At 71.2% G+C, this 56,261-nt stretch carries 49 protein-coding genes, 4 tRNA genes and 2 pseudogenes (1 of these 55 running past the window's edge); 27 read left to right on the forward strand and 28 right to left on the reverse strand.

The genetic code is table 11. The features are described from left to right. The first annotated feature begins 246 nt into the window (after positions 1-246). Positions 247-333: transfer RNA gene (locus ACIGQF_RS25625), tRNA-Ser, on the forward strand. Positions 334-1,226: 893 nt separating this feature from the next. Here ACIGQF_RS25625 and ACIGQF_RS25630 read toward each other — a convergent pair. The 17 genes from ACIGQF_RS25630 to ACIGQF_RS25710 form a co-directional block, all read right to left on the reverse strand. Further along, positions 1,227-2,642, reverse strand: coding sequence for a tyrosine-type recombinase/integrase (locus ACIGQF_RS25630; RefSeq protein WP_399714469.1), 1,416 nt, complete (start codon positions 2,640-2,642; stop codon positions 1,227-1,229). Positions 2,643-2,708: 66 nt separating this feature from the next. Next, positions 2,709-2,897 carry a helix-turn-helix transcriptional regulator gene (locus tag ACIGQF_RS25635; RefSeq protein WP_399714472.1) on the reverse strand — a complete coding sequence of 63 codons (189 nt, stop codon included), beginning with the start codon at positions 2,895-2,897 and terminating at the stop codon, positions 2,709-2,711. Between the two features lie 334 nt (positions 2,898-3,231). Further along, positions 3,232-4,782, reverse strand: a complete 1,551-nt coding sequence (locus ACIGQF_RS25640; protein ID WP_399714474.1) for a YfjI family protein — start codon at positions 4,780-4,782, stop codon at positions 3,232-3,234. Then, on the reverse strand, positions 4,779-5,120 hold the full coding sequence (locus tag ACIGQF_RS25645) for a hypothetical protein (protein ID WP_399714477.1): 342 nt from the start codon (positions 5,118-5,120) through the stop codon (positions 4,779-4,781). Before ACIGQF_RS25645 ends, ACIGQF_RS25640 begins: the two co-directional genes overlap by 4 nt. Then, positions 5,117-6,028, reverse strand: coding sequence for a bifunctional DNA primase/polymerase (locus ACIGQF_RS25650; RefSeq protein WP_399714479.1), 912 nt, complete (start codon positions 6,026-6,028; stop codon positions 5,117-5,119). Before ACIGQF_RS25650 ends, ACIGQF_RS25645 begins: the two co-directional genes overlap by 4 nt. A gap of 96 nt (positions 6,029-6,124) precedes the next feature. Beyond that, complete coding sequence (locus tag ACIGQF_RS25655) at positions 6,125-6,523, reverse strand: hypothetical protein (protein ID WP_399715084.1); 399 nt, start codon at positions 6,521-6,523, stop codon at positions 6,125-6,127. 107 nt (positions 6,524-6,630) lie between these two features. Then, a complete protein-coding gene (locus ACIGQF_RS25660) occupies positions 6,631-6,819 on the reverse strand; it encodes a hypothetical protein (RefSeq protein WP_399715086.1) in 189 nt (62 codons plus the stop codon). A 239-nt stretch (positions 6,820-7,058) separates the two neighbouring features. After that, positions 7,059-9,281 carry a hypothetical protein gene (locus ACIGQF_RS25665; protein ID WP_399714481.1) on the reverse strand — a complete coding sequence of 741 codons (2,223 nt, stop codon included), beginning with the start codon at positions 9,279-9,281 and terminating at the stop codon, positions 7,059-7,061. A gap of 69 nt (positions 9,282-9,350) precedes the next feature. Next, on the reverse strand, positions 9,351-11,033 hold the full coding sequence (locus ACIGQF_RS25670) for a hypothetical protein (RefSeq protein WP_399714484.1): 1,683 nt from the start codon (positions 11,031-11,033) through the stop codon (positions 9,351-9,353). 155 nt (positions 11,034-11,188) lie between these two features. Further along, complete coding sequence (locus tag ACIGQF_RS25675; RefSeq protein WP_399714487.1) at positions 11,189-11,353, reverse strand: hypothetical protein; 165 nt, start codon at positions 11,351-11,353, stop codon at positions 11,189-11,191. Next, complete coding sequence (locus ACIGQF_RS25680) at positions 11,354-11,497, reverse strand: hypothetical protein (RefSeq protein ID WP_399714489.1); 144 nt, start codon at positions 11,495-11,497, stop codon at positions 11,354-11,356. It abuts the gene before it with no gap. A gap of 19 nt (positions 11,498-11,516) precedes the next feature. Then, positions 11,517-11,894: an RRQRL motif-containing zinc-binding protein gene (locus ACIGQF_RS25685; protein WP_399714492.1), complete on the reverse strand. Its 378-nt coding sequence runs from the start codon at positions 11,892-11,894 to the stop codon at positions 11,517-11,519. Then, a complete protein-coding gene (locus ACIGQF_RS25690) occupies positions 11,894-13,642 on the reverse strand; it encodes a hypothetical protein (protein ID WP_399714493.1) in 1,749 nt (582 codons plus the stop codon). The genes ACIGQF_RS25685 and ACIGQF_RS25690 overlap by 1 nt, the downstream gene beginning before the upstream one ends. Continuing rightward, positions 13,639-14,040, reverse strand: coding sequence for a hypothetical protein (locus tag ACIGQF_RS25695; RefSeq protein WP_399714496.1), 402 nt, complete (start codon positions 14,038-14,040; stop codon positions 13,639-13,641). The genes ACIGQF_RS25690 and ACIGQF_RS25695 overlap by 4 nt, the downstream gene beginning before the upstream one ends. Beyond that, a complete protein-coding gene (locus ACIGQF_RS25700) occupies positions 14,037-14,654 on the reverse strand; it encodes a hypothetical protein (RefSeq protein WP_399714498.1) in 618 nt (205 codons plus the stop codon). Before ACIGQF_RS25700 ends, ACIGQF_RS25695 begins: the two co-directional genes overlap by 4 nt. Then, positions 14,651-14,935: a DUF6303 family protein gene (locus tag ACIGQF_RS25705; protein WP_399714500.1), complete on the reverse strand. Its 285-nt coding sequence runs from the start codon at positions 14,933-14,935 to the stop codon at positions 14,651-14,653. The genes ACIGQF_RS25700 and ACIGQF_RS25705 overlap by 4 nt, the downstream gene beginning before the upstream one ends. After that, entirely contained in the window at positions 14,932-15,198 is a 267-nt protein-coding gene (locus ACIGQF_RS25710; protein ID WP_399714503.1) for a DUF6284 family protein, read from the reverse strand. The genes ACIGQF_RS25705 and ACIGQF_RS25710 overlap by 4 nt, the downstream gene beginning before the upstream one ends. 1,204 nt (positions 15,199-16,402) lie before the next feature. On the opposite strand from ACIGQF_RS25710, the gene ACIGQF_RS25715 reads away from it, so the two are divergent. Next, a complete protein-coding gene (locus ACIGQF_RS25715) occupies positions 16,403-17,536 on the forward strand; it encodes an XRE family transcriptional regulator (RefSeq protein ID WP_399714506.1) in 1,134 nt (377 codons plus the stop codon). On the opposite strand, the gene ACIGQF_RS25720 is transcribed toward ACIGQF_RS25715, so the two are convergent. Beyond that, positions 17,520-18,296, reverse strand: a complete 777-nt coding sequence (locus ACIGQF_RS25720) for an NUDIX domain-containing protein (protein ID WP_399714508.1) — start codon at positions 18,294-18,296, stop codon at positions 17,520-17,522. The genes ACIGQF_RS25715 and ACIGQF_RS25720 overlap by 17 nt on opposite strands. A 362-nt stretch (positions 18,297-18,658) precedes the next feature. On the opposite strand from ACIGQF_RS25720, the gene ACIGQF_RS25725 reads away from it, so the two are divergent. After that, positions 18,659-18,931, forward strand: a complete 273-nt coding sequence (locus ACIGQF_RS25725) for a hypothetical protein (protein WP_399714510.1) — start codon at positions 18,659-18,661, stop codon at positions 18,929-18,931. A gap of 39 nt (positions 18,932-18,970) precedes the next feature. Here the strand turns inward: ACIGQF_RS25725 and ACIGQF_RS25730 are convergent, their stop codons facing one another. From ACIGQF_RS25730 to ACIGQF_RS25740, 3 genes are all read right to left on the reverse strand, one after another. Beyond that, entirely contained in the window at positions 18,971-19,420 is a 450-nt protein-coding gene (locus ACIGQF_RS25730) for a hypothetical protein (protein WP_399714513.1), read from the reverse strand. A 147-nt stretch (positions 19,421-19,567) separates the two neighbouring features. After that, the gene (locus tag ACIGQF_RS25735; protein WP_399714515.1) at positions 19,568-20,665 is read right to left on the reverse strand and encodes a helix-turn-helix domain-containing protein; all 1,098 of its coding nucleotides are present in this window, start codon (positions 20,663-20,665) and stop codon (positions 19,568-19,570) included. 32 nt (positions 20,666-20,697) lie between these two features. After that, complete coding sequence (locus tag ACIGQF_RS25740) at positions 20,698-21,387, reverse strand: hypothetical protein (protein ID WP_399714518.1); 690 nt, start codon at positions 21,385-21,387, stop codon at positions 20,698-20,700. Between the two features lie 468 nt (positions 21,388-21,855). Here ACIGQF_RS25740 and ACIGQF_RS25745 point away from each other — a divergent pair, with 468 nt between their 5' ends. Then, positions 21,856-22,206 (forward strand): hypothetical protein, encoded by a 351-nt coding sequence (locus ACIGQF_RS25745; RefSeq protein ID WP_399714521.1) that lies wholly within the window; start codon positions 21,856-21,858, stop codon positions 22,204-22,206. 398 nt (positions 22,207-22,604) lie between these two features. Continuing rightward, on the forward strand, positions 22,605-22,997 hold the full coding sequence (locus tag ACIGQF_RS25750) for a hypothetical protein (protein ID WP_399714524.1): 393 nt from the start codon (positions 22,605-22,607) through the stop codon (positions 22,995-22,997). A 99-nt stretch (positions 22,998-23,096) separates the two neighbouring features. Here the strand turns inward: ACIGQF_RS25750 and ACIGQF_RS25755 are convergent, their stop codons facing one another. From ACIGQF_RS25755 to ACIGQF_RS25765, 3 genes and pseudogenes are all read right to left on the reverse strand, one after another. Continuing rightward, positions 23,097-23,600 carry a hypothetical protein gene (locus ACIGQF_RS25755; RefSeq protein ID WP_399714526.1) on the reverse strand — a complete coding sequence of 168 codons (504 nt, stop codon included), beginning with the start codon at positions 23,598-23,600 and terminating at the stop codon, positions 23,097-23,099. A 1,460-nt stretch (positions 23,601-25,060) separates the two neighbouring features. Then, a pseudogene (locus tag ACIGQF_RS25760) lies at positions 25,061-25,252 on the reverse strand (IS701 family transposase); the annotation flags it as partial. Positions 25,253-25,306: 54 nt separating this feature from the next. Continuing rightward, positions 25,307-25,639: pseudogene (locus ACIGQF_RS25765) on the reverse strand (heme-binding protein); the annotation flags it as partial. A 970-nt stretch (positions 25,640-26,609) separates the two neighbouring features. Here ACIGQF_RS25765 and ACIGQF_RS25770 point away from each other — a divergent pair. The 11 genes from ACIGQF_RS25770 to ACIGQF_RS25820 all read left to right on the forward strand — a co-directional run bounded on the left by ACIGQF_RS25770 (position 26,610) and on the right by ACIGQF_RS25820 (position 38,257). Beyond that, positions 26,610-27,212, forward strand: coding sequence for a hypothetical protein (locus ACIGQF_RS25770; protein ID WP_399714528.1), 603 nt, complete (start codon positions 26,610-26,612; stop codon positions 27,210-27,212). 434 nt (positions 27,213-27,646) lie between these two features. Beyond that, positions 27,647-28,294 carry a hypothetical protein gene (locus tag ACIGQF_RS25775; protein ID WP_399714531.1) on the forward strand — a complete coding sequence of 216 codons (648 nt, stop codon included), beginning with the start codon at positions 27,647-27,649 and terminating at the stop codon, positions 28,292-28,294. A gap of 399 nt (positions 28,295-28,693) precedes the next feature. Then, complete coding sequence (locus ACIGQF_RS25780; protein ID WP_361553078.1) at positions 28,694-28,999, forward strand: hypothetical protein; 306 nt, start codon at positions 28,694-28,696, stop codon at positions 28,997-28,999. 189 nt (positions 29,000-29,188) lie between these two features. Further along, complete coding sequence (locus ACIGQF_RS25785; protein ID WP_399714534.1) at positions 29,189-30,403, forward strand: acyl-CoA dehydrogenase family protein; 1,215 nt, start codon at positions 29,189-29,191, stop codon at positions 30,401-30,403. Positions 30,404-30,468: 65 nt separating this feature from the next. Further along, a complete protein-coding gene (locus ACIGQF_RS25790; protein WP_399714536.1) occupies positions 30,469-31,386 on the forward strand; it encodes a bifunctional MaoC family dehydratase N-terminal/OB-fold nucleic acid binding domain-containing protein in 918 nt (305 codons plus the stop codon). A gap of 1 nt (position 31,387) precedes the next feature. Further along, positions 31,388-32,557 carry an acyl-CoA dehydrogenase family protein gene (locus tag ACIGQF_RS25795; RefSeq protein ID WP_399714538.1) on the forward strand — a complete coding sequence of 390 codons (1,170 nt, stop codon included), beginning with the start codon at positions 31,388-31,390 and terminating at the stop codon, positions 32,555-32,557. Positions 32,558-32,676: 119 nt separating this feature from the next. Beyond that, positions 32,677-33,156 (forward strand): MaoC family dehydratase, encoded by a 480-nt coding sequence (locus ACIGQF_RS25800; RefSeq protein ID WP_399715089.1) that lies wholly within the window; start codon positions 32,677-32,679, stop codon positions 33,154-33,156. Continuing rightward, entirely contained in the window at positions 33,153-34,322 is a 1,170-nt protein-coding gene (locus ACIGQF_RS25805) for a lipid-transfer protein (protein ID WP_399714541.1), read from the forward strand. Before ACIGQF_RS25800 ends, ACIGQF_RS25805 begins: the two co-directional genes overlap by 4 nt. Before the next feature lie 182 nt (positions 34,323-34,504). After that, a complete protein-coding gene (locus ACIGQF_RS25810; RefSeq protein ID WP_399714543.1) occupies positions 34,505-35,455 on the forward strand; it encodes a DUF1906 domain-containing protein in 951 nt (316 codons plus the stop codon). Between the two features lie 276 nt (positions 35,456-35,731). After that, positions 35,732-36,319 (forward strand): SigE family RNA polymerase sigma factor, encoded by a 588-nt coding sequence (locus ACIGQF_RS25815; RefSeq protein WP_399714545.1) that lies wholly within the window; start codon positions 35,732-35,734, stop codon positions 36,317-36,319. 270 nt (positions 36,320-36,589) lie between these two features. Then, positions 36,590-38,257, forward strand: coding sequence for a long-chain fatty acid--CoA ligase (locus tag ACIGQF_RS25820; protein WP_399714548.1), 1,668 nt, complete (start codon positions 36,590-36,592; stop codon positions 38,255-38,257). Positions 38,258-38,374: 117 nt separating this feature from the next. Here ACIGQF_RS25820 and ACIGQF_RS25825 read toward each other — a convergent pair whose 3' ends face one another. Then, positions 38,375-39,658: an MFS transporter gene (locus tag ACIGQF_RS25825; RefSeq protein ID WP_399714551.1), complete on the reverse strand. Its 1,284-nt coding sequence runs from the start codon at positions 39,656-39,658 to the stop codon at positions 38,375-38,377. Positions 39,659-39,758: 100 nt separating this feature from the next. Here ACIGQF_RS25825 and ACIGQF_RS25830 point away from each other — a divergent pair, with 100 nt between their 5' ends. Beyond that, positions 39,759-40,343, forward strand: coding sequence for a TetR family transcriptional regulator (locus tag ACIGQF_RS25830; RefSeq protein ID WP_399714554.1), 585 nt, complete (start codon positions 39,759-39,761; stop codon positions 40,341-40,343). 148 nt (positions 40,344-40,491) lie between these two features. On the opposite strand, the gene ACIGQF_RS25835 is transcribed toward ACIGQF_RS25830, so the two are convergent. Both ACIGQF_RS25835 and ACIGQF_RS25840 read right to left on the reverse strand, forming a co-directional pair. Further along, positions 40,492-44,805 (reverse strand): PAS domain-containing protein, encoded by a 4,314-nt coding sequence (locus tag ACIGQF_RS25835; protein ID WP_399714556.1) that lies wholly within the window; start codon positions 44,803-44,805, stop codon positions 40,492-40,494. A 368-nt stretch (positions 44,806-45,173) separates the two neighbouring features. Then, on the reverse strand, positions 45,174-45,641 hold the full coding sequence (locus tag ACIGQF_RS25840) for an SSI family serine proteinase inhibitor (protein WP_399714559.1): 468 nt from the start codon (positions 45,639-45,641) through the stop codon (positions 45,174-45,176). A 278-nt stretch (positions 45,642-45,919) separates the two neighbouring features. Here ACIGQF_RS25840 and ACIGQF_RS25845 point away from each other — a divergent pair. The 3 genes from ACIGQF_RS25845 to ACIGQF_RS25855 all read left to right on the forward strand — a co-directional run bounded on the left by ACIGQF_RS25845 (position 45,920) and on the right by ACIGQF_RS25855 (position 46,471). Next, a tRNA-Ser gene (locus ACIGQF_RS25845) sits at positions 45,920-46,010 on the forward strand. A 152-nt stretch (positions 46,011-46,162) separates the two neighbouring features. Then, positions 46,163-46,235 (forward strand) — tRNA-Arg (locus ACIGQF_RS25850). A 163-nt stretch (positions 46,236-46,398) separates the two neighbouring features. After that, positions 46,399-46,471, forward strand: a tRNA-Arg gene (locus ACIGQF_RS25855). 60 nt (positions 46,472-46,531) lie between these two features. Here the strand turns inward: ACIGQF_RS25855 and ACIGQF_RS25860 are convergent. Further along, a complete protein-coding gene (locus tag ACIGQF_RS25860; protein ID WP_399714562.1) occupies positions 46,532-47,299 on the reverse strand; it encodes an NAD(P)H-dependent oxidoreductase in 768 nt (255 codons plus the stop codon). Positions 47,300-47,343: 44 nt separating this feature from the next. Here ACIGQF_RS25860 and ACIGQF_RS25865 point away from each other — a divergent pair, with 44 nt between their 5' ends. The 7 genes from ACIGQF_RS25865 to ACIGQF_RS25895 form a co-directional block, all read left to right on the forward strand. After that, on the forward strand, positions 47,344-48,390 hold the full coding sequence (locus ACIGQF_RS25865; protein ID WP_399714565.1) for a GlxA family transcriptional regulator: 1,047 nt from the start codon (positions 47,344-47,346) through the stop codon (positions 48,388-48,390). 13 nt (positions 48,391-48,403) lie between these two features. Then, complete coding sequence (locus tag ACIGQF_RS25870) at positions 48,404-49,339, forward strand: DUF2797 domain-containing protein (RefSeq protein WP_399714568.1); 936 nt, start codon at positions 48,404-48,406, stop codon at positions 49,337-49,339. Next, on the forward strand, positions 49,240-50,241 hold the full coding sequence (locus tag ACIGQF_RS25875; RefSeq protein ID WP_399714570.1) for an amidohydrolase family protein: 1,002 nt from the start codon (positions 49,240-49,242) through the stop codon (positions 50,239-50,241). Before ACIGQF_RS25870 ends, ACIGQF_RS25875 begins: the two co-directional genes overlap by 100 nt. Positions 50,242-50,440: 199 nt before the next feature. Further along, entirely contained in the window at positions 50,441-51,193 is a 753-nt protein-coding gene (locus ACIGQF_RS25880) for a response regulator transcription factor (protein WP_362212302.1), read from the forward strand. A gap of 14 nt (positions 51,194-51,207) precedes the next feature. Then, positions 51,208-52,782: a sensor histidine kinase gene (locus ACIGQF_RS25885; RefSeq protein WP_399714574.1), complete on the forward strand. Its 1,575-nt coding sequence runs from the start codon at positions 51,208-51,210 to the stop codon at positions 52,780-52,782. Between the two features lie 26 nt (positions 52,783-52,808). Next, positions 52,809-54,155 carry a glycosyltransferase gene (locus ACIGQF_RS25890; protein ID WP_399714577.1) on the forward strand — a complete coding sequence of 449 codons (1,347 nt, stop codon included), beginning with the start codon at positions 52,809-52,811 and terminating at the stop codon, positions 54,153-54,155. Further along, on the forward strand, positions 54,155-56,261 hold the 5' portion of the coding sequence (locus ACIGQF_RS25895; protein ID WP_399714580.1) for an ArnT family glycosyltransferase. Its footprint extends 101 nt past the window's final position; the window shows 2,107 of its 2,208 coding nt (coding positions 1-2,107); it begins with the start codon at positions 54,155-54,157; the stop codon falls past the right edge of the window. Before ACIGQF_RS25890 ends, ACIGQF_RS25895 begins: the two co-directional genes overlap by 1 nt.

Consider the following 56,261-nt stretch of genomic DNA (forward strand, 5'->3'; position numbering starts at 1 on the left):
ACCCCAACCCCACCCCCGCGGCCCCGGCCCCCGGGGGGGCCCCCCCCACCCCCCCCCGCCCCCCCCCCCCCCCCCCGCGGCGCCCCCCCCCCCCCCCGCCCCCCCCCCCCACCGCGTTTGCAGGGCGCCCCCGTGCGACCAGCCCGCTCGGCGCACGCCTGACCCGCGCGAACAGCGCACGGAAACGGCGGACGCGCTACCCTGATCCCCGCGTCACCATCGGCCCGCCGCCGACCGGTGCCGCAGGGAGGCTTGCCCGAGCGGCCTAAGGGAACAGTCTTGAAAACTGTCGTGGCGGCAACGTCACCGTGGGTTCAAATCCCACAGCCTCCGCCCAGGTCAGCAAAGTAGCTGCTCAGAAGGGGTGCCCGGCCGATGCGGGGCACCCCTCTTGCGTTCAACGTGTCTCACCCTGAGCCGCCCGTATCCCAGCTTTGACCAGCACGTGTGGGCCAGCCGTGGGCCAGGATCGGGTAGCTAGGAACTTTCGTCTGGATCAACCTCGCGGACAACTTGAGGGCGATCGCGTCGATCACCTCTCAGCGATCGTGCCAGCGACGACCCCGCCTCGGCCAACGGCTCGATGAAAGGGAGTGCCCCGCTGCCGCGATCGGCAGCGGGGCACGCACCGGAAGCGGCGGCGCCCGAGCTAGTCGTGAGCTAGGCATCAGCGCCTCCGCTCAAACAGGCGCAGGATGCGTCCTGCTAGCAGTCGGGCGTCGCGTCGCCGGGTAGGCCTGCTGGACCAGACCGCGGGCAAGAAGATGCCCGCGACCACAACAAGCACCAGGGCCACCAGTGCAACGCTGGTCCATGGGGAGGCTCCGATCGACCACACGGAGATGGTTCCGACTCCAAGGGCGATCGGCAGCCCTCGGCTCACGGGCCAACGGTGTTCGCCATCACACGCAAACCCTTCTGTTCGAGGCCAGTGACCCGGCCTGGGCGGAGTGCACCTCCCCCGACTGATGTTGCGGTCGGGGGGTCTTGAAGTGCCCAGGTAACTTCTGGTTGCCGGCGTCGGGCTAGCAGAGATCCGACGGAGGCGTGCCGTCCTGAATCTGCATCGACGCCGGGCACTGCAAGCGGCACCTTCACTCACAATTTTTGCGCACTTCGGCGCGACTAAGAAAGCCAAGTGCCCAGCTCAGAAGCGCACTTCCAGCACATCGGCGTCAGTGCCTGACATCTTCCTTCTGGCCCCGAGGTGATCCAAAAGAATGGCCCTAGGTCGGCCCTTCGGCCGAGTCCTCGTGCCTCCCGCTCAGCTCCTCGTCGATGAGCTGGTTGGCACGGAACTGCATGCCGCGCAGCAACTTGGCATAGAAGCGATAGAGCACGGCGATGCTGTGTCCGGCACGGTGAGCGACCTCCACGGGGTCCACCCCTGCCTTGATCCACAGCGAGACCCCCGCGTGCCGGAGCGAGTAAGGCACGTCAGCCAGTGGCGTCCTCGCCTCGCTCGCGGTCAGCCCCCTCTTGCGCGCTGCGTCCCACACCTCGCAGTACTCCGTGGACCGCACCCGCCCTCCTTGGGCGGCCCGAAAGAGCCGACCGTCGGAGGCGACTCCGTAGCGCTCCGCGTGGGCCCGCAGCATCTCCACAAGCACAGGAGGTATCGGAACCGTCCTGGTGGCCCGCCGGGCTCGGCGCTTCAGTCCCCTGGACTCGTACGGTTTCCCGTCGTCGGTCCAGCCCGAGCCCACCTCCGGCCGGCTGCCCTCAAGAACCAACTCCCCCCAGCCGGCATTCGGCAGAGAGCAGTCGGACAGCTTGAGCGCGGCGATCTCCGACGGCCTCATGGCTGCGTAGTAGATGCACCCGAAGAACGCCTCAAGGTGCTCACCCCGTGGGCCTTGCTCCTTCACGGCCTGGATCAAGGCGCGTGCTTGCGCTGGCGCGGGGACGTACCGGAAATCGACTTCGTCTTCTGTCTTCGGTGCGGCCCAGTCCACGCGCGCGAGCGGGTTGGTCGGCAGAACCTCTCTTTCGACAGCGAAACGCATCGCATTGCTCAAGACCATGCGCTTCCGGTGGATCGTGGTTTCGGCTGCCGCCTCGCCGTTGAGCTTGAGCGACAGGGCATCCAGCGCCTTCCGCAAGTGATCAGGCTGCGCCGCTTCGGAAACCTTCAGTGAGTGCTTGGCGAGCCAGGTAAGAGCCGCTGTGATTTCGTTCGGAGGTGTCTCGGCAGCGGTCCTGCTGACCAGCTCCCCGTCGGGTGTACGGACAGCGCGAAATGCCCAGGCGTGCAGGGCCCGGCGCATCACCTTCGCGTCAGGAACGCCGTGTGAGGTGGAGACGAACACGGGCGTGACGACTGCGAGAGATTCCGCGATGTTGGCCCGTTGCTTCGCGGCTGCCTTTGGCCACTTCATCAGGGCGTACGCGGTTGCATGCTCGAACCAGGTAGGGCAGTTCAGGGCTGCCAGCTCATCCGCGGGCAGCCCTGTGGCCTCGTCGAATTGCTGGCGATTCCGTAGGGCCGCGAGAAGCTGGGATTGCCGGCCCTCGGCTTGAGTCTTGGTCTTGTAGCTCTTTGAGTGAGCGCGTTCGCCGACGCGCCAGCGCAGCTCGAACGGCTTCGGACGGTTCTTCCGCTTGCGGATGGTCCAAAACTCTACGTCGTAGGTCAGGGGCATGAGGCTCCGTACTGAGAGGGGCCTGCCGACGTTCGTCGGCAGGCCCCGGGTGAGACGGCGGGAGGGTCAGGCGGCGGCCTGCTCGTTCTGCTCCCACCAGGCGTCCAGGTCGCTGCGGCGGCAGCGGAGCTGGCCGTTGGGGAGCTTGTAGAGCTTCGGGGCCTTGCCTCGGGCGCGCATGCGGTAGAAGGCGGCGCGGCTCATGTTGATCTCTTCGAGGACTTCGCGGAGCTTGAGCGGCTTCGGGCGGGGCATGGCTCGTTCTCCTCCTGGAGAGGTCGTGGACGTCCTGGGGTGGTCCCGCAGAAACCGCAATATCCGCAGAAACCTGCTACGGGGCCGCTGACCTGCGGTGATGCGGTGGCCGCCCCTGCGATGAGGGGCCACCGCAGAATTCCGCGAAATTCCGCAATATTCAGCGGCCGGCCTCGGCGGGCATGGGCGCGCTGATTTTTGCGGAATTTCCGGGGTTTCTGCGGCAGCACCCTGACGCGGCGGGCGGCGGGGCGTTGCCGCAGGTCAGCGGGCGTGGCCGGGGGTTTCTGCGATTTTGCGGTTTGTGCGGGGAGCGATAGGTGTGCGGGGCCGGTCAGCGAGTGGGCTGCCGGAGGGTGGGGTGGAGGTGGAAGCGGGGTGCGGGTGGCCTGCCACGGTTGCCGGTGCGTTCGGGGGTGTACATGCGGAGGTAGCCGTGTTCCTCCAGCAGCGCGGCGGCGGGCTCCAGGTCATCGACGGTGGGGAACTCGGAGCGGGAGAGCTTGGCGAACAAGTCGCGGCGGCTGACCTCGCTCCAACCATTGGCCCGCAGGGTTTCCAGCAGGCTGCGGGCGCGGGCCAGGGTGGGGTCGGCGCCCATGGCGTCGAAGACGGCCAGGGCGTGGCCGGTGAAGTAGTCGCCCAGTTCGATGGCGGCCTGCATGGTCTCCTCGGCCACCGGGGTGGCGTGGCCGTCGGTGAGGTGCTGGGCGAGGTGGAGCAGCCCGGCCAGGCGGGCGACCGCGCCGGCCAGCTTCCCTGCCCAATCGGTGATGTGGCCCAGCGCGCCGCCGCGGGCGGCGAGCTGGGGTTCGACGCGGCGCTGGTAGGCGACCAGGGCGGCGTCGGCCTCCGGGGAGAGCTGCAGGACGGCGGGGTCGGTCCACTCCGCCAGCGCCAGCGTCAGGTCGATGACGTTGCGCCGGTAGGCGGCGGCCACCTCCTGCGGCACCGGCTCGGGCAGGACCTCCCGCTCACCCACCAGGGACGTGGGCATGGAGTACAGGAAGCGGCCCAGCAGGCCGCGGCCCTTGAAGGTGCGCTGCCGGCCGATGTCGTCCAGCACCGAGGGCTGCACCGACAGGCCCATGGTCAGCGCGGGCTTGTCGATGTACTCCTTGCGGGTCTGGCGGTTCACGCGCAGCCGGTCCCCGGCGTGGCCCTTGAGGAAGACGCCCAGGTTGGGGGCGCCGGAGTAGCGGCCGGCGATGATGTCGAAGATGTCGCCCTCGGCGCTGAGCACGGAAATCCGCCCGCCCTGCTCGTGCAGGAGGCTGGTGACCGTCTCGGCGGTGGCGTCGTCGGCGAGCAACTGCGGCTCGGCCGGCACGGTGACGGCCTCGGCGGTCTGGGCCAGTCCGATGGCGGTGCTCAGCAGTTCGTCGCGCTCCTCGGGGTCGGCGCCGGAGGCTTTGGCGGCGGCCTTGTCGGCGGCTTCCTTGGCGAGCTTGGCGGTGAGCTGGGCTTCGACGATGGCGGGCTGCATCGCGGTCTTCAGCAACTCCTCCGCCTCGAACAGCGGGTCGGTGAGCGCGGAGACCACGGCGGTCTTGCGGTTGCCCGGCGGCAGGGCGACCACGACGTAGAGGTTGGTGGGCTCGCGCCAGTTCCCACGGATATGGACGACCGCGCGGCCGCCGGCGGCGGTGGCCAGCCCCGCCAGGGCGAAGCAGCCGGGCAAGTCCACGGGGGTCTGGGTCTCCTCCGCGACCGCCTCCACGTACTGCCGCAGCCAGCCCGGCAGGGTGTGGGCGGGGAAGGCGGGCAGGTCACGGGGGCCGGAAAGCGGCAACGGCTCCTCCCACCCCGCGGCCTTGGCCGGCGGGGCGTCCAGGGCCTCCAGTCCGGCCCACAGATCGGTGCGGTCCACAGACTGTGTGGTCATGCTGCCTTCCTCCTCTCCACGGTCTGCAGCCGGCAGCGCTGGGGGTGGTCGGTCCAGTCCTCGACCAGCCGCTGGACGGCGGCGCGGCCCTTGGCCTGGCGCTCGTAGCCGCAGCGACAGGTGGCCGCCGCCCGGCACAGGCCGCTCCACTCCGGCGGGGCGACGATGTGCAGGCCGAAGAAGACCCGCTCCGGCTCGGCCGGGAGGAGATCGTCCAGGCCAGGGCGAAGAGCTGAAAGGACGCCCTGACGGGCGGCGTTCTTCGGCGCGCAACGGCCGTCTCTGGCCGGGGCCGGTGTGGCGTCCTGCGGCTTGTCGGCGGGGCCGGGGCGCGTCATGCGGCCCTCCCCAGCGCGGTGTGGAAGCCGTTGGCCACAGCGCGTGCTGCGTACGCCTCGGGCACGCCGACGGAGACGGCCGCGTCGATGATCTGCTGTCCGATGAGTTCCAGGCCGCAGGGTCCGGGGCACTGGGCGTGCCGGGAGGCGAGGAACTGGGCCACTCCGAATGCCTGCGATCCGGCGCCGGAGTCGGTGCGGGCACGCACGAGGGCCCGGCCTCGCTCCAGGCCGGTCCGTACGAACCGTTCGGTGTGGCGGCAGCCGGTGGCCACGGTGCGGTCCCACTCGGCGCGGCCGGGGACGGAAGAGACCACCCCCGGGCGGGACGGGGTGGTCTCTTCCTTCTCAACCAGCGCGAGGACGGCCGGCGGCAGGGCGGTCATGGTGCCGGTGCCGGGGCCGAGCCAGCGGGCGTAGGACATGGAGGACTTGATGTCCACGCCGGGCCGTACCGCGTTGGCCGACTGCATCGTGCCTTGGTAGATCCAGTGCTCTCCGCGGGTGGTGGGCACCGTCCTGGTGGCGGGCAGGGACTGGCGGGCCCAGGCGACAGCGGCGGCGTTGTCCAAGTCGACCACTGTCAATCCGACCCCGGCCGGGTGGTAGGCAACGGCCACGGCCTGCCGCCACGCCCAGGCCCAGGCCGGGGACGTGAGAACGGTGGTGTCGGTGGTGGCGGCGGCCCAGGCATGGCACACCGTCGGGCAGTGGCAGGGGCCGGCGGTCAGCATGTTCGGCCGACCGCCGCAGGCCAAGCGTGCGTAGGACAGGCGCACGCAGCTCGGGCAGTTCCCGAACGGGATCTTGCCCTTCCGCAGCGGCAGCACCGGCACACCGGCTTCCGCCAGCTGCAGTGCGGTCCTCAGCGGCCCGGAGGGTCGCCGAATGTCGGTGGGTTGGGTCATGCTGGAGTCCTCCATGTCTGTGGAAGGGCTGGAGACCAGGGCGACCGCGCTTCTTTGGCGAGATGGAGCGGTCGCCTTTGGTGTGCCCTGGGCTGGTCAGTGGTGGTTGATGGTTCCGCTGGCGCGGCCGAACAGGCCGGTGGCGGTGATGTTCTGCGTGATCGGGGCGGGAGCAGGAGCGGGGCGGCGGCAGCGCTTGAGCAGTGCCAGCGCCGCGGTGCCGCCGGCCGCGATGACGGTGACGGCGGCCCACAGGGCATCGGTCATGGCGATCAGTCCCGGTGCGGCGTAGGAGAGGCCGACTCCGGCGATGCCGATGCCGAAGCCGGTGGTGGGCACGAGCAGCGCGGTGGTCTTGGCCCAGGCCGGGATCGGCTGCGCGGTCGGGGCCGCGGGCATCGGCGGCGGGGCGGCCGGTTCGGTGTAGGCGAGGGTGCGGATGCCGCCGGGCAGGGTGACAACCCGGACGCCGGGCGGGATCTCGTTCAGCGGCATCGGCGTGGGCCGGTGCGGGAGGTAGGCGGGCGCCTGGTGGGCTTCGGCGGTGGTGATCGGGTGCGTGGGGCGGGGGTCCACAAGTCCTCCTCCTGGTGTGGGGCGGATCAGGCGGTGAGGTGGGTGAGGGCGTCGGCTATGGCCTGGCACAGGTCGTGGATGGGGCCGTAGGCGCCGGTGCCGGCGACGAAGAAGCCGAAGAGGAACAGCACTATCGCGCTGCCGCCGCTGACGGATCTGCCGCGGAGCAGGGCGAAGGTGAGGATGCCGAAGAGGACGGCGGCGGAGATGGTCATAGCCACGGGCGTACTCCTGTTGCAGAGGGGTTCGGGGTACGTGTCGGGCCCCCGCCGCGGGGTGGGGTGGCGGGGGCCCGGCTTGTCGTCTGGCTTGTCGCGCAGCTTGTCGCTTGTCTTGTCGCGGGCTTGTCTTGTCGCTTGTCGCCTCGCAGGTCAAAGCCGCTTTTCGGCCCTCAGGCGGCCGTATAGGCCCCTTCTCGGAGGTGTCGCGACAAGCGACAAGACAAGTGCTCAGCTCAGTTGTCGAAGTCGCCCTTGGGGGCGTGGGTGTGGTGGACGTAGCGGGCCTTGGTGGCCTCTCCGACCTTGACCACCTCGCCGCTCTCGGCCCATGCCTTGAGCCACTGGACGATGGTCTGGCGGCTGGTGCCGAACTCCGGTTTCAGCTCCCGCTCCAGCGCGGAGGCCCCGGTGCCCTCCGGCCCGGCGGCGACGAGCAACTGCAGGGCGGCGCGCTGGGCCTCGGTCGGCTCCTCGCTCTCCGCAGGTACTTCGGCCGGTTCGGCCTGGCGGTTGTAGCGGAGGTTGAGCCCGCCGGAGCGCTCCGAGCGCCGGCGGTCGGGCTCGTCCGTGGTGCCGTACGTCTCGTCGATCGCCTTCATCAGCTTCGCCGTGAGCGCGTCGGCGTCGTCCCCGCGGCGGGTGTAGCGGAGGTTCAGTCCACCCGGCCGTTCCCCGGTCCTCGTACTGGTGGCCCGCGCTTCGGGGCTCCCGGCGGCCGGAGCGGTGGGGTTGGTGTCGTTCCAGAGCCATCCGGCGCGGTCGGCGTCCCAGCGGCGGGCGTAGTCCTCTCCGGCCGCGCGGGCGGAGACCTCATCGAGGACCGGGCGGCGGGCGTTGGTGGCCAGGGTGACTTCGCGGGCCATGCTGGGGGCGGTCTTCCAGCCCTTGAACCCGGTGGGGGCGAAGCCGTTGGCGCCGGAGGCGCCGATGACGCCGGCGCCCTTGGCGTTGAGCTGGGAGGCGTCGATCTTCACGCGGCCGAACAGCTTGCCCGCGTTGTTGCCCGCTCCCTCCCCGGAGGTCAGCGCGACGCCGACGGGGGAGAACTTGCGGACCTCGGTGTCGCCGATGGCGGAGACGTTGCCGTCCACGGCGGTGAGGACCAGGCGGAGGGCCATGGCGCGGGTGGTGCGCATGAGCTTCTTCACCGCCTGCTGGACCTGCTTCATGGTGGGGTCGCGGAAGTTGGCGGCGGAGAGGAGTTCGGCGCCCTCGTCCACCACGATCTCGATCTGCGGCAGCCCAGGTGAGACCGGCAGCAGCGTGGTGTCCCGCTCGTCCAGCAGGTCCTGGTACTCGGCCTGCCGGGCGGCGTTGACGGCGAGTGCTGCCTGCAGCATCCGCAGCGCTTCCTTCGGGGTGGAGGCCAGCCAGTCCACGCCGGGCCGGGTGTCCTCCGGCGGCCGGACCGCCCCGGCCTTCGGCGCCTTGTAGCCCTGGGCTTCCAGCCAGGGCCGGACCCAGGGGCGGCCGCAGGCGCCGGCCTTGAGGTCGATGACCCAGGTGACCACGTCGGTGCAGCGGGCGAACCCGGCCAGCACCACGTCCAGGAACGTGGACTTGCCCGACCCGGGCGGGCCCAGGACCAGCGCGCAGGCTTCGCGGAGGAAGACCTGTACGTTCTCGCCGTGGGCGAGGAGGCCCCAGGGGATGCCGGTGAGGATGGACAGGGCGGTGTAGTCGGTGGGGTAGCTGTAGTCGCGGTCGATGACATTCTCGGTGGGGATGTCCAGGACCACGCGGCCCTGGACGTCGCCCTCCTCCACGTTGATCGCGCAGCCCAGCGGCAGGCGGGCGTCGGTGGCAAGTCCCCGGGCGCCGGCGGCGACCTTGTCCCAGGTGGCGCCGCCGGAGGCCAGTTCGGCGGCCAGGCTGAAGCCGGTGCCGGTCTTCCAGAACTCCACCGCGAAGATGGCCACCTCCACCCCGCACACCCGCTTGATCCGCTCGTTCCACTCCGCAGCGATCTCGCGGCGCCTGTTGTCCATCTCCGCGGTGGCGGCCTTGGCCGCGGCCGACAGCCGCTCTTCCTCGGCGGCCTCTTCGTGGATGGCGGCGTTGGAGGCCATGGCGCCGATGCCGACGCCCAGGGCGGCCAGGGTGCCGCCCGCGGCCCAGGAGAGGGGGCCGGTGGTCATGGCCCAGGTGGTCCAGCCCCCCGCCAGCAGCCAGGACGCGGCGCGGGTGACGATGCTCCGGCCCGTCAGGCGACGGTAGATGCTGTGCCCGATGCCGTGCCCGATCGCCCCGGCGGCGCCGATGGCCAGCGGCCAGCCGGGCGGCATGTGGGAGGCCGCACCCAGCAGGGCGACCGCGCCCGCGCCGGTGGTCGCCGACAGGGCCCCGGTGATCGGACCATGGGTGGCGGCCCAGTCCAGCGGCACCCCGGACGGCTCCTTGGCCTTCTTGCCGGTCTTCTTGGAGGTGTTGGTGAGGTTCAGGGTGTGCTCTGCCATGCGGTGTCCGCTCCTCAAAGCGCCGGGGCCGCGCACCAGCTGGTGTGCGGCCCCGGTCCACTGGGGTGGTCAGTCGTCGTTGTTGGTGGTGTCCCACATCGCTTCGCCGTGGCGCGGGTCGTTGTGCCGCTTGATGTCCTGCTCGTGGACGACGTGGAAGACCTTGCCGACGTCCTCGGCGGCGTCCATGGCGTGCCGGAGGTGCTTGTAGACCTCCTCCAGCGCCTCCCCGACCTCCTTCTCCACCGGGAACTCCGCGTCGGACTTCTCGGCGAGGATGGCGAAGGTGTTGGCGATCGACTCCAGCGCGTCCGGCATGCCCTCGATCGTGGCCAGGACGTGCATCATCCCGTCCGGGTCGTACTTCTTGGCGGCGTCCTCCATCTCCGAGGCGGCCTCGTCGAAGAGGAAGCCCGGACCCCTGCGGCTGCGTGCCATGTCATCTCCCGTGTTCGATGCGGTGGTGTGGTTGCGCGGGGCGCGCGGCACCTTCGCCAGCAGCGCCTCGTCCTCGTCGGTCTCGGTTGCGCTGTGCTCGTAGATGGCGGCGTCGCGGTCCAGCCGGTCCGCCAGGGCCTTGTCCGCGAGCAGGCGGTACAGGCGGCGGCCGGGGTGGATCAGCCAGGACCAGCCGAGCTTCCGGCCGATGGGGCTGGTGAGCAGGCCCAGTACGCCGACCGGGGCGGCCACGATGGCGGCCAGGGCGCAGCGGCCCCAGTAGCGCAGCCGGGAGGTGAACAGGGCCCGGTGCAGCCGCATCCGCGCCGCCGCCCGTTGCCTCGCGTAGGCGATCCGGCCGCGTCGCTCCTCCGCACGCCGCTCCCATCCGGCCCGGGCCTTCTCCCGGGCGTTCGTGCGGGCCTGGCGCATCCGCTCCGAGGCCGTGCTCAGCGCCCGGCCGGCCCGGCCCTGTCCGCGGTTTTCGGTGCGGGCCTGGCGGCGCGCGGCGCGGTCCGCCCGGCGGGCATCGGCGGCCTGCCGGCGGTCGGCCCGGTCCTGGCGCCGCCGCTCCGAGCGGGAGGGGGCGCTGTCCTGGCGGGCCTTGCGCAGGGCCTTGACCTCATTGGCCCGCGCTCCGGCCCCGGCCAGCGCCTGCCGTGGCGAGAGGCCACCGGAACGGCGCCCGCCTGCACCGGCGGAGGGGGACGTACGGTGCGAGCGGGAACCTGCCGACGAGCCGCCCGCGGACGGCTTGGTGAGGCTCGGCCCCGAACGCGCCCCCGCGGCCGGGCCCGTGCGGGGCTGCCGGGGGATGCCGCCGGCAGCCGAGGAGGACTTGTGCAGCAGGCCGGAGCGCCCGCCGCCTGAGCGGGCGCCGCCTCCGCCGGAGCCGCGGCGGGTGAGGGAGGAAGATCCCACCCCCGCGCCTCCGCCCCGGCGGGAACCTGCCCCGCCGCGCTGCATCGAGCCCGTTCCGGCCGAGCCGGTACCGGACCGGCCGCCGGAGCCGGGCGTCTTCCTGTCGTTCTTGCGGTGCGCGGCGCCGACGGCCAGGGCGCCGACGACGGCGGCCGTCCCGGCGACCGCGGCCGCGGTGAGCGGACCGCCGGCAAGGGCCGCGGCGGACAGGGCGCCGATGGTGGTGTTGCCGGCGGTGACCGCCAGCGGCAGCACCGGCAGCCCGCCGGGCGTGTGCGCCACCGCAGCCTGCGAGGCCGGGGTGGTCTCTTTCCCCGCCGACGTGGTGGTCGACGAGGCATCGACGGTGGGGGTTTCGGTGGTCGGTGTGGTCTGAGTGGCGGTGTCAGCCATCGCTCAGCCCTCCCATCCGGTGCGGTGAGATGGCCCGGTAGGCCGCCGCGAAGATCTCGGGCATGCTGAAGGGACCTCCTTTGAGGGGGAAAGCGCCCCCGGCCGGGCCCTAGGAAGCGAGGCCGGGGGCGCGCTGCGTCCGGAGTCGGCGCAGGTCAGATGTGGTGGGGGTGGGCGGCGGCGATCTCCTGCCACCGGCGGTTGTCCGCGGCGTCGACGCGAGAGATCTGGACGGTGAAGTCGCAGCTGGCGGCCTTGCAACGGTGGGTGGTGGTGGTCCAGGCGTCCGCGAGGCGCTGGCAACAGGCGGTGCCCGCCACTCAGATGCTCGCGGTGCAGGCCACCAGGAGCGTCGTCGGCACGTCGTAGGACGCCAGCTCCGCCCCGTTGCCGACGGCCACGGCCCCGCCGAGAAAGACCGAAACGGGGAAGGAGAAGCGGCGGATGCGTTCGGTGCTGTTCACGTACGAACTCCCTTACGGATCAAGCGGCCAGCACGGGAGCGTCCGCGCAGGCCAGGCAGGTGCCGAGTGAGGTGGGGAGGGTGTAGCCCGCGTCCCGCCCGCATGCGGGGCAGGTGCGGCGGGCGGCGTTCGCTTTGGCCAGCGCCGTCCATCTCGCGGGCGTCATCGGCCGGACCGGCAGCGCCAGATCGAGGCGGTAGAGGTAGGCGACGCGGACGCCGGCGCGGTAGCGGCGCGAGCGCCACAGGATCTGCGCGGCCACCTCCTGGCCACCCGGCCGCAGCCCTTTCGCACGGAGCTGGCGGCGGGTGGCCAGCCCGTCCGGGGCGAGCCGGAAGGGGTAGGTGGGGAGGCCGTACCGCGCGCCTTCGGGGTCGAAGAAGCGCCCCCCGGGCATCAGGAGACGCCGGCCGGGTGGTGGCCGTTAACGGCCGTGAGGGTGGGGTGCGCGGCAGCGCGCGGTTGGTGCGCGGCGAGCTGCGCGGCGCGCGCGGCACGGAAGTCCCGCAGCCAGTTCCGCGCGTTTCCCCCGTCCACGCCGAACCGGTCCGCCAGTTCGGCCGCGGTCGGCTCTTCCTTGCCCTGGGAGGTGGTGAGGGTGTGCAGGTAGTGCTCCCAGCCCTCTTGCTTGGCCGCCGACTTCCACACCTGCCCCTCACCGCTCGTCGCGGCGTCGGGGGCCTGCGGGTCGAGGGCGGCCAGGTCGCCACGGAGCCGGTCCCGCAGCAGCGAGGCTTCCTCAATTTCCTGCCTGACCTGCTGCAACTCCGACTGACCACTGAGCAGACGGCTCTCCGCACGCTCAGCGTGCTCGGTGAGGTCCGTGAGCCGGTTCCGCTCCTCAGCAGTAGCCCCACGAACCTCGGTCAGGGCCTGCTCAGCGTCCCGCCGCAATCGGCCGGCCTCCTCGCGCGCGGCGGCCACGATCTCTTCCGCGCGCTGCCGCGCGGTCTCTTCTTCCTGCCGCGCGGCTGCCGCGCGCTGCCGCGCAGCCTCGATCTCAGCCGCCGCCCCGTCCTGGTTCTCCCGGGCCGCGTCGGTGGCCTCCTGCACGCGCTGCAGCTCTTCCTGCGCGGCGGTCAGTTCCTCTTCCGCGCGCTGCCGCGCGGCCTCGGCCTCCTGCCGCGCGCGCTCGGCTTCTTGCCGCGCGCCTTCCGCGCGCTCCCGATCTTCTTCCGCGCGCTGGGCGAGCTGTGAGGCTTCGAGACGTTGGACGCCGGGGGTGACGGCCAGGTCCTCGATGAGGGTGAGGACGGCGGTGGTGTCGGAGTAGTCCAGCCGCGCCACCTCCTCCGCCCGCGTCAGCGCCGCCAGGCGGCGGACCAGGGCGAGGGACTGCTCGCGGTCGGTGGCCACGTCCGCCCGGTCCAGCGCCTTCTGCGCCTTGCCGCGCAGCCGCACGATCCGTCGCTGTCCGCGCCGGGCGGCGCGGGGCCGGTCGGGGGCAGGTGCGGGGGCGGCGAGGGCGAGGCGGAGGCGGTAGACGCGCAGTGCGGCTCGCTGGGCCAGGGCGGCGCGGGCGATGGTGGAGGAGGAGGTGCGGGCGTCCAGCCCGAGCAGGGCGAACAGGCCGGACCAGGCGTGCTGCCACAGCAGCGCCACCAACCTGGCCGGGCCCGGCCGGACGTCCTCCTCCTCATCCCTGCTTGGGGTGTGGAGCTTGCTGCGCAGCTGCAGCTCGATCAGCCACGCCGCCAGCGCCGGCACCGCGGCGAGGACCGGGCGGGCCCACCAGTTGGGGGCGTGCACGGCGTTCATCGCACCGGAGAACCCCACCAGGGTCCAAGCGGTGCGGTGCATCAGCCGCAGCTCCCGCGTCCACCCCACCTCCGGGTCGGCGGTGCGGTAGAGCATCACCAGCAGCGTCATCTCCGCCGCGTCAAAGACGCTGATGAACGCGACGGCCAGCGGGGTGGGCAGGTGCACGGTCTCGGTGGCGAAGCCCCACAGGCCATAGACGCTGACGGCCACGCCGCCCAGCGCCACGATCGCCTGCGGGCCGATGCCCGAGAGCCATGCCGACTTCCGCAACCGCCCCACCGCCAGCAGGGCCACGGCCACCGCGGTCAGCGCCAGCAGCACCGGTGCGGCCCAGGACAGCCAGCCGGGACCGGTGGGGAGGAGGGTGTGCAGGTCGGGGATCATCCGGCGTCACCGTCCTCCGGCTGCACGGGCATGCCGATGATCCGCCACAGCGTCTCGGGGCTGCCACCCTTCGGTGCGTCGGCGGGGGTGTCCACCCAGCCGCTGGGGGCGGCGCCCTGCTGCTCAGCTGCGGCCTCGGCGGCCTCCAGCGTGGTGTAGATGCCGTGGATCTGAGTGCGATGGAACAGGACGTACGCCCAGCGCTCCCGCAGGGCGGCCACGGACAGCGTCGCGACCTCCTTCATCAGATCATCGGCGACCTTGCGGACCCGCTCCAAGTCCTCCTGGGCCTCCTGCTGCTCGGCCTGGGCGATGTCGGCGGCGTCGAGGGCCTGGGCCAGCTTGGCCCGGTCGGCTTCGAGCGCCTGCAGCCGCCCGGTGGTGATGACGCGGATCATGACGCCTCCTTGGGCGAGTCAGTGGGCAGGCGGGGCGGGTTGGGCATGCCGGCCAAGGCGGCGGCCTCGTCCCCGGTGAGGGAGTTGCGGGCGTGGATGCCGTCGGCGACGGCCTCGATCGGGTCCCACAGGCCGGTGACCGCGAAGTCAGCGGCGTACTGGACGCTCTTCCAGGACATGCCGCCGGGCGGGGTGTGGTCCCGCCCCAGCAGGAAGCCGCGGGCGGTGAGGAAGGCGATGGCGTCTTCCCGGTCGTGCTCGGAGAGCGCCAGCTCCACCGTCTCGGAGGTCACTGGGCCGGTGCGGCTGCGGTGGTGCAGGTCCGCTCGTTCGCCGGCCGCCATGTGGATGGCGAAGTGCTGGGCGGAGACGGCGTTGGTGACCACGCGGGTGCGGCCGGTCGTGGCCCAGTCACCGTCCTGCGTGGTCACGGTGATCAGGCCGGTGGACACCAGGTGCATGCCGTAGGCCAAGGCGGTGACCGCGTGCCCGGCCTCATGGAAGGCCAGGGCCCAGCGGGCCTCCTCCGGCGTCGACCGGTCCCGCAGCCACGGGCGGGGCTTGCCCTCGTGGTCCACGAACCAGTCCCGGTACTCGGGCGGAACGCCGTTCACGCGGCATCCCCCGTCCCAGCGGGCCGGACGTCGAGCGCGGCCAGCAGCTCCACGTAGTCCATGACGCCGTTGGCCAGCTCCTGCCACTCCCACTCGGCACCCGGGACGGGCTCGTAACCGAGAGCCGCCAGCGTCTTGATCCGCTCGGACAGCGTCGGAATCGCAGCAGAGTCCTTGAACTCGTGGGCCGGCCAGTCCGCGACGTCGGGGCTGTCAGTGACGACGTACAGCTCCCACTCGCCGCGGGGCGTCGTGTTGGCCAGGCGCGCGCTGTGCGTCATGCCGCACCGCCCGCCTGCGCCACGGCGGCGCGGTTGGTCAGGTCGCGGCGGGCGGTCAGCACCTTGCGGCGGGCCCGGCGCAGACGCTGCACGCCCAGCTCGGACGGCGTCTGGTCCAGCAGGCTGATCTGCACGTCCAGCAGCTCGACCTCCGCCTGAATGACGGGCATCTCGCGCTCGATCGCGTCCAGTTCCGCGGCCGACGGCTCACCGTCGAGCGCCGGGGCGGTAACAACCGCCTGAACAGCACCGATGTACTTCATGGGTCGTGGTCCTCTCACAGATGGAACGGCCCGAAAGCGCCCTCGGAGTAGCCGCTCCGAGGGCGCGCGCCGTTGAGAGAAGAGCCGCCCGCAGAAAGCAGGCGGCTCGGCTGCCGGCATGTGGCAGCGGTGCCCCGGCCGGGAGTCGAACCCGGCCTGCGACCATCGGGGCGGTAGATCGATCAGGCGTTGCCGTTGTGGCCGCACGTGGAGCAGGCGTAGTGGCCGTTGATGACCACCACGGCCTGCTGGCAGTTGCCGCAGATGCCGGTGCTCATCACCGACCACCCCCGGCGCGGACGCGACGCAGGGCCTCGTCCATGTCCGGGTCGCTGTCAGCCGGGTACGCCGCTAAGGCGCGGCATGCCATGCTGGTGATCACAGGTGCCTCCCATACAGGTGCCTGCACGCGGCCTCCGGTGTTCCCGCACCGGGGGTCGCACTGGTTTGTGGAGCTGTCCGGCTCCCCTCAGCCCCGCCCGTACGGAGACGCACGAATGCGGGCCGGACGGGCGGAGGAGGCAACCGGCCGCAGCGCTAGCCGCTGCGATGCCAGGCGGAGGCGGACCGGAAGTCCTACAGGCGCCGCCAGCCGGTCCATCGCGGCGGCGCCCAGGTATGTCGTCGGTTCACACCGACCTCCCAAAGCGAGAGTGGACACGGCTTCACCGGCGCGCCGTTGCCACGGAGCACCGGTCCCGAGCCGGGTAAATCGGGTGCGTCATCGTCACTGCTCTGACGCCAGCAGGGCGGCGCGTATCAGGTGGCAACCAAGGGGCTGACCTCCAGTGATGGAGGGATGATCCCGCTGGCTGTTCTCCAGAGCTGACACGCGGTAAGTGGCCGCCGGCGGCCATCACCCGGGCCGTTGCGGGGACGGGGAATCGAACCCCGTTCAGTTCTCACGCTGTTGAGTTTTCAAGGCACTGCCGCTTCCTTTGGGCGCGTTTCACGGCACCCTCCGGGCGTTCCTTGCGCCCCATCTGGTGCGCACCAGTAGATTGCATCTGGTGCGCACCAGTCGTCAAGCGCCTACGGAAGATTTGCCTTTGAAGCGCGTCTCCCTGCGCAACCAAGGTGCGGCGAAGAGGAGAGGCGTCGGTAGCCAACAGCCCTTAACTCAGTTGGTGTTAACCCCTGCCGACCTGCGGCGATGTGCGGCATGCTGAGACGGGACGTCTGACCGACCCAGTGGAGGAGGCGCATGAGTGACGGGCTGAAAAAAGCGCGGGCGGCGCGCGGTTGGTCGCAGGAGCGACTGATCCGTGAGGTCGAGCGGTACGCGCGTCAGCACCTGATCGACGTGGCGTCGACCGCGAGCCTGCGCGTCTACGTATCCGAGTGGGAGAACGGCCGACGGCCGCTCTCGGACCGCTACGCCGCAATCCTCCGTCCGCTGCTCGGCGTCACCGATGACGAGCTGCGTGGCGTGCCGGCCACCATCGCAGCGCCACCAGCCGTCGGCGGCTATGACGAACTGATCGAACGGGTCGACTCAGCGCGCAGCGTCAGCAAGTCCATGGTGAGCACGTTCATGGATCAGACGGAACTGTTCCGGACCATGGATCGGCAGATGGGCGCCGCGAGCCTGGTGGACCAGATGAACGGTCACCTCTCCGCCCTCGAAGACGCGCTCACCTTCGCGGTGCTTCCTGATGCGCGGAAGCCGATCGCGCTCGCCCTCACGGGTGCAGCGACTCTTGCGGCGTGGCAGGCGTTGGATGCTGGTGCCGTCGAGAGAGCGTGGCGGCACTACGAGCTGGGCAAACGCGCCGCCCAAGAGGCGGACGCGCCTATGTACGCGGCTCACGCCATGGGGGAGCAGGCGTACGTCCTGTGCGATGCCGGGCGCCCGGAACTTGCCGTTGAGCTGGTGCGCAACGCGCGGAGCACAGGCGGAGACAGACTCTCTCCCCGCTTGCAGGCGTGGCTTCATGCCGCGGAGGCCGAAATCTGCGCGAAGGCAGGTAAAGACGATGACTGCCGGGAGGCGCTGGAAAGGGCAGTCACGTGCCTCCCGGACGGGGAAGAGGCACGCGACCCAGACATGCTGAGCGTCTTCCTGAACCACGGACATCTGTCCCGGTGGCGAGGTAACGCCCTTGCTCTACTCGGCGACGACGATGCAGTGGGCAGCCTGTACGAGGCCCTCGACGCGATGGACCCGACCTTCGTTCGTGCCCAAGCCGGCCTGCGGTGCGACCTGGCGCAGGCTCATCAGGCGCGCGGCGAGGTCGACCAGGCACGTGAGCATCTGCGGCACGCACGGCTGCTGGCGAACCGTACGGGCTCAGTGCGTCATCGCCGCCGGATCGATCTGCTCACGGGGCAGATGTAGGAGAGCTGGCGAGCAGGTGGAGGAGGGCGACGAGCGTCCCCGACCCCATGAGCTGCCCCTTGGCCATCAGACCCGGGATGTCGGCGAGCGGCACCCAGGCGACGTGGCCAGCCTCTTCGAGATCAGTCGGTTCGCCGATTCGCTGAGCGCCGCGCCCGACGTAGATCTCGTGCGGGCTGTCGACCATGCCCACCATCGGCTGGTACGTAACCACGTGCTCCAGGCTGTCCGGGCGCCAGCCGGTCTCCTCCTCAACCTCGCGGAGTGCCGTCGTCTGGGCATCCTCGCCGGGGTCGACGATTCCACCGGGAAGCTCCCAGCCCCACTGCTGCGGCACGAAGCGGTATCGCCAGAGCATGAGCACGCGGTCCTCGTCGTCCAGTACCGCTGAGATCGCAACGTGGTGCAGCGTGACGACGTGGTGCTCGAAGCGCTCCACACCGGGCGGTTCGACGTCGACCAGATCCAGCTTCACCCAGCGGTTGTCGTAGAGGTTCCGCTCACCGTGGATCTTCCAGGGCTCCAGTCCCTCGGGCGGTTCGACGCTCACTCCGCCGGCCACCCGGTAAGCACTGCGTCCGTGGGCCCGGATCAGCCGCTCAGCGGCCAGACGTGCCAGCACTTGCCGGAGGGCCGTGCGGCCGATCTCCAGGTCCTCGCTCAGCGTCCGCTCGGAAGGCAGCTTGTCCCCTGGCTGCAGCTTCCCCGAAGTGATCCACTCACGGATCGTTGAGTAGACCTTGGTCGACTTCGGTCCCATCCTCAGAGCACTCTCCTGGTTCGTCGGCTGGCGCGTACCAGCGTATCCGTGGGCATTCGACCTCGACAGAGGCATCTACCCGCCCCTTTCGTTGAGTGCGACGTGTGGCAGCGGGCGTGCCTGACACGGCCCGTGGAGCGGCCTCCTTCGAGGGGTATCAGGACACAGGCACTGACACGACCGCAGAGCCAGTGCCAGCATGGGCACATGCCCGGCCAGACGTGCCCGAAGTGCCATGGTGACGGCGTCATCGATCGCACCGAGTACACCGTCGAGCTAGACGAGAACGGCAATCAGGTGCCCGTAGAGCGCCACAGCACTCAGCAGTGCGACTTCTGCGGCGGCACCGGAGAGGTAGAGAGATGCGCCCGATCCTGTGCTGTCATCAGTGCGGCGCCGTCTACCTGCCACCCGGTGACCTCTACTACCCGACCGCGGGCGTCTGGGCCAGCCTCACGCAGTGCGTCGGCTGCATGCCTCCCGAAGGCGGCCCCGCCAACCCCGATACGAGGGGACTGCGTTTCCCCAACTCGGTGGATCACAAGTCGGCCGTGAAGCAGCGCGCGGGCCGACGCCCCCGCAAGCGCAAGACCGGGGCAGGCGGTGACCCCTCCGGGGCCCGAGTGCGCTACTGACAAGTCGCATGTCAGGGGTAGGCGCTGGAAAACCGTTGCTCAGGGCCGCCCCAGGGCCGCCCGCATCGCCTCCAGTACGGCGCGACGCGCATCACGGGCGGCCCGCCATGCTTGGCGGTACTCAGTCGAATCCACGTCGTGACCGGTGACCACGACGTCGTAGAAGTCGAGCACCGCGCTGGTGGCCTCGTGCGCCTTCTCGACGACTGACTGGGATGCCACCAACTCCATCCAGTGCTGCGCGGCGTACACGCCATGCTCGCCTAGGGCGATGTGCCCCTTGCCGATGCGTTCCTGAGCAGGTTCAGCGCGGGAAAAGGTGTCTCGGGCCTTGGCCAGGGCAGCCATATACTCCGCGAACGAAGCTCGTAGCGCATCGCGGTCGCGCTCAGAAAGCTCGCGGCGCCACCTAACACGGTCTGCGAGTAGGGTGCTGACCACGCCGAGGATCGCACCTAAAGCCGTTGCCGCCATTGTTGACCACTGCATGAACGCAGCCTAGATGCGGTGTCGGTACCGTGTGGACCGCTTCTTAATCTCCCAGGTGTTCTCCATAGTGGACTGCTGACGTTGAAGCCCGCCCAACAGTTCTGACGGTACCCAGCACGACTAGTATGGTCGATGCGAGGTTGATTCCTACTTGACGACCTGTAGATGAGGTCGCTTGTGGGCAGAATTCGAGCCGTGACCTCCGCCAGTTTCCGCAGTGACCATCAAGCCGAATACCCAACTATTCAACTCTCGAAGGTTCGCGTCGAGTTCACTTGCGACATGGCGAGGAAGTGTTCCATCTTCGCGCAAAAAGGCAAATACCTTCTTGAGGGCCATTGAGTATTCGTGTGGCTCGTCATTCGGCTCGCCTCTCCTGTACCCAAGTCGTCCTAGCTCAATGACTGTCTGCCTGTACTGCCAATCTGAAATCTTCCCGAGGGCATGAAGGCGGTAGGTGAGGGCCATGGCTGACACATTCCAGTACTTCTTCAGCCTGATGATCTGGTCTGTGGTCGGGCTCTCGGGGGCGCGGGATGCCACGCTACGCTTTGGCATCAGCAGCTCGGACGCGAACTCGTCAGCCTCCTTCTCTGCAGCTCTGGTCCGAACACCTGCTTCGTCGTCAGAGTGCATGATCAGGTGGCCAAGCTCGTGAGCTGTGTCAAAACGACTGCGAGCCGCTGATTTGTGAGTGTTCAGAAAGATGAACGGTCGGCCATCCCTCCAAAAGGAAAACGCATCCACCTCTGGGTACTCCGGGGCGAGAGAAAATACCCTCACGCCGTGAGCTTCGACTAGGTGAATCATGTTCCTTATGGAGGTTTCTTCTCCAAGTCTCCACGCGGATCGCACGTCCGCCACCGCGAGAGCAGGTTTCATCTTCCGACCTGGTGTCGGAATATCGACAGAGGGCAGCTTGAAGCGCTCATCGATCCAGTGGCTCAGTTCCACGGCCAGCCTAGATTCCGCTAGGGCTGCATCACGCGTAGAGGCCGAGAGCTTGCTCCGTGCTCGGAAATTGACGGATTTGGCGTCGATCTCGTCTATTTCTGAAGCAGAGAAGAATGAGAGAGGGAAGTCTAGTTCCGTTGCGAGATCTCGCAACGTAGTTAGTGATGGTTGCTGACGGCCGCACTCGTAGTTGGAGATGCTTTGGCTGCTCACTCCAACCCGGCTCCCCAGCTCTACGAGGGTCATCCCCCGGCGTTTTCGAGCTAGAGTCAATCGGGATGGAGTGAACATAACCTCGTCTTTCTGTGTATCGCCCGGTTTGACTACTTTCGTCGCTCAACCGGAACGACGTCGGGCGGCCCAAAGCCCTCGTTGGGGTCTTTCTCGTGAACCTCGAAGTCGTCGCTGTCGACGGAGTAGAACTCTGGCGGCGTGATCCGGGCATACCAGTCCTTCATGTAGCCCTTGACGTTCAGCCGCTCTGGGAGGGAGACCTCGTGTCGGATCTCCTTCCGTACCTGATCAAAGTAGACCAGCATCAGCCAGAGGTTGTAGCCGGCCAGCTCATCCTTCGGCTCCTCCACCTGGAAGGCGGAGCGCTTGAGCAGTTCGATCTGCCCCTGGGGCTCGTTCCGTCCGACCAGCTTTCTTGTCAGCTCTCCCTTCGGGTAGCGAGAGCTGGGCTGCTGGCGTCCCTCCCGCAGGCCGGTTAGATGGTTGCCGCTCGTCACGCCGAGGGCCACGTGCGTGCGCGGATTCAGCAGGATCGGAAGCACGCCAGCCAGATTGACCCGCTCCCAGTCATCCTCTTCGAGCTGGCTGCTCAGGCTGGTCACTAGGCCGTTGTAGGCGTAGATGCCGGGGGCGATGGGTGCTGCATGCCTCTTCGAGCAGAGGCTGCGTTCAGTGTTGCTCGCGCCAAGCGCTTGACGGAGAGTCTCGGTGCGAAGCCCGAGTCTGGCCAGCTCTGCCGCGTAGTCGTCAGGCTCCCCCGACGCTTCCAGATTGATCATCCTGCCTCCAGAGGCGCTTATGGATGCGAGCCCTCGGATGTGGGCTCAAATCTATAAGGGGAGGGTACACAGTGCCACTGACAACGCCGGGGATCGTCGATGCAGTCGAATCGAACGTACGATCTATTACGTGCTCCTGGATCGGGCGCCGCTAGTGATCAATGGATCGAGCGGCAGTGCAGGGGCAACTGCAGGAAGGAGTGGTGGAGTCGTTGGCGTGGCCCCCAGGGGCTCCGCAGCGAGGCTGGCACCGGCAAGCCCGGCCCGCCGTAAGCCCGCCGGTCGGGGGCGCTGGATGGCGTCTCCCCTGCGCGCGTCGCTCGATCCTCTGCGCCACGTGCTTGCGGTGTCTGCTGGCGGGGGTGCCCGTGCGTCTAGATCCGCCGTTCGGGCATAGGTGGCGGTGGGGGCTGAGGTGGGGCGGCGCGTCCACCATCGTCGGGAATCGAACGGACGTATCATTCTGGCGTGCCCAAGTACGACTTCCCCGAGGACCTGATTGCCGCCCAGCTGGAGATGCACCAGGCGCGTGCCGAGTACCGCGCGCTGTGCGCCACCCTGCCGTGGTCGGCGACGCCGCAGCCTGGATACGAGCGCCCCGAGGGCTACTGGTATCCCTTCCGCCGGGAGGACTCTCCCGGCTACACCGAGGAGCAGGCCGAGCGGGAGGAGCAGCTGCGCGCCCGGATGCTGGAGCTGTCCATTCAGATCGGCACGCACCCGTACTGGGGCACGCTCTCCGGCGGCGACGTCGTCGCCGCCCGCAGTGCCCTGAAGCACGTCCACGATGCCCCGGCGAACGATGGGGACGCGGCGTAGCGCCATGGATGAGGAGACCGGACCGCTCACGGACGGAGAGCTGCCGTCCGAACCTCCCACGCCGCCGATCCGAATCCTTCTGTATGACGGGCAAGAGCTGCTCGGCCGGCTGCACCGTCGCTGGCAGGGCAACACCGACATCTGGTTCTACGAGGTCTCCGTCACACTGTGGGCCGATGCCCAGCTAGGTGGCCGGGACCTGGCTGAACCGGCCGACGTCACCTTTAGCGCTCCTGCCTCTCACGTCCGGCCCGTTGACGGCGTCTCGTATGCCGGCGTACCCATCGAACGGGACCGCGGGGCCCTGCTGTGGGCCCGCACGGGGCGGCGACGTAGCGGCCCCGTTCGAACTGGCTGTTCACCTGCATGCGGGCGTGCGTGCCTGCGACGATGCCAGCATGCCGATGCCTGGAATGCCTCTTCAAGCTGCGCTCATCCCCGACTGCACCAAGCTGGAAGCTCATCGTGCGGCCTACGAGAGCGCCAAGGCCAACGACGCGATCTTCGTGTGTATCGCTCGCCATGGGCGCCACTGGAAGGTGGAGCTTGATGCCATGGCCAGCAGCAAGCCCTACGTCCCGGACGAGGCGATGGCAATTCTGAACTCTAAGGTCGACGCTTTGGTGCTGAATGGGACCGTGGAGCAGGTGTACATCGGGGCTGACTACATCTCCATGTGGCCGATCAAGACTGAGGAGAGGGCGCGGGAGATCGGGGCAGCGTTCCATGCTGCGATGCATGGTCTCCAACAGCTGCACATGGCCGTCCCGGACCAGCGTGCAAAGTCGTAGGGCACGAGGTCAGGACTGGCGGGAGCGAGCGCGCACCACGCGTCGACAGAAGCTCTGGCGGGCAGGTGGCCCCGATCCCTGCCGAGGCAAGTATGCCTCTCACCCGTCTGCGGACGTGGTCAAGGCCTTGCGTGCTTCCTTCAGGTAGTGATCCATCGCCTTCCTGATATCGCCTGTGTAGTCACCGCCGAAGCCGATTGGGCGTCCGTCATCGTGGACGTCCCCGCCGCTCATGTTCCAGACGAAGGCGCTGTGATGCAGATCGTTGAAGGTCTTCACTACCTTGTTAGCGGCCTCGCTGACCACTTCGGGGCCCTCCAAACTCACGGCTGCCAGCTCACGTTGCAACACCGACTGGTGCTGATCAATCGTGTCCTCGATGCGCCACGAGTCGGCTTCCTGAGTCTCCTCTTCCCATAGATCCACGAGGTCGATGTGGGCTTCACGACAGGCCAACAGGAAGTCGCTGTAGGTGCGTTTCCGGGGCTCCCGGAGCTGGAGTCTCGCGTCCGAGATCATCTGCCGCTCGGACTGCCGGTTCGCGAAGAAGTTGCCGCCGATCGCAGCCAACGCGGTGATGACGCCCACGAGTACTGTTTCCATCTCTGCGTCCTCCTCTGAGACCGCCATCGTTGGCGGTCACTTCGACGGCAAGACCCCCGCCCCAACGCGAAGGTTGTAGCCGCCCGCGTCCGTCAGTCGCACAGTGCCAATGTCGATCGTTTTGGGAAGCTGTGGGCCATGGGCGGGCCAGAGCTGCGGTCGAGCCGACCACTGCACCGGTCCGCGCAGGTCAGCGTGACAGAGGCCTCCGTGGGCGGAGCGCTCTTGAAAACTGTCGTGAGGTGATCCCTCACCGTGGGTTCAAATCCCACAGCCTCCGCACTTCGAAGGCCCCTGACCAGCAAATTCGGTCGGGGCCTTCCGCTTTGAGCGCCAGCCCTTGCCCAGGACGGCTGGGGTGCCGAGGAAGCGTCAGGAATCGCACATTCATACACAGCAGACCGCTATCATCGCAAGATGAACTCTGCTTCCACATCACCCGATTTGTTCGGTTTCCCTGTGGTGGTGATCGCGTTCGTCGTTGCCGGGGCTAGTTTCCTGGTTTCGCTGATCGCGCTTGGTTGGTAAATCGCCAAACACGTGCTCGATGGCGGTCGCGTGAGGATCTACCTGGATGCGGCTATTTGGGAGCCAGGAGTGAGGCTTGCCGTTAACCATACGGGTAAGTGGGTAATGGCCAACGGGCACTTCGGGGAGCCGGGGGGCGAACATAGAAGCCGCTCAGCTTGTTATTGAGAATCCAGGTTGTGCTCCGGTCGCTATTTACAACCCCACTTTGTCGATCGCTGGCACCGGCAAGCCGAATCATGCGATATCGCCTCGAATGTTCGAGGTAGAGGGTTACGGGCACGAGAGTGCCACCACGGAAACGGTCGTGAGAACAGACCCGCACGACAGAGTAACCTTCTTGCTTGATTACTGGTCTGTGGTGCCGAACGTCGTCACGGACGCCAAGGGGTCCAGTGTCAAGCTTCGAGGTGCGGTGTCGGTCGCTGGCAGGAGGCGTCCATAGCGCGGTCGAGTCGTCGCCTCGCCTGGCGCGTAGGGCAGGATGAGTGGACCTCTTTCGAAGGGGCGAAAAGATCTCTCCGTTCACATTGATGTGGCGCGAGTTGTTCAGAGTGAATGAAACGCTGGCAGGGTCCGACCGGATCGAAAATGTTGACATCTACAAGCTCGGAGCCGTTCTTCGCGGAGCAATGCACGAATTCCAGGAGTGCCCGCCTCTTGAGGAACTTGGGGACGCTCTGGTCGGAAAGGCGGATAGTCTCAAGGTGAGCAACTTTCCGTTCTTTGTTGTGGGCTTGAATATGCACAGGTCGCTACAAGTCCATGCGCGGCATTTGGCTCCGTGGTCACAGTTGCCAAGCACGAAGCCCAGTGCACCTGAGGCTTCCATCCCTAGTACGGCAGCCGCCCCCTGTGATGTTTGAGGCGTTGCCGCTGGTAGTGGCTTCGGATTGCCCATAAGTGCCTGATTTCGTTGCAGGACAACGGAATTAGGCGTTCGCCGGCGGTCGTGGCGCCCCTTTTTGATCGCGCTGTTCATCGCGGGTCCGTTCGCGGTGGGCGGTGATGGCGAGGAAGGCGGCGGCGAGCATGGACAGGGTGCTGTGCCGGTACCAGGCGTCGTATTTGCGGACCTGGTAGTGATCCAGCCCGGTCTCGTTCTTGGCGAACTGAAAAGTTTCCAACGAGCGGCCGCGCTGAGGGCTCCGCTGATCACGGCATGGCGGGGCCAGTCGTCAGAAGGCCGCAGCCTCGGCCACGGTCTGGTCCTGCTCACCGCTGCCGCCGCTGACGCCCACGGCGCCGACGATCCGGTCGCCGTGCCGCAGCGGGACACTGCCCGCGAAGATCACGACGCGTCCGTTGTTGGATGCGTTGATCCCGAAGAACTGCTCACCGGGGCCCGCGTTGGTGGCCAGGTCGGCGGTACTGATGTCGAAGGCCCGGGACGTGAAGGCCTTGTTGATGGAGATGTCGACGCTCCCGATCCAAGCCTCGTCCATCCGGATGTGCGCGACGAGGTTGCCGCCGACGTCGACGACGGCGATGTTGCTGGGCGAGCCGATCTCGCCGGCCTTGGCCTACCCCGCGGCGATGGCTCGCCGGGCGTCCTCCAGAGACACGGACTCCGTCTTATTGGCCATGGCAACGTCCCTTCTGCTGTGGGTACGCGGTTGTGCACTCAGGCTTAGTGTTGGCCGACCCCGCGCGCCTCCGCCTACCGGACCGAACCTCGCGTGCCCCGATGCGCACGGCAGGCCCACCCCGAGGACCGACCCAAAGCACCGTTGCCGTGAAACGGATCCCCAGCCCCGGGCCGCGGTGCCGGATCAACGAGTGGAGGTTGCAGCGCCCGCGGCGGGATGATGCTTCGGTCCGTAGGCGCGACACGCTCCCCGGCCCCGACGGTGCCGCGTCGAGTGGTACGCCTACGAGCCTCACTCGCGATCGCGATCAGGCGAAAGGGCGTGGACCTGCACAGTTATGAGGAAAGGGGAAGGTAGTCAGAGGTAGGCCCGAAAGTCTGCGTAAGCGCGGGAGGGGCAACGACTTGGAGGCCGCTTTGCGTCGCCGTGTCAACGCAGCCAAGTTCATCAAGTGCGAACTCGGTGAGCCCTACGAGACGCTCATGAGCGGCGAAGAAGCGCACCGCACTCTGACACACGGCGCACGCTCATCGGTGCATGTCGCCGGGCCATCGCATCTCGCGGGATGGCTGCTACGTCTCGGGCGGCGTGCTGCCGCTGCCGCAGAAGGCCCGACTCCTCTCCTCGACTGCACCGGCCGGCCGCAGCCCGTCTCTCGGCACCTGGCCGGCGAGACGCGCGCCCACGTCGAGGCAGCGATCCGACTCGCTGAAGGGATCGATCGGGAGGCGCACCGCGCCGGCGCCGCCTGCTGAACACGGCGCCACACCTGGGCTGGCCAGTCCCCATCGGGGAGTGGTGGTGGGCCTGGGGTTCCCACGACCAGCGGTCCGCGCCCGGCGGTCCTGGAGATCACGTAGCCTCCTGCCACCGCGCCAGCATGAGGGGGATCGTGGACGAGGGGACCGCGGCGCTCTACGCCGCCATCATTGGATTCGCCGCCGCCATCATTGGAGCCGCAGTCGGTGGGCTCGCCAGCTGGAAAGCCGCCCGGCACGGAGCGGACGCCGCAGTGCAAGCCGCCGTCGAGCAGGTCAACGGGCAAGCAGCCCACGAGTACGCTCACTGGCTGCGGCAAGAGCGCCGCCGACTGTTTATCCAGATTCTTGAGGTCATCTATTACACCCCCAGACGCTGGAGGGAGACCGTCAACAATGTGCGGGGCTCGGTCGCCGCAGAAGGAAGCGAGAGCAACCGGGCGACGGCAAGCTCAGACGGCAGTGAGGTTCGGAAGCACCTGGACACGCTTGGCGTCGAGGCCTACTTGTTGGCCTCGTCAGACGTGTGCAAGGCCCTGAATCAGGCATCAGTGACGATCGCTAGCGGATGGCGGGAGGTTCTCGAATTTGTTCGCCTCCTCAGTGAACAACCGCCAGGACAGCTTGAGGAAGAGCAGGAACAGCTCCTGCAACGTCTCCACGAGTCCATCGCCTTAGAGATTGGCAACTTCACTGAAGCATGCCGAAAGGACTTGGCCGGCCCTCTCGATCGATAAGCGCCGCGCAAGATGAAGCCCCGCCGGATCATCCTGCGGGGCTTCTTCCTGTGTGCTGAGTGCGGCAGGTGGGCGGCCAAGTGCACCTGTATCGGCTCGTACACGCCATTGGGCACGTACTCCGGGATTGGGCGGGGGGATCCACTCGGCCCCCGTCAGCTCCTCTGACGCGGCGACGTGCCCCTCGCTCGAATTACCGTGCACGCGATGCAGAACACCGGCGTGCCGGAAACCGGATGGACTCGCCTCCCGAGCATCCACACCGTTCCGAGGAGCGGGCCGGCCGTTCTCTGCTGCCTTCTGGCAGGGCGCTACCTGTCGAAGTCGTGGTGCGGGGGGGGGGCGGTCATCAGGGCGCGTGCGCCGCGAGGTTGATCTTTGAGGGTGGGTGTTGTCCGGGAGCGAGACGAGAGATCAGAGCAACGGGAGAGCGGATGAACACCGCCATTTCCACCGCCACCAGCCGTTTCCGTGGGCGTGCCGGCCGACGCGTCGCCGCCGCCGTTGTTGCCGCGGCGCTGGGGCTGGGGATGGCCGCCTGCGGGCAGGACACCGGGTCTGACGCGGCCGCCGAATCCTCGGCATCGGCTCAGGCCACGGGCGGGCCCTCCGCGGACAGCTCCTCGACGGACAGCTCCTCGTCGGACAGCTCCTCGACGGGCAAGGCCGCCGGTGAGCAGGGGCAGGGCGGGGGTAAGGGCGACGCGGCTGCGTCCGGGGGAGCGCCGGGACACAGCAAGTCGGCGCCTGAAGGGGGCGGTGTGGCCAACGCGGGCAACCACAAGACGGTCGTCGGCAAGCTGGAGTACATGGCGCCCGGCAAGCTGATCGTCAAGCGCCAGGACGGTGGCATGGACCAGGCGTTCTTCGTGGCCAACGCCACCAAGGTCCTCGGCGCGGCCTCGATCTGCTCCGACGACCCCGACGACGGCGTGTCCCTGGGCGACGACGGTTACGGCACCGCGGAGTGCACGGTGGAGCAGCTGGAGAAGGCCGCCAAGACCGGCAGCGTGACCGTTCGCGTCACCATGAGCACCAAGTCCGGTGCCGCCGAGACGGTCGAGGAGAAGTACCACCCGTAAGCCCACCACCGGTAAGCCCACTACCCGTAAGTCCACCACCGGTAAGGCCACCACCCGTAAGTCCACCCGTAAGGCCATCCGTAAGACGACCCGAGGGCTCGTACTTTGCAGATCGCATTACCTGCGCCGCGCTTGGTGGGCTGCCTGCGAGTGCGTGGCTCTGGGCCGGTACCGGCGTAAACAGCGGTTTTGGGGGGTGTGCGCGCGACCCTGTGTGGGTCAATGCGGATGTTTGAGGGGGAGGGCTCACGCTTGCGGGGGAATCGGTGGGCTTAGCCGATTCGGGCTACGCCACTTGGGCAGTTCTGGGTCGCGACGTCGTAACGCAACAGACCCGGGGGGGTCGGCCAACCACCCAGGGATTGCCCGTTCCAAGTGGTTCCGCAGGAGGAAAAAATCATGGCAAGCATCCGTGCCGCTCGTACCATCGCCACCGTCGCCGCTCTGCCGCTCGCGGCGGCCCTGTTCGCCGGGGTCGCGTACGCGGACAACGGCTCGTTCGCGTCGGACGGGTCGGGAGCGGTGTCGTCGAGCCAGGAAGGCTCCGGCGTCGGGCACGACAACAACGGCAACTCCACCAGCACCCAGCAGGTCGCCAACGGCGACGGGGCGTCCAACCAGAACAACACCGCGAGCGTGAACGGGTCCGGTTTCACGCACATCGACCAGTCCAACGCCACGGTGAACTTCACCAACCTGTGGTGAACCCTCCGATGACCCCTCGGGAGCCCCGCCGGGCCACCTGAGGACGACGGGCGGCCGGTCCTGGGGAGAGCCGGCCGCCCGTCTCGTACGTGTATTGACAGCGAGCGGTTTCTGACGGACAGTCAGAAACCGCTCGCTTGCGTGTGCAGAGGATCTTCGTGTGCAGAGGATGTTGAGGAGGGCGTCGACGTGCACCTTGCTCCTACGCCGCGGCAGCGGCAGCTACGGACACGGCTGCGGGAGTACTTCCGCGAGCTGCTCCCGGGCGGCGCGGTCGAGGACCCGCAGGAACAGCGCGCGATCCTGAAGCGGATCGGCACCGACGGGCTGCTCGGGCTCGGCTGGCCGGAGGAGTACGGGGGCCAGGGGCGCGGCCCCGACGAGCAGTTCGTCTTCTTCGACGAGGCGTACCGGGCCGGCGCGCCGGTCTCGATGGTCACGCTGAACACCGTGGGGCCGACGCTCATGAAGTACGGCAGTGCGGAGCAGAAGGCGTTTTTCCTGCCGCGGATCCTCAGCGGGGAGATCGTCTTCGCGATCGGGTACAGCGAGCCGGAGGCCGGTACGGATCTGGCCTCGCTGCGTACGCGTGCGGTGCTGGAGGGCGGCGGCCCGGCCGGGGCTGCCGGGCGGGATACGGCCGGGGCCGGCGCGTGGGTGATCGACGGGGTGAAGGTTTTCACCAGCAATGCGCAGCAGGCCGACTGGATCTGGCTGGCCTGCCGTACGGATCCGGAGGCGCCCAAGCACAAGGGGATATCGATTCTGCTGGTGCCGACGGACGCGCCGGGGTTCTCGTGGACGCCGATACGGACGGTGGGCGGACTGACCACGACGACCACGTACTACGACGGCATACGGGTGCCGGCCGGGAACCTGGTCGGCGAGGAGAACGCCGGCTGGGGCCTGATCACCAACCAGCTCAACCACGAGCGGGTGGCGCTGGCCGCCATCGGCATGCAGGCCGAGGACTGTTACGAGGTGGCGCTCGCGTACGCGCGTACGCCGGATCCGCACACCGGTGAGCGGCCCGCCGACCGTCCTTGGGTGCGGGCCCGGCTCGCGGAGGCGCACGCCCGGCTCGCGGCGACGCGGCTGCTGAACTGGCGGCTGGTGGGCGATGTCGGCGCGGGAGCGCTGAGCCCGGGCGATGCGAGCGGGGTGAAGTTCGCGGGCACCGAGAGCGCGGTGGAGGTCTACCGGCTGTGCCAGGAGGCGGTCGGGGAGGCGGGGCTCGTACGGGCCGGGTCGCCGGGGGCCTTCGGGGCCGGGACCGCGGCCGAGGGCGAGCTGGAGCGGATGAACCGTGCCGCGCAGATCAACACCTTCGGGGGCGGGGTGAGCGAAGTGCAGCGGGAGATCGCGGCGACGATGCGGCTCGGAATGCGGAGGGGGCGCCGGTGAGCGGAGCGGTGAGCGGTACGAGGAGCGGGACGGCGGGGGGAGAGGGGGCGGGGAGCGTCGGGGAGGTGGACATCGGCGCGCGGCTGAAGGCATTCGTGGGGCGGGCCGCCGCGACTGCCGGGGCCGGCAAGGACCCGGTCAACCTGCCGATGATCCGGCACTGGTGCGAGGCGGTCGGCGACACCAGTCCGGCCTACGCCGGGGACGCGGCCATCGCCCCGCCCACCATGCTCCAGGCCTGGACCATGGGCGGGCTCTCCGGACATGTGGACAGGTCGGGCGCGCACGACGAGATGTTCGCGCTGCTGGACGGTGCCGGGTACACCGCCGTGGTCGCCACCGACTGCGAACAGGAGTACCTGCGACCGCTGCGGCCCGGTGACGAGATCACCTTTGGCGCGGTGATCGAGGCGGTGTCGGACCGCAAGACGACCAAGCTGGGTACCGGGTACTTCATCACGACGCGGATGGACATCCGGGTGGGGGACGAGCTCGCCGGTACGCATCGCTTCCGCATCCTCAAGTACGCGCCCGCCTCGAACAGGTCTGCCTCGGAGGAGCCAGGACCGCGGCGGCCCCGGCCCGTGATCAATCGGGACAACGCCGGATTCTGGGCCGGGGTGGCGGAGCGTCGACTGCTGATCCAGCGGTGCGGTGGCTGCGGACGGCTGCGTTTTCCCTGGCTGCCGGGGTGCAACGGCTGCGGGGCGCAGGAGTGGGACACCGTCGAGGCGAGCGGCGACGGCACCGTCTTCTCGTACGTGGTGATGCACCACCCGCCGTTCCCCGCCTTCGACCCGCCGTACGCGGTCGCGGTGATCGCGCTGGCGGAAGGGGTGCGGATGGTGAGCGACGTGGTGGGCGTGGCGCACGACGAGGTCCGCGTCGGGATGCCGGTACGGCTGGAGTTCCAGCAGGTGGACGAGGAGCTTGTGCTGCCGGTGTTCCGCGCCGTCGGGCGGGCTTCCGGGGCGGTGGGCTGATATGGACTTCACGCCCACCGAGGAACAGCGTGCTGCCGCCGGGCTGGCCGCGGAGATCTTCGAGGATCTGGCGACCCATGAGCGCATGAGCGCGCTGGGCAGTGCGACGGACACCGAGCTGTGGGCCGCGCTGTGCGATGCCGGGCTGGTGGGCGCCGTGGCCGAGACCGGGCTGCTCGGGCTCGTTCTGCTGCTGGAGGAGCAGGGGCGGCGGACGGCACAGGTGCCGCTGGCCGCGACCGCGGTGTACGGGCTGCTGCCGGTCGCGGCGCACGGAAGTGCGGAGCAGCGCGAACGGCTGCTGCCCGCGCTCGCGACAGGGGCGGCCGTGGCCACCGGTGCGTTCCCGGGGAGGAGCCGGGGGCGTGTGCGCGCCGACTCCGAGGGGCGGGTGAGTGGGGTGCTGCCGGTGGTGCCCTGGCTGCGCGACGCCACGCACGTACTGGTTCCCGTGTACGCGCCGGAGGCCGCCGGGTGGCGGCTGTGGCTGGTGGAGACGGCGGGCCCTGGGACCGTACGGGAGGCGGTGGAGACGACCGCGCCCTGGTCGGCGGGGCGGCTCACGCTGGCGGAAGCGCCGGGCGAGCCGCTGGGGGCCGCGCCGTGCACGGACGAGGAGGGGCTCGGCCCCAGGCCCGCCACGGAGCCGCCCCCGTACGACGATCTGCCGGCTGTGCGTCCGGACCCGTACGACGACCTGCCGGCTGTGAGACCGGACCCGTACGGCGACGTGCTCGCGTCCGCGCGGACGGCGTTCGCGGGGCTGCAAGCGGGGGTGTGCGCCGGGTCGCTCGCGCGGGCGGTTGCGCACACCAACACCCGCGAGCAGTTCGGCAGGCCGCTCTCGACCCATCAGGGCGTCATGCTGCGGGCCGCCGACGCGCACATGGACACCGAGGCGATCCGGGTCACCGCGTACGAAGCGGCGTGGCGGCGGGACGAGGGGCTGGAGGCGCGCCCGCACGCGCTGACCGCCGCGTGGTGGGCGGCCGAGGCGGGCCGGCGGGTCGTCCACGCGGGCCAGCACCTGCACGGCGGCACCGGCGCCGACCTCGACCACCCGGTCCACCGCCACTTCCTGTGGGGCCGGCAACTGGCCGCCCACCTCGGCGGCGGCGCCGAACTGCTGGAGGAGCTCGGAGAATTGCTGACGGGAGCGGGGACTTCGTGAACCTGAAACAGGAGAGCAGAAGCGAAGAAGGCGACCGGGGTGACCTGGGCGGCCGGGGCGGTCGGGGCGACGACCGGGCACCGCGCGGCGACGATCGGGCACCGCGCGGCGACGCTGACGTGCCGGCGCCCGTACTCCCAGGACACGAACTCCCGCCCCTCACCGTCCCCATCACCCGCACCCTCATCGTCGCCGGTGCGCTCGCCTCGCGGGATTACCAGGACGTGCATCACGATGCCGAGGCAGCCAGGGAGAAGGGCTCGCCGGACATCTTCATGAACATCCTCACCACCAACGGGCTGGTCGGGCGGTATATCACCGATCACTTCGGGCCGCGGTGCGCGCTCCGGAAGGTGGCGATCCGGCTGGGTGCGCCCAACTATCCGGGGGACACGATGGTGTTGCGGGGGACGGTCGGTGAGGTGGCGGACGGTACCGCCGTCGTACGCGTGACCGGCGAGAACGGGCTGGGCCACCACGTCACCGGCACGGTCACCGTCACCCTCGACGGCGGGTCCGCCATCGGCGACGGGGCGGCCCTCCGCGACGAGTCGGCCATCGGCGGAGGGGCCGCCCTCGACAGCGGAGCCGCCGTATGAGCGTACGGAGTGCGGACAGCCTCGGCGGGCGTGCCGCGGTCGCCGGAATCGGTGCCACGGAGTTCTCCAAGGATTCCGGGCGCAGCGAGCTGAAGCTGGCGGTCGAGGCGGTGCGGGCCGCGCTGGACGATGCAGGGCTGGGGCCGGAGGACGTGGACGGGCTGGTCACGTTCACGATGGACACCAGCCCGGAGATCACCGTCGCGCAGGCGGCGGGCATCGGTGACCTGTCGTTCTTCTCGCGCGTGCACTACGGGGGCGGCGCGGCGTGCGCGACGGTCCAGCAGGCCGCGATGGCGGTGGCGACGGGCGTCGCGGAGGTGGTGGTCTGCTACCGCGCGTTCAACGAGCGCTCGGGCCGCCGCTTCGGGTCCGGCGTGCAGCAGCGCGAGGCGTCCGCCGAGGGGGCGGCCCTGGGCTGGAACCTCCCGTTCGGGCTGCTCACGCCCGCCTCCTGGGTGGCCATGGCGGCGCAGCGGTACCTGCACGTGTACGGGCTGAAGCCGGAGGCGTTCGGGCACGTGGCGGTCGCCGGCCGGCGGCACGCTGCCCGCAACCCCGCCGCGTACTTCCACGGCAAGCCGATCACGCTCGCCGACCACGCCGCCTCGCGCTGGATCGTCGAGCCGCTGCGGCTGCTGGACTGCTGCCAGGAGACCGACGGCGGCCAGGCGATCGTGGTGACCTCCGCCGAGCGCGCCCGTGACCTGCGGTGCCCACCCGCCGTGATCAACGCGGCGGCGCAGGGCGCGGGCCGCGCGCAGGAGCAGATGACGAGCTACTACCGGGACGACCTGACCGGGCTGCCGGAAATGGGGGTGGTGGCCCGGCAGTTGTGGCGGAGCAGCGGGCTGACGCCGGGCGAGATCGACGTGGGGATCCTGTACGACCACTTCACTCCGTTCGTGCTGATGCAGCTGGAGGAGTTCGGGTTCTGCGCGCCGGGGGAGGCGGCCGGGTTCGTGGCGGCGGACGCGCTGCCCCTCAATACGCACGGCGGGCAGCTCGGCGAGGCGTACCTGCACGGTATGAACGGCATCGCGGAGGGCGTCCGGCAGATCCGCGGCACCTCCGTGAACCAGGTGCCGGGCGCGTCCCGTGTCCTGGTCACGGCCGGTACGGGGGTGCCCACCTCGGGCCTCGTACTCGGCACGGACGGGACCTGAGGGGGCGGCCGGGAGCCCGGGCAGGAAAGCGACAGCGCCCCACACCGGATCCCCGCCCGCCGCACCCCGGGCCCGGCATCCGGCTGAACCGGCGGTGCCGCTGGCGTGTCCGTCACGGAGTGTCGCGGCGGGGCCTTTTGACTCGCCGTATGAGATGGACAAAATCGGCAAAACATATCGCCTTGCTGGCTCTGGTACCCGCCGTCGGGCTGATCGTCGCCCTGGCGGCGCTGCTCCCGTCCTGGCTCGCCCCCTCCTCCACCTCCGGCGGCGACCGGCCACCGGCGGCTCCCGGGGCCGGTCGGGGCGAGGCCGAGGCCGCCCCGGCCGCCGCCGACGATGCCGCCGCCGACGATGCCGCCGCGTCCCGGCGCCGGGTGGCCCCGACGGCCGCCGCCAAGGCTCCGGCGACCGGTCCTTACCTCTACAAGGGCTTCGGGCTCGACACCTGCGAGGCCCCGGCGGTCAGCTCGCTGCGGGCCTGGAACAGCACGCGCTACCGGGCCATCGGCGTCTACTTCGCCGGCCACGGGCGCGCCTGTCCCAAGCAGCACAACCTCAGCCCCCAGTGGTTCCAGGGCGCGAAGGCGGCCGGCTGGCGGGTGCTGCCGGTCTATCTCGGCGGCCAGGCGCCGTGCGTGAAGAACAAACACAAGCGGCGGTACGCCATCGGCGCCGACCCGTTCAAGGAGGGCACTACGGAGGCCAGGGTGGCGGTGAACCGCGCGCAGGCGTACGGGATCATGCCGCGCAGCCCGATCTACCTGGACATCGAGGCGTACGACCTGAAGAACCAGGCCTGCAAGGAGAAGACGCTGAGCTTCGTGCGCTCCTGGAGCCGCGAGGTGCGCCGCTTCGGCTACATCGCGGGCTTCTACAGCAGCGCGAACTCCGGCGTGCGGCACCTGGCATCGGCGCGCGCGAAGGGGTACACCGACCTGCCGTCGGTCATGTGGTTCGCGCGCTGGCGCGTCCCGCCGTCGGCGTACGGGGAGAAGTGGCTGCCGCAGACGGCCTGGCACCCGAACCGGCGGATCCACCAGTACGCGGGCCACGTGCTGGAGACGCACGGCGGCCGCAAGCTGCGGATCGACCGCAACTGGGTGGACGCGCCGGTCGCGGTGATCCGGTGACCGTACGCGAGCGGACCAGGACCGGCTCCGCGCGGCCCCAACGGGCGGAACTCGACCGACTCCGGTGGGCGAACCCCGACCGACCCCGGAGGGCGGACCCTGACCGACCCCGGCGGGCGAACTCCGACCCGCCCCGGAGGGCGGACCCTGACCGGGGTGCGCCCACGGTCCGTCCTGAGGAGGTGGGGCCCGCCCCACGCGTACAACCTGAGGCGGAGGCGGCTTCGGCACCTTGGACCGATCCCCGGCCGGGTCCGCGCTTCTAGCGTGGAAGACATGACCACGCCAGTGTGCAAGGGCGCCTCGACCGCCGCGGTGGCCCCGCCGCCGTCGCCGCTCCCGACGCCCTCGTCGCGCCCCTCCCGCACGTCGTTCCCGTCCTTCGCGGCGTACGTACGGGACCGGGGGCCGGCGCTGCTGCGTGCCGCCCGCTCGCTCAGCGCCAACCCCAACGACGCGGAGGACCTCCTCCAGACCGCGCTGGCCAAGACCTTCGTGGCCTGGGAGCGGATCGAGGACCACCGGGCGCTGGACGGCTACGTGCGGCGGGCGCTGGTGAACACCCGTACCTCGCAGTGGCGCAAGCGGAAGATAGAGGAGTACGCCTGCGACGAGCTGCCCGAGCCGGGCCTCGTGCCGTCCGCCGACCCCGCGGAGCGGCAGGTGCTGCGCGACGCGATGTGGCGCGCGGTGCTCAGGCTGCCCGACCGGCAGCGCGCCATGGTCGTCCTGCGGTACTACGAGGACCTGAGCGAGGCGCAGACCGCCGAGGTGATGGAGGTGTCCGTCGGCACGGTCAAGAGCGCCGTCTCCCGCGCCCTGGCCAAGCTGCGGGAGGACCCGGACCTGGCCCGCGCGTCCTGAACGCCCGGACCCCGGCTGCGACGGAACGTCTCGTGCGGCTCCGACGACCAGGCTCCGACCAGGCTCGGAGCGGGCTCCCGGGGAGCGATTCCGCACGTCGGCCCGACAGCAGCGGGAAGGCCATCGTGAAGGCCACCGGGACTGCCATCGGGACAGCCACCGTGACGGGTGACACGCCTGATTTTCTCGCGCGGTAGTGACATACCGCCTGGTACGGCAGCAGAATCAGCGGAAATCTACTCGCCCGTAACCGGTCTTCGGGAGGCCCCGGTGCTGAGCACGATGCAGGACGTACCGCTGACAGTGACCCGCATCCTCGCGCACGGCGCCACCGTGCACGGCAAGGCCGAGGTGATCACCTGGACCGGGGAGGGCGAGCCGCACCGCCAGACCTTCCGGGAGACCGGGCTGCGCGCCGCGCAGCTGGCCCACGCCCTCCACGACGAGCTGGGCGTACGCGGCGACGCCCGCGTTGCCACCCTCATGTGGAACAACAGCGTCCACTTGGAGGCATACCTCGCGATCCCCGCCATGGGCGCGGTCCTCCACACCCTGAACCTCCGGCTGCCCGCCGAGCAGCTCGTCTGGATCGTCAACCACGCCGACGACCGGGTCGTGCTGGTCAACGGCTCGCTGCTGCCGCTGCTGGCCCCGCTCCTCCCGCAGCTGCCCAGCCTGGAGCACATCGTCGTCGCGGGCCCCGGCGACCGCTCCGTCCTTGAGGGCGCCACCGCGCGGGTGCACGACTACGAGGAGCTGCTGGCCGGCCGCCCGGAGACGTACGACTGGCCCGAGGCCGACGAGCGGCAGGCCGCCGCGCTCTGCTACACCTCCGGCACCACCGGCGACCCCAAGGGCGTGGTCTACAGCCACCGCTCGCTCTACCTGCACTCGATGCACGTCAACACCGCCGAGGCGTTCGCGCTGAACGGCCGTGACATCGCGCTTCCGGTCGTCCCCATGTTCCACGTGAACGCCTGGGGCCTGCCGCACGCCGCTTTCATGGCGGGCGCCTCGCTGCTGATGCCGGACCGGTTCCTCCAGCCGGCCCCGCTCGCCGAGATGATCGAGACCGTACGGCCCACCATCGGCGCCGCGGTGCCCACCATCTGGCAGGGGCTCCTCGCCGAGCTGGACTCCAGAAAGGAAGCGGGCACCATCGCGGGGGCGTCCAGCCTGGCCAAGGTGATCATCGGCGGCTCGGCCTGCCCGCCCGCCCTGATGAAGGCCTTCGAGGACCGGCACGGCATCCGCGTCGTGCACGCCTGGGGCATGACCGAGACCTCGCCGCTGGGCAGCGTCGCGCACCCGCCGGCCGGCGTGACCGGCGAGGAGGAGTGGGGCTACCGCTGTACGCAGGGCCGCTTCCCGGCCTCCGTCGAGGCGCGGCTGGCCGGCCCCGGCGGCGAGTACCTGCCCTGGGACGGCGAGTCGGCCGGCGAGCTGGAGGTGCGCGGGCCGTGGATCGCGGGCGCGTACTACGGGGGCGCGGACGGCGAGGACTTCCGCCCCGAGGACAAGTTCAGCCCGGACGGCTGGCTGCGCACCGGTGACGTCGGCACGATCACGCCCGACGGCTACCTCACCCTCACCGACCGCGCCAAGGACGTCATCAAGTCGGGCGGCGAGTGGATCTCCTCGGTGGATCTGGAGAACCACCTGATGGCCCACCCGGACGTCGCCGAGGCCGCCGTGGTCGCGGTACCGGACGAGAAGTGGGGCGAACGCCCGCTGGCCACCGTCGTCCTGAAGGAGGGCGCCACGGCCGGCTACGAGGACCTGAAGGAATTCCTCGCCGGCCGCATCGCCCGCTGGCAGCTCCCCGAACGCTGGGCGGTCATCCCGGCCGTACCGAAGACGAGCGTGGGGAAGTTCGACAAGAAGGTGCTGCGGAAGCAGTACGCGGACGGCGGGCTGGACGTCACGCAGCTGGGCTGAGCGGGGGAGCGGTGCGTCCGGGGGAGTGGGCTTCCCGGACGTACCGCGTCCCGGCCGGGCCGTCGCGGCGACAGCGGCAGGGTTCCGTTCAGCGGCGACCAGCCGTACGGCTACGGCTCAGCGGCGCCCGCCGTGGGGGAGGAAGCGGCCGGCGGCGAGCCAGACGAGGGCCAGAACGCAGACGCCGGGCCAGTGCCAGTGGGTGTAGACCGGGCCGGTCAGGGCGGAGGCGAGGGCGCCGGCGAAGAAGGCCGCGACCATGTAGGCGGTGTTGGCCGTGGCGGGTGAGCCGGTGGCGGTCAGCGCGCGGGTCTGGTTGGCGACCTGGCCGCAGACCAGGCCGGCGTGGATCAGTACGGCCGCCAGGCACAGCGCCCACAGCTGGTGTCCGCCCAGCCAGAAGAACGGTACGGAGGCCAGCGTGAGCCCGTAGGCGGCGGACACCACGCGGTCGTTGCCGAAGCGGTCGATCAGCCCGCCGGCCAGCGGCGACACCATCGCCGAGACCAGCCCGAAGAGGCCGAACAGACCGGCGGTCGCGGTCGAGAAGTGGTACGGCGCGCCGGTCAGCAGCAGCACGACCGCCGTCCACAGTGCGCTCCACACGCCGAACAGACCGCCCTGGCGCAGACAGGCCCGCCGCAGGTCGGCGGAGGAGAGCAGCATCCCGGGCACCTGGGCGACGCCCCGGCCGATCCGGGACAGCAGCCCACCGGAGACCTCGCGCCGCTCGGGCGGCAGCAGCGCGGCGGTCACCGAGCCGATCAGCGCGGTGAGTACGGCCGAGCCGAGGAGGACGGCGCGCCAGCCGTACGCCTGGCCGGCCAGCCCGCCCACGACCCGGGCCGCGACGATGCCGGTGAACAGGCCCGCGACGACGGCCGCGACGTGCAGGCCGCGGCGCGCGGCCGGGGCCCGCTCGGCGACCAGCGGCACCAGCAGCTGCGGGATGACGGTCGTGGCGCCCGCGACCAGCAGCGCTGCCCCCAGCGCCGGCAGGCCGGGGGCGAACCCGGCGACGGCCATCGCGACGGCGGTGACGACGGAGAGCACGGCGACCAGGCGGCGCCGGTTCGCGGTGTCGCCGAGCGGTGCGAAGGACAACAGGCCGAGGGCGTAGCCCAGTTGGGAGAGTGCGGTGATCCAGCTGACGTCGGCGGCGGGTACGCCGAAGCCGCGGGCGATCAGGCCGAGGAGCGGCGCGGCGAGGTAGACGTTGGCGACCGTCACCGCGGTGCACAGGGAGATGACGGCGAGGAGCAGGGCGGGCGGCGGGCCGCTGTGGCCCGTCGGTGCCGCGGCGGCGCGGTCGGCCGGGGAAGCGGCGGGTGCGCTGTCGGGTCGCGGGGCGTCGAGGGGTGCGGCGGCGGACGCGGCGGGCGCGGGCGGTGTGGTGGACATGCTGGCGGTGGCTTCCTCCCCGATAGTAACCAACTGGTTGGTTGTAAGTTTCGGTACGTGTGCCGGTCGTGTCAACCAAACAGTTGGTTACGCTGATTCCATGACAGGGACCAGGGACCCCGCGGCGACCAAGGCCCGCATCTTCGAAGCGGCGGCCGCCGAGTTCGCCGCGTACGGCATCGCGGGCGCCCGCATCGACCGGATCGCCCGCGAGGCCAAGGCCAACAAGCAGCTCATCTACGCCTACTTCGGCAACAAGAGCGAGCTGTTCGCGCAGGTCCTGGAGCAGCGGCTGGTCGACCACGCCCGCAACATGCCGGTCGACGCCGACGACCCGGACGCCTGGGTCGACCGGCTGCTGGAGTACCACGACACCCATCCGCAGCTGCTGCGGCTGCTGATGTGGGAGGGGCTGGAGTACGGCACCGGCGCCATCCCGCGCGAGGACGAGCGCACCGCGCACTGGGACCGCAAGGCCGAGGTCTTCGCCGACGCCCAGCGCCGGGGCGTCATCGGGGCCGCTCTGCCGCCCCGCGACCTGGCGTTCATCCTGCTCGGCGTGGCGGCCTGGTACGCGGCCATGCCGCAGATGCGGCGCATCCTGGTCGGCGACACGGACGAGGCCAGGGCCCGGCTGCGCGAGTCGATCCGTACGACGGTACGGCGGATCATCAGCAAGCCGTAGCGGCCACCGGGCCGCCGCGGACCGGCCATGGGCCGCCGCGGACCGGCCGCCGGTGACCGGGCCGGCCGGCCACCGGGGCGCGCAGGTAACCGGGGCGCCCCGGCCCCGCGTCAGCTCGCAGGCCCGCGGAAGTCCGCCCCGGTCCGCGTCAGTTCGTGCCGATCTTGGCCAGCAGGTCGACGATCCGGCCCTGTACGTCCGGGCTCGTGGACCGCTCGGCGAGGAACAGCACCGTCTCGCCCGAGGCGAGCCGCGGGAGTTGGGCGGGGTCCATGTCGGCGGCGGTGTAGACGACCATCGGGGTGCGGTTCAGCAGCCCGTTCGCGCGCAGCCAGTCCACGATCCCGGCCCGTCGGCGGCGCACCTGCATCAGGTCCATCACCACGAGGTTGGGCCGCACCTGGGTGGCCAGGCTGACCGCGTCCGCGTCCGTCGCGGCCCGCGCGACCTGCATGCCGCGCCGCTCCAGCGAGGCGGTGAGCGCGCCCGCGACGGCGTCGTTCTCCTCGATCAGCAGCACCCGCGGCGGGTGCTGCTCGCTGTCGCGCGGCGCGAGCGCCTTGAGCAGTACGGCCGGATCGGCACCGTACGCCGCCTCCCGGGTCGCCTGGCCCAGCCCGGCCGTCACCAGGACGGGCACCTCGGCGGCGCCCGCGGCCTGGCGCAGCGACTGCAGCGCCTTGCGGGTGATCGGCCCGGTCAGCGGGTCGACGAAGAGCGCGGCCGGATACGCCGCGATCTGCGCGTCCACCTCCTCGCGGGAGTTGACGATCACGGGGCGGTAGCCGCGGTCGCTCAGCGCCTGCTGGGTCGAGGCGTCCGGCGCGGGCCACACCAGGAGCCGGCGCGGATTGTCCAGCGGCTCGGGCGGCAGCTCGTCGTCCATGGGCGGCGGCTGGTGGTCGACGACCTCTATGGCACCGTTCGGACCGTCCAGCGGCTCCGGGCCCTCCTGGCCCTCGTCCGGCGCGGAGATCGCGAAAGCGCGGCCCTCGGTGGACTCCATCAGCGGCGGCTGTGCCTGCGTCTGCGCCTGCGTGCCCTGCGGGGCGCGGGTGGCGGGCACCATCTCCGAGCCCGTACCCCGGTCGCCCTCCTGCGGCGGTGCGGCGAGCTTCCGGCGGCGGCCGGAACCGGCGCTGCCGGCGCCGCCGAGGGTGCCGCCACCGCTGGTGGCGTTCGGGTCGCCGGCCCCGGCGCCCTGACCGCCCGCGGCGGGCTGACCGTGGCGCGCCGGCTGCCTGGGCATGCCCTGCTGACCGGGTTGGCCCTGCTGTCCGGGCTGGCCCGGATGGCCGTTCGGCTGGTGCTGGTCGGCGATCTGCTGGGAGAAGGGGACGCCCTGGCCGAGCGTGCGCACGCTGAACGCGCGGCCGTGCGACTGCCCGGCCGCCGGGCCCGCCTCCTCCTCCGGAGCGGGCAGCGGGCGGCGCGCCGCGCCGGGCTGGCCGGGCGGCTGCTCACCCGGCGCCGACCGACGCGGACCCGGTACGGAGGCGGCCTGCGGCCCGGCGCCCGGCCGGCCGTCGCCGGCGGCCTCGCCCTGCGGCCCGCCCTCGGACGGCCGCCCGTGCTGCGCCTGCTGCCCCTGCGCCTGCTGGCCCTGTGTGTCCTGGCCGTGCGCTTCCTGGCCGTGCGGTCCGGTCGCCTCGGCCGGGCTGGGGCGGCCACGGCGGCGGCCCGTCGGCGCGGGAGCCGGTGGCGCGGGTGCCGGTGAAGCGGGTGCCGCCGGGGTGTCCTCGGGGTGCGTGACCTGGCCCTCGGCGCCCACCACGAACGTACCGCTGGACTCGGAGTCGGCCATCGCGGCAGCCGCCCGCTCCTCGGCGGCGGCACGCCGCGCCCGGCGCCTGCCGGTCGGCGCGTCCCACTCGCCGCCGGCGGCCGGACCGGCCCCGGCAACGGCCGCGGCGGGCAGCGCGCCACCGGGCACGGCGGTGCCGCCGGGTGTGCTTTCGGGGGCCTCCTCGGGAGCGGCCCGGCGGGCCCGGCGCCTGCCGGTTCCCGCGGGCACCGCGTTCCCGGGCCCGGCCGGACCCGCCTGGGCGGGCAGCTGCGCACCGGGCGCACCGGGCACCTGCTCCCCGGCCGCCCGGCGACCGGCGGTCTGCCCCCCGGCCGCCTGCCCACCGGCCGCCTGAGCGCTGTTCGGCTGCCCGGCGTTCGGCTGTGTGCCCGGGGCCTGCGCGCCCGGGGCGGGCAGCGCGGGTCGCGGCTGCTGCGCGCCGGGCCGCTGCGGGGCCGGGGCCTGCGCGGAGTTCCGGTCGGCGGCGGCGGGCGGCAGCGCGAAGGGCGTACGCGGGCCCTGCTGCGCGGCGGGCGCGGCCGGTGCGCCACCGGCGTGCGCGGGACTGAGCCCGGCGGGGCCCTGACCACCGGGCTGTGCCTGGCCGCCGGTCCGGCCGCCCGCTGCCTGGCCGGGGCCGCCGTGCGGCTGTGCCGGACCGGGGCGGCCCGGGCCCGCGGCCGGGGTCAGCGCGCTCGCGGCCGACTGGGAAGGCTGCTGCTCGGCGCCCTGCGGCGCGTCCGGGCCCCGGCCCGGGGCCTGCGCCGGCGGCATCTGGTCGGGCAGGGAGCGCCCGGCGGTGTCGGAGAGCGCCCGGCGCGCCCGGCGCCCGCCAGCCGTGTGACCCTGCTGCTCGCCGGCGGAACCGGCCGCGGCGGGCAGTGCGGGCAGTCCGCCGCCCGAGGACTCCGCCTCGGGGCGGCCCCGCCGCCGGCCGCCCGGAGGAACGGCCTCCGCGCCCGGCAGGCCCGTACCGGCGGTGCCGTCGCCGGCGCCGCGGCCGTCCGTACCGGCGCCAGGAGTGCCGCCCGCCGGGGTGTTCGGGCCCCGGCCCCCGGAAGTCCGGTCACCCGGCTGCCCGCCGGCCGTCGCGTCGGCGCCGTTCGTGCCGCCGCGGGCGCGTCGGCGCCCGCCCCCGGCCGTACCGCCGGCCGGCGTCGCGGTCCCGGCGCCGTCGGACGCGGGCATCTCGGTCGTTCCGTCGGCGCCGGCCGCCTGCTGCCCGGCCGGTACGGGCGAGCCGTCCGCCTTGACCGGTACCTCCAGTACGTACGCGCTGCCGCCCGCGCCGCCCGGCACCTCGTGCGTCTGCAGCACGCCGCCGTGCAGCCGGACGATGCCGCGCACGATCGGGCCGTGCACCGGGTCGCCGCCGCTGTACGGGCCGCGCACCTCGATGCGGACGACCGCGCCGCGCTTGGCCGCCGCGACCACGATCGTGGAGTCCCCGGCCGGAGCCACGCCCGAGGGGGTGTTGCCGGTGGAGTCCACGCCCGCGACGTCGGCGATCAGATGCGAGAGCGCCTGCGCCAGCCGCGCCGCGTCCACCTCGGCCTCGATCGGCGGCGCGTGCACCGCGAACTGCGCGCGTCCCGGCCCGATCAGCTCGACCGCGCCCTCGACGCCGGCGGCGACCACCGCGTCCAGCGAGACCTCGGTCCGCTGGAGCTTGTCCGTGCCCGCGTCGAGCTGCTGGTAGCTCAGGACGTTGTCCACCAGCGTCGTCATCCGGCTGTACCCGGCGGAGAGGTGGTGCAGGACCTGGTTGGCCTCCGGCCAGAGCTGGCCGGCCGGGTCGGACGCCAGCGTGCCCAGCTCGCCGCGGAGCTCCTCCAGCGGGCCGCGCAGCGACCGGTCCAGTACCGCGAGCAGCTGGCTCTGGCGGGCGGCCAGCGCGTCCATCGGGCGCCGGTCGGTGAAGGTCATCACGGCCCCGACGAGCTGGTCGCCGTCGCGTACCGGCGCGGTCGTCAGGTCGACGGAGACCGCGCGCCCGTCCTTGGCCCACAGCACCTGTGCGCGCACCCGGTGCTTGCGGCCGGACTTGAGGGTGTCGGCGAGCGGGGTCTCTGCCCAGGGGAGGGGGGTGCCGTCGGCGCGTGAGTGGTGGATGAGCGGGTGCAGTTCCTTGCCGCCCAGCTCGCTGGCGCGGTAGCCGAGGATCTGCGCGGCGGAGGGGTTGACGAGGACGACCTTGCCCTCCGCGTCCACGCCGACCACGCCCTCGGCCGCGGCGCGCAGGATCATCTCCGTCTGGCGCTGCTGGCGGGCCAGTTCGCTCTCGATGTCCAGCTGCCCGGAGAGGTCGCGCACGACGAGCATCAGCAGCTCGTCGCCGGTGTAGCTCGTGCGGTGGTCCGCGTACGCCGCCTCGAAGGACGACTCGTACGGGGTGCGGCCGTCCTCCAGGTTGGCGCTGGTCACCTCGACCAGCATCTCCGTACCGTCCGTACGCCGCGCGACCATCCGGGTCGGCTTCTGCCGGCCGCCCTCGTGCGCGGTGTCGTCGGGGCGCCGCATGGAGCCGGGGATGCGCTTGGAGTCGAACGTCGGGAGCAGGTCCAGCAGGCCGCGGCCCACCAGGGCCGTGCCCGGCGCCTCGAACGTCTCCAGGGCGATGGTGTTGGCGTTGACGACCGTGCCGTTGCAGTTGACGAGCAACAGCGCGTCGGGCAAGGCGTCGAGTATGGCTGCGAGGCGAGCAGCGCCTCGGGATGGCCTGCTGCTCACGACGACGCTTCCTCCCTGATGACCGCATCTTGCCGACACCCCACCGGGGCGGGTGACTGAAACCCACTGTGGCGTGTCACTGAAAGGGAGTCTACGGGCACCGGGCGGGGACGCGGAGGCGGATGACGGGGAGGTAATGCCACGGCCCTGTGCGACTCGACGCACGCCCGACATGTGCCCCGCGTCCTGATCTGGCGCCCTACTTGGGCACGAAACCCGGCCGGACTTCGCGGGAAGCGGACGCCGGCCTTCCGGCGCTCCCGACTCCGCTTCCCGCCTCTGACGTCGTCTTCCGGCCTTCCCGACGAGTCTCCTTACGCGCCCGCGGCGGGCAGCAGGGGCACGAGCTTCTCCCAGCGGCCGATCTCACAGCCGTTGTCCCGCTTGAAGGTGGCGTCGACCGGGCGCCCGGCCCAGCGGCCGGTGACGTGCGCGACGGCGGGGCCGCCGTACTGCATCGTGCAGGCCGTGCCGGGGTCCACCGGCGCGAAGGGGTCCTTGCCCCACCGCGTCACCTTGTCCAGCGTCCGGCACGCCTCCTCCGCCCTGGGGTGGTCGCCGCCGGTGGGGTGGCACTTCAGTACGTGGGTGCCGTCCAGTCCGGCGCTGCCGGACTCGGTGACGGTCACCTTGAGCTGATCCCCGCCCTTGGCCAGCGGGATCGGCGCCTGCCGGACCTGCTCCGAGGGGGTGACGGCGCCGGCCGTCGGCGCGGCGAGGGCCGGCACGAGGGCGCAGGTGGCGGCGGACAGGGCGAGAAGGGCGATACGGCGCAGCGCCATCGGACTCTCCAGGCGTGGGGGTGGGACCGGGGACGGCGGGGGACCGGGACGGCTCCCCTTCCCCTCTTAACGCTCCACTCCTCCGTACGTTGCGCAACCGCGCGACTCCGCTGCGTACCGCACCGTCCCGGCCTGCCCGTACCGGGATGTTTCCCGCCGGAAGTGCTTTGCCCAGCGGCCCGCGCGCCTAGTACCGTGGACCTCGATTGGTGACAGCACGCTGAGCTGTGCCATCATCTGCACACACCACTTCGCGTTCGCGCGGGGTGGCGTTGCGTGGAGGCGTCGCCTAGTCCGGTCTATGGCGCCGCACTGCTAATGCGGTTTGGGTCTTAAAGCCCATCGAGGGTTCAAATCCCTCCGCCTCCGCAGTAAGGGACGAAGCCCCGGCCGCAAGGTCGGGGCTTCGTTCGTTTTCGCAGCTCAGGCAGGGTCCGGGCAAAGGATTTCGCGCACCGGCGCAGGTCATGTAATGTTGTTCCCGCAACGCCGACCGGTGGTGAACACCGCCGGGAAGCCGAGCGCTCGTAGCTTAACGGATAGAGCATCTGACTACGGATCAGAAGGTTGCAGGTTCGAATCCTGCCGAGCGCACAGCATGACAAAGCCCCCGCCGGTTCGTCCGGACGGGGGTTTTCTCGTGATGATCCGCGTGTGCCGCCGAAGGCCTCGGCGGGTGCCCGGAGCGAGCTCCCTCGCAGGTCATGTAAAGTGGTCCCGCAACGCCGACCGGTGGTGAACACCGCCGGAGAGCCGAGCGCTCGTAGCTTAACGGATAGAGCATCTGACTACGGATCAGAAGGTTGCAGGTTCGAATCCTGCCGAGCGCACAGCAACGCGAAGGCCCCGTCGAGAGATCGACGGGGCCTTCGGTGTTCCCGGCCCGATCGTCAGTCCCGCCGGTGGATGGCGAGGTCCGTGCGGTTCGGGGCCAGGTCGGGGTGGAGGACCAGGTCCTCGTCGTAGTCGCCGCCGTTCTGGGTGCGGTACGGGAGCGGCGGGGTGGTGGCGAGGGTGCGGAGCCGCTCACGGAGGCCGGCGGCGGCCTCGGCGTACTGGTCCGGGGAGACGCGGTTGGCCGCGGGGACCAGGAGCGGGGGCAGCACGGACATGCCGCTGTACCAGAAGGTGCCGTGCTGGAGGGGGAAGAGCACGGATTCCAGGCTGCCGTTGATGCCGCGGGGGCTGAGCGAGGGCTCGAAGGCGCCGGCGGTGAGGACGACCATGGCGCGCTTGCCGGCCAGCCGGCCCTCTCCGTAGCGCAGGGTGCGGCCCTGTTCGTCGGTGACGCCGTATCCGAAGCCCTTCACGAAGACGCGGTCGAACCAGCCCTTGAGGATCGCGGGCATCCCGTACCACCAGAGCGGGAACTGGACGATCACCGCGTCCGCCCAGTCGATCTTCTCCTGCTCGGCGGCGACGTCGGGGGCCAGCCGGCCGGTGTCGAACGCCTCCTGGGAGGCGCGTGCGACGTCGAGCCGTTCGGTGCGGTCGTGGTCGAAGTCCTCGGCGTCGACGACCGGGTTCCACTTCATCGCGTACAGGTCGGAGACGCGCACCTCGTGGCCCGCGGCCTCCAGTGCACGGATGCCCTCGTCCTTCAGGGAGCCGTTGAGGGAGCGGGACTCGGGGTGGGCGTAGAGCCAGAAAACCTTCATGGACACGATCTTGCGGCGCTGGGCGGCCCGAAACGAGTGGCCTGATGGCCAGGGTGTGCAAGGATCGGGCCATGAGTGCTTTCGCGAGCGGGCGGCACCGGATCGCCGTCCTGGTGCGGCACGGCATGCTGCCGATCGAGCTGGGCATCGTCCACCGCGTCTTCGGGCAGGCGAAAACGCCCGCGGGCGAACCGCTGTACGAGGTGGTGACCTGCGCTGTCGAGCCCGGCGCTGTGCGGACGGACGCGGACTTCACGATCAACGTGGCGCACGGCCCGGAGGCGCTGGCCGAGGCGCAGACCGTGGTCGTGCCCGCCGCGCACGAGGACTACACGCCGGAGGAGGGGCGGCTCGACCCGCCGCTCGCTGCCGCGCTGGCCCGTATCCGCCCCGGCACCCGGGTGGCCTCGATCTGTACGGGCGCCTTCGTGCTGGCGGCGGCGGGTCTGCTGGAGGGGCGACGGGCCACCACCCACTGGCGGTCCACGGACGACTTCCGGCGGCTCTTCCCGGGCGTGTGCCTGGACCCGGAGGTGCTCTACACCGAGGATGGCCACGTGCTGACCTCGGCGGGCGTGGCCTCGGGGGTGGACCTGTGCCTGCACATGGTGCGCAGCGACTTCGGCTCGGGCGTGGCCAACGAGGTGGCGCGGAGCACGGTCGTACCGCCGCACCGGGAGGGCGGCCAGGCCCAGTACATCCAGCGTCCGGTGCCCAGCCGGCAGTTCGCCACGACGGGCGCTGCCCGGGCCTGGGCCCTGGAAAATCTGCACCGGCCGCTGACCCTGCGCGAGCTGGCCGCGCGCGAGTCGATGAGCGTACGGACCTTCACCCGGCGCTTCCGCGAGGAGGCCGGGCTCTCGCCGCTCCAGTGGCTCACCCAGCAGCGCGTCGAGCGGGCCCGGCAGCTGCTGGAGGACACCGACCTCTCGGTGGACCGGGTGGCGGCCGACGCCGGATTCGGCACCGCCGCGTCGCTGCGGCAGCATCTCCAGGTGGCGCTGGGCGTCTCGCCGAGCCAGTACCGCAGCACTTTCAGGGGGCCCGGCGCGGCGGACGAGCGGACGGAACGGGCCGTGTCCGTGGTGTGAGAGGGGCGGGACGATGTGGCGGTGCACGGGACCGCGGTGGTCGGGCGGCGCCTTCGGGCTCGGCTGGTACCACCCGGAGCGGGGCGAGGAGCGGCGCAGCACCCTGCCCGCCGGCCGGGCGCTGGCGTTCGCGGTGGAGGGCGAGCGGCGCTGCCTCGGCGTGCGGCGGGCAGGGCGATGGATCGTCTGTCCGCACGCGGCGGTGCTCGACGGGGCGGGCGCGCGCGACCAGTGCCCGGACTGCGCGCGGCTGGACCGGTCGCGGTCGGTCGCCGCGGACACGATGGCCGACGATCCGCGCCCGTACGGCGTCTATCTGGCGTACTTCGGCCCCGGCCTGCTGAAGGTGGGGATCACCGCGGCCGAGCGGGGCGCTGCGCGGCTGCTGGAGCAGGGCGCGGTCGGGTACTCCTGGCTGGGGCACGGGCCGCTGATGGCCGCGCGGCGGGCCGAGGCGCTGCTGGGGAGCGCGTTGGCGGTCCGTGACCGGTTCGCCAAGGCGGAGAAGCGGGCGGCGCGGTTGGCGCTGCCGCCGGCCGCCGAGCGGGCCGCCGCGCTGGGTGCGCTGCACCGCGAGGCGCAGTCGCTGCCGGGCTGGCCGGAGGCGCTCCGGGCCGCTCCGTACGCGTACGCGGACCACTCCGAGGTGTTCGGGCTGGACCGGATTCCGGCGGAGCCGGGGGCCGTGGGAGAGGTCGGGGCGCTGCGCGCGGGGGCCGAGATCGCCGGGGAGGTGCTGGCGGCGGCCGGCTCCGACCTGTACCTGCGGCAGGAAGGGCAGGCGGGGCAGGAGGGCCGGGGCGGGAGCGCGGTGCCGGTGGTGGTCCTGGACGCCCGGCTGCTGTCCGGATGGGTGCTGCGCGCCGCGGCGGGGAAGGTGACGACGGCGGACGTGGTGGTCCGGGCGGAGAGCGGTACGGACGAGGGACGGCAGGAGGGGTTGTTCTGAAGGCGCCGGAGGGGCCGCGCGGGACGGCGGCCGAAGGGGACGAGCGGGTCGGGGCGTTCTGGCGGGAGCTGGGGCTCCCCGGACTGATCGACGTGCACACGCACTTCATGCCGGAGCGCGTGCTGGCCAAGGTCTGGGCGTACTTCGACGCGGCCGGGCCGCTGGTGGGCCGGGAGTGGCCGATCACGTACCGGTACGAGGAGGAGACCCGCCTCGCCGTGCTGCGCGGCTTCGGCGTCCGCGCGTTCACCTCGATGATCTACCCGCACAAGCCCGGCATGGCGCGCTGGCTGAACGGCTGGGCGGCCGACTTCGCCGCCCGCACGCCCGACTGCCTGCGGACCGCGACCTTCTTCCCCGAGGACGGCGCCGCGGCGTACGTCCGGGAGGAACTGGCGGGCGGCGCGCGGATCTTCAAGGCGCATGTGCAGGTCGGCGCGTACGACCCGGCGGACGAGCGGCTCGACGAGGTGTGGGGGCTGCTGGCGGACGCGGGAGTGCCGGTGGTCACCCACTGCGGTTCGGGGCCCGCGCCCGGCAAGCACACCGGGCCCGAGCCGGTCGCCCGGGTGCTGGCCCGGCACCCGCGGCTGACGCTGGTCGTGGCGCACATGGGGATGCCGGAGTACACCGACTTCCTGGACCTGGCGGAGCGGTACGGGAACGTCCACCTGGACACGACGATGAACTTCACCGACTTCGCCGAGCGGTCGGCGCCGTTCCCGCGGGAGGAGCGCGGGCGGCTGGCGGACCTCGGCGACCGGATCCTCTTCGGCAGCGACTTCCCGAACATCCCGTACGGCTACGCGCACGCGCTGGAGTCGCTGACGCGGCTGGAGCTGGGGGACGACTGGCTGCGCGGCGTGTGCCACGGGAACGCGGCCCGGCTGCTGGACCTCTGACGGCGCCGCCCGGCCCGCCCCTCGCACAGGGCCGATTGTCAGTGGTGCCTGCCATGCTCTTACTCAGTGGGACCGGCTGGACCGCGCGGGGGGCGGCCCAGCCGGTCGGACGCTCTTTTGCCGCGCCCGCCAGCGTTTCTCAGGAAATTCACAGGAACCGGAAAGGGGGCTCTCAGAGGCCGCCGCCAGGCTTGCCGGTATGACTGCCACAGCCGGATCGCCGCCCTCGGCGAAGAAGCAACCGGAACTGCTGCGCCCCGACGGGAGTCCGGTGCGGGTGCTCGTCGTCGACGACGAGGCCTCGCTCACCGACCTGCTCTCGATGGCGCTGCGCTACGAGGGCTGGGACATCCGCTCCGCCGGGGACGGCACGAGCGCGCTGCGGGCCGCGCGCGAGTGGCGGCCGGACGCGGTGCTCCTGGACGTCATGCTGCCCGACATGGACGGCCTGACCGTGCTGGGCCGGCTCCGCCGCGACCTGCCCGACGTGCCGGTGCTCTTCCTTACGGCCAAGGACGCCGTGGAGGACCGCATCGCGGGGCTGACCGCGGGCGGTGACGACTACGTCACCAAGCCGTTCAGCCTGGAGGAGGTGGTCGCCCGGCTGCGCGGACTGCTGCGCCGGGCCGGGGCCGCCGCCGTGCGCGCGGAGTCGGTGCTCACGGTGGGCGACCTCGTGCTGGACGAGGACAGTCACGAGGTCTCGCGCGACGGGGTGGACATCCACCTCACGGCCACGGAGTTCGAGCTGCTGCGGTACCTCATGCGCAATCCGCGCCGGGTGCTCAGCAAGACCCAGATCCTGGACCGGGTGTGGAGCTACGACTTCGGCGGCCAGGCCAACGTCGTCGAGCTCTACATCTCCTACCTGCGGCGGAAGATCGACGCCGGCCGCAGCCCGATGATCCACACCCGGCGCGGCGCGGGCTATCTGATCAAGCCGGGCGAGTAGGCGGACCGACGCTCATGTTCCGTACCCCCGGCGGCCGTTCCGGCCGGCGACCGTGGTCCCTGCGTACCCGGCTGGTGGTGGCCGCGGTCGCGCTGATCGCCGTGGTCGCGACCGTCATCGGCACGGTCACGACGATCGCGTTGCACTCGTATCTGCAGAACCAGCTCGACGGCCAGCTGGACGACGCCGCCTGGCGCACGCAGGGCCCGATCGCGGCGCATGATCCACTGCGGCAGAGCCTGGACTTCGTCGCCATGCCGGGCCAGCCCACCGGGACGGTCGGCGGCCGGGTCTCGCCCGACGGGGAGATCGACCGGGGCGCGAAGAACAATGACGTCAAGAGCCGTGACCCGGCCGATCATCTCGACCCGCTGAGCCGGGTACAGGTCCGGGCGCTGGAGGACGTCCCCCGGGACGGCCGGCCGCACACCGCCACCCTGCCCGGCCTAGGCGACTACCGCGTCCAGTCCACCAAGGACGGTTCGGTGGTCATCGGGCTGCCGCTGACCCAGGTCGAGGACACGGTCGGCACGCTGATCGTGGTCGAGGTCTGCGTGACGGCCGCCGGGCTGGTCGCTGCGGGCATCGCGGGCGCCTCGATGGTCGGCATCGCGCTGCGGCCGCTGCGCAGGGTCGCCGCGACCGCCACCCGGGTCTCCGAACTGCCCCTGCATCAGGGCGAGGTGGCGCTGCATGAGCGAGTGCCGGCCGCCGAGGCCGATCCGCGTACCGAGGTCGGGCAGGTCGGCGCGGCGCTCAACCGCATGCTGGGGCACGTCGGTTCGGCGCTGGCCGTGCGGCAGGAGAGCGAGACGCGGGTACGGCAGTTCGTCGCCGACGCCAGCCACGAGCTGCGTACGCCGCTCGCCTCCATCCGCGGCTACGCCGAGCTGACCCGGCGCGGCCGCGAGGAGCCGGGCCCCGACATCCGGCACGCGCTGGGCCGCATCGAGTCCGAGGCGACCCGGATGACCGGGCTGGTGGAGGATCTGCTGCTGCTCGCCCGGCTGGACGCGGGCCGCCCGCTCTCGTACGCGAGCACCGATCTCTCCCCGCTGGCCGTGGACGCGGTCAGCGACGCCCGCGCGGCGGGCCCCGGGCACCGCTGGCGGCTCGAACTCCCCGAGGAACCCGCGCTCGTACGGGCCGACGCGGCGCGCCTGCACCAGGTGCTGGTCAACCTGCTCGCCAACGCCCGTACGCACACCCCGGAGGGCACGACGGTCACCGCGCGGGTGGCCCGGCACGGCCCGTCCGTACTGCTGCAGATCGAGGACGACGGGCCGGGCATCCCGGCGGCGACGCTGCCGCACGTCTTCGAGCGGTTCGCGCGCGGCGACGCCTCGCGGTCGCGGTCCGCCGGGAGCACCGGTCTCGGCCTGGCCATCGTCCGCGCCGTGGTGGCCGCGCACGACGGCGAAGTGGGCGTGGACAGCGTGCCGGGGCGGACCGTCTTCACGGTCCGGCTGCCCGCCGCGGCGCCCGGCTGCGAGCCCGCCGTGACGTACGCGACGGAGCCCGCCGTGACGCACGGTACGGAGCCCGCCGAGGACTCACAGGCAGGGCACAGGCTCACCACACGGAGGTGACAGCGGGGCCGACGAACGTCGTTGCCATGACGACGACACAGCCGGCCCCGGGCCCCACTCCGGCCCCGGGCCACTCCCAGGCCCCTGCCCCGGAACCCGCACCGGCCCCCGTCCCGCTGGGCTCCCTGCCGCCGCGCGAGCACCTGCGCCCCGGCCGCACCACGACCGTCCTGGACGTGGTGATCCCGGTCTACAACGAGGAGACCGACCTCGAACCGTGCGTGCGGCGGCTCCACGAGTACCTGACCCACACGTTCCCGTACGGCTTCCGGATCACCATCGCGGACAACGCGAGCACCGACGCCACGCCCGAGGTCTCGGCCCGGCTGGACGACGAGATCGCCGAGGTCACGGCGGTACGGCTGGAGCAGAAGGGCCGCGGCCGGGCGCTGCGCACCGTCTGGTCGATGTCCCAGGCACCCGTCCTGGCGTACATGGACGTGGACCTGTCCACCGACCTGAACGCGCTGCTGCCGCTGGTGGCGCCGCTGATCTCCGGCCACTCCGACCTGGCCATCGGCTCCCGGCTGGCGCGCAGCTCGCGCGTGGTCCGCGGCCCCAAGCGGGAGTTCATCTCGCGCAGCTACAACGTGATCCTGCGCGGCTCGCTCGCCGCCCGGTTCAGCGACGCGCAGTGCGGGTTCAAGGCGATCCGCGGCGACGTGGCCCAGCGGCTGCTGCCGATGATCGAGGACACCGGCTGGTTCTTCGACACCGAGATGCTGGTCCTCGCCGAGCGGGCCGGGCTGCGGATCCACGAGGTGCCGGTCGACTGGGTCGACGACCCCGACAGCACCGTCCACATCGTGAAGACCGCCACCGACGACCTCAAGGGGGTCTGGCGGGTGGGGCGGGCGCTGGCCACCGGCGCGCTGCCGCTGGACCGGCTGGCCAGGCCCTTCGGCGACGATCCGCGCGACCGACAACTGGCCGGCGTACCGGGCGGACTCGCCCGCCAGCTCGTCGGCTTCTGTGTCGTCGGCGCGCTCAGCACGGTCGCCTACCTGCTGCTGTACTCGCTCTTCCGGCTCGGCATCGGGCCGCAGGCCGCCAACGCGCTGGCCCAGTTGCTCTGCGCGCTGGGCAACACCGCCGCCAACCGACGCCTCACCTTCGGCGTACGGGGCCGGGACCGCGCGGTCCGCCACCAGGCCCAGGGCCTGGTCGTCTTCGCCATCGGCCTCGCGCTGACCAGCGGTTCGCTGGCGGCCCTGAACGCGGCGGCGGGCGATGCCTCGCACGGCACCGAACTGGCCGTACTGATCGCCGCGAACCTCGCCGCGACCGTGCTGCGCTTCCTCCTCTTCCGCGCCTGGGTCTTCCCCGGCACCACCCCCGCCCAGCAGGGCACCAGTGACTCCAGGAGCTCTTGATGACCGCGCCACCCCTGTACGAGGCTCCGCGCGCTGACACCCCGCCCGAGCCGCGTACCCCGGCGCGCCCCGGCGATCCGCGCTGGGCCCGCCCCGGGCTGCTGCTCCTGCTGGCGGTCACCGCCGTGCTCTACCTGTGGGACCTGGGCGCGTCCGGATACGCCAACTCCTTCTACTCGGCGGCGGTCCAGGCCGGCAGCGAGAGCTGGAAGGCGTTCTTCTTCGGCTCCTCGGACGCCGCCAGCTCCATCACCGTCGACAAGCCGCCGGCCGCACTGTGGCCGATGGGGCTGTCGGTGAAGCTCTTCGGTCTCGGCGCCTGGCAGATCCTGGTGCCCGAGGCGCTGATGGGCGTCGCGTCGGTCGGGGTGCTGTACGCGGCCGTACGCCGGCGCTTCGGCGCGGGCGCCGGGCTCCTCGCGGGAGCCGTGCTGGCGGTCACCCCGGTCGCCGCGCTGATGTTCCGCTTCAACAACCCCGACGCGCTGCTCTGCCTGCTGATGGTCTGCGCGATCGCCTGTGTGCTGCGCGCCCTGGAGGACGCCCGTACCAAGTGGCTGGTGCTCGCCGGGGTCTGCTTCGGCTTCGCCTTCCTGGTCAAGACGCTCCAGGCGTGGCTGATCCTGCCGCCGCTGGCGCTGGTCTATCTGCTCTGCGCGCCCACCACGGTCCGCAGGCGCATCGGCCGGACGCTGCTCGCCGGGCTCGCGCTGATCGCGTCCGCCGGCTGGTGGGTGGCGATCGTCGAGCTGTGGCCCGCGTCCTCGCGCCCGTACATCGGCGGCTCGCAGAACAACAGCTTCCTGGAGCTGACCTTCGGCTACAACGGTCTGGGCCGGATCAACGGCAACGAGACCGGCAGCGTCGGCGGCGGTGGCGGCGGCCGGGGCGGCGGCTGGGGTGAGACCGGCATCACCCGGCTCTTCTCCTCCGACATGGGCGGTCAGATCTCCTGGCTGCTGCCCGCGGCCTTCATCCTGCTGATCGCCGGGCTGGTCGTGCTGTGGAAGGCCCGCCGCGCGAAGGACGCGGTGGCCGCGACGGACGCGGTGGCCGTGACGGACGCGGTGGCCGCGACGGATGCACTCGCCGTGCAGCAGCGGAACGCGTTCTGGGTCTGGGGCGGCGCGCTGCTGATGACCTTCGTGACCTTCAGCTTCATGTCCGGGATCTTCCACCAGTACTACAACATCGCCCTGGCCCCCTACATCGCGGCGCTGGTGGGCATGGGCGCCGCGGTGCTGTGGCAGCGCCGGCAGCACGTCGCTGCCACGTCGGCGCTCGCGCTGACGGTCGCGGTCACCGCGGTCTGGTCGTACGTCCTGCTCGACCGGTCCGCTTCCTGGCTGCCGTGGCTGCGCTGGACCGTCCTGGTCGGCGGGCTGTTCGCGGCGGCCGCGCTGGCGGTACTCGGCCGCGGACAGGAGGGGGCCGGCCGGCGGCTGGCGGTCGGTGCAGCGGGGCTGGGCCTCGCGACATCGCTGGCCGGGCCGGTGGCGTACACGCTGAACACGGTGACGACCCCGCACACCGGCTCGATCATCACGGCGGGACCGTCGGTCTCGGGCGGCATGGGCGGCCCGGGCGGGATGGGTCGTCCCGGCGGGATGGGCATGCCGCCGGGCATGAACCCCGGCGGCGGGAACGGCAACCCGGGAAACCCGAGAAATCAGGGAAACCCGGGAAACCAGGGGGGCCAGAGCAATCAGAGCAACCAGGGCAACCAGAAGGGCAACGGCTCCCAGAAGGGCAACGGCGCCCGCAACGGATTCCCCGGCTTCCCCGGCTTCGGCGGCGCGGGCGGCGGCGAGCGCGGCGGTATGCGCGGAGGCGGCGGCATGGGCGGTCTGCTCAACGGTACGCAGGTCAGCGCCAAGGTGAAGGCCAAGCTGCTCGCGGACGCCGACAAGTACACCTGGGTCGCCGCCTCCATCGGTTCGCAGAACGCGGCGAGCTACCAGCTCGCCACCGAGAAGCCGGTCATGGCCATCGGCGGCTTCAACGGCAGCGACCCGTCGCCGACGCTCGCGCAGTTCCAGCAGTACGTGAAGGACGGGAAGATCCACTACTTCCTGGGCGGCGGCATGGGCGGACCGGCCGGCAACT

This window comes from Streptomyces sp. NPDC053560 (assembly GCF_044544605.1).
Classification (GTDB): Bacteria; Actinomycetota; Actinomycetes; order Streptomycetales; family Streptomycetaceae; genus Streptomyces.

Excerpts from the sequence above, each read along its gene's own strand:
- ACIGQF_RS25665 (WP_399714481.1), bottom strand. The coding sequence starts at position 9,281 with ATGGCAGAGCACACCCTGAACCTCACCAACACCTCCAAGAAGACCGGC.
- ACIGQF_RS25670 (WP_399714484.1), bottom strand. The coding sequence starts at position 11,033 with ATGGCTGACACCGCCACTCAGACCACACCGACCACCGAAACCCCCACC.
- ACIGQF_RS25640 (WP_399714474.1), bottom strand. The coding sequence starts at position 4,782 with ATGACCACACAGTCTGTGGACCGCACCGATCTGTGGGCCGGACTGGAG.
- ACIGQF_RS25660 (WP_399715086.1), bottom strand. The coding sequence starts at position 6,819 with ATGACCATCTCCGCCGCCGTCCTCTTCGGCATCCTCACCTTCGCCCTG.
- ACIGQF_RS25885 (WP_399714574.1), top strand. The coding sequence starts at position 51,208 with ATGTTCCGTACCCCCGGCGGCCGTTCCGGCCGGCGACCGTGGTCCCTG.
- ACIGQF_RS25795 (WP_399714538.1), top strand. The coding sequence starts at position 31,388 with ATGGACTTCACGCCCACCGAGGAACAGCGTGCTGCCGCCGGGCTGGCC.
- ACIGQF_RS25650 (WP_399714479.1), bottom strand. The coding sequence starts at position 6,028 with ATGACCCAACCCACCGACATTCGGCGACCCTCCGGGCCGCTGAGGACC.
- ACIGQF_RS25710 (WP_399714503.1), bottom strand. The coding sequence starts at position 15,198 with ATGAAGTACATCGGTGCTGTTCAGGCGGTTGTTACCGCCCCGGCGCTC.
- ACIGQF_RS25830 (WP_399714554.1), top strand. The coding sequence starts at position 39,759 with ATGACAGGGACCAGGGACCCCGCGGCGACCAAGGCCCGCATCTTCGAA.
- ACIGQF_RS25630 (WP_399714469.1), bottom strand. The coding sequence starts at position 2,642 with ATGCCCCTGACCTACGACGTAGAGTTTTGGACCATCCGCAAGCGGAAG.
- ACIGQF_RS25890 (WP_399714577.1), top strand. The coding sequence starts at position 52,809 with ATGACGACGACACAGCCGGCCCCGGGCCCCACTCCGGCCCCGGGCCAC.
- ACIGQF_RS25705 (WP_399714500.1), bottom strand. The coding sequence starts at position 14,935 with ATGACGCACAGCGCGCGCCTGGCCAACACGACGCCCCGCGGCGAGTGG.
- ACIGQF_RS25655 (WP_399715084.1), bottom strand. The coding sequence starts at position 6,523 with ATGCCGCTGAACGAGATCCCGCCCGGCGTCCGGGTTGTCACCCTGCCC.
- ACIGQF_RS25635 (WP_399714472.1), bottom strand. The coding sequence starts at position 2,897 with ATGCCCCGCCCGAAGCCGCTCAAGCTCCGCGAAGTCCTCGAAGAGATC.
- ACIGQF_RS25875 (WP_399714570.1), top strand. The coding sequence starts at position 49,240 with ATGGGTGCTGCGCGCCGCGGCGGGGAAGGTGACGACGGCGGACGTGGT.
- ACIGQF_RS25880 (WP_362212302.1), top strand. The coding sequence starts at position 50,441 with ATGACTGCCACAGCCGGATCGCCGCCCTCGGCGAAGAAGCAACCGGAA.
- ACIGQF_RS25715 (WP_399714506.1), top strand. The coding sequence starts at position 16,403 with ATGAGTGACGGGCTGAAAAAAGCGCGGGCGGCGCGCGGTTGGTCGCAG.
- ACIGQF_RS25695 (WP_399714496.1), bottom strand. The coding sequence starts at position 14,040 with ATGATCCGCGTCATCACCACCGGGCGGCTGCAGGCGCTCGAAGCCGAC.
- ACIGQF_RS25755 (WP_399714526.1), bottom strand. The coding sequence starts at position 23,600 with ATGGAAACAGTACTCGTGGGCGTCATCACCGCGTTGGCTGCGATCGGC.
- ACIGQF_RS25780 (WP_361553078.1), top strand. The coding sequence starts at position 28,694 with ATGGCAAGCATCCGTGCCGCTCGTACCATCGCCACCGTCGCCGCTCTG.
- ACIGQF_RS25775 (WP_399714531.1), top strand. The coding sequence starts at position 27,647 with ATGAACACCGCCATTTCCACCGCCACCAGCCGTTTCCGTGGGCGTGCC.
- ACIGQF_RS25685 (WP_399714492.1), bottom strand. The coding sequence starts at position 11,894 with ATGCCCGGGGGGCGCTTCTTCGACCCCGAAGGCGCGCGGTACGGCCTC.
- ACIGQF_RS25865 (WP_399714565.1), top strand. The coding sequence starts at position 47,344 with ATGGCCAGGGTGTGCAAGGATCGGGCCATGAGTGCTTTCGCGAGCGGG.
- ACIGQF_RS25870 (WP_399714568.1), top strand. The coding sequence starts at position 48,404 with ATGTGGCGGTGCACGGGACCGCGGTGGTCGGGCGGCGCCTTCGGGCTC.
- ACIGQF_RS25690 (WP_399714493.1), bottom strand. The coding sequence starts at position 13,642 with ATGATCCCCGACCTGCACACCCTCCTCCCCACCGGTCCCGGCTGGCTG.
- ACIGQF_RS25815 (WP_399714545.1), top strand. The coding sequence starts at position 35,732 with ATGACCACGCCAGTGTGCAAGGGCGCCTCGACCGCCGCGGTGGCCCCG.
- ACIGQF_RS25860 (WP_399714562.1), bottom strand. The coding sequence starts at position 47,299 with ATGAAGGTTTTCTGGCTCTACGCCCACCCCGAGTCCCGCTCCCTCAAC.
- ACIGQF_RS25840 (WP_399714559.1), bottom strand. The coding sequence starts at position 45,641 with ATGGCGCTGCGCCGTATCGCCCTTCTCGCCCTGTCCGCCGCCACCTGC.
- ACIGQF_RS25740 (WP_399714518.1), bottom strand. The coding sequence starts at position 21,387 with ATGATCAATCTGGAAGCGTCGGGGGAGCCTGACGACTACGCGGCAGAG.
- ACIGQF_RS25825 (WP_399714551.1), bottom strand. The coding sequence starts at position 39,658 with ATGTCCACCACACCGCCCGCGCCCGCCGCGTCCGCCGCCGCACCCCTC.
- ACIGQF_RS25730 (WP_399714513.1), bottom strand. The coding sequence starts at position 19,420 with ATGCAGTGGTCAACAATGGCGGCAACGGCTTTAGGTGCGATCCTCGGC.
- ACIGQF_RS25725 (WP_399714510.1), top strand. The coding sequence starts at position 18,659 with ATGCGCCCGATCCTGTGCTGTCATCAGTGCGGCGCCGTCTACCTGCCA.
- ACIGQF_RS25720 (WP_399714508.1), bottom strand. The coding sequence starts at position 18,296 with ATGGGACCGAAGTCGACCAAGGTCTACTCAACGATCCGTGAGTGGATC.
- ACIGQF_RS25805 (WP_399714541.1), top strand. The coding sequence starts at position 33,153 with ATGAGCGTACGGAGTGCGGACAGCCTCGGCGGGCGTGCCGCGGTCGCC.
- ACIGQF_RS25735 (WP_399714515.1), bottom strand. The coding sequence starts at position 20,665 with ATGTTCACTCCATCCCGATTGACTCTAGCTCGAAAACGCCGGGGGATG.
- ACIGQF_RS25750 (WP_399714524.1), top strand. The coding sequence starts at position 22,605 with ATGCCGATGCCTGGAATGCCTCTTCAAGCTGCGCTCATCCCCGACTGC.
- ACIGQF_RS25645 (WP_399714477.1), bottom strand. The coding sequence starts at position 5,120 with ATGACGCGCCCCGGCCCCGCCGACAAGCCGCAGGACGCCACACCGGCC.